This is a genomic window from Paradesertivirga mongoliensis (assembly GCF_024436395.1).
Taxonomy (GTDB): Bacteria; Bacteroidota; Bacteroidia; order Sphingobacteriales; family Sphingobacteriaceae; genus Paradesertivirga; species Paradesertivirga mongoliensis.
This window is the reverse complement of the sequence record NZ_JAFMZO010000004.1, coordinates 113282-170952: the sequence shown is the minus strand read 5'-3', so window position 1 is coordinate 170952 and position 57671 is coordinate 113282. Positions and strand designations below refer to the sequence as shown.

Below are 57671 nucleotides of genomic sequence, written 5' to 3'. Positions count from 1 at the left end.
CATTAGTTTGCTGTGTAGCGAGTAAAGGAAAAATAGCCAGCATAGGGATAACAGCGATATCCTGCGAAAGCAGTACCGCAAAAGACGATTGACCAGCTTTGGTTTTTAATAAGCTTTTCTCAGTGAGGGTCTGCATCACAATAGCCGTAGATGAGAGCGCCAGGATCAGGCCGATAACGAGGGAAGACTGCCATACCTGACCAGCCAGGTAAGCAATGCTGCCCAATGCGATTGCAGAAACCAGTATTTGCAGACCGCCCAAACCCAAGATTAACTTACGCATACGCCAGAGCAGATTGGGTTCGAGCTCAAGGCCAATGACAAACAACATCATTACCACGCCAAATTCGGCAATATGCATCAGCTCCTTCCCTTCTTCGCCTACAAAGCCAAGAAGATATGGGCCAATAGCAATGCCCGCAAATAAATAACCGAGAACAGAGCCAAGGCCCAGACGCTTTGCCAGATTTACCGCCACCACTGCGGCAGACAGGTAAACTATTGCCTGTATTAAAAAAGAGTTTTTATCCATTTTACAAGGAATAAGATTTTTGTATCAGCGAGTTCATATAGGATGCGCTAACCAGATCGTCTTCACTAAACCTGCCGTCACGCAGCCCAGTAATAATTTCACGGTATTGATCCGCAAAGACTGCTACCTCTTCAGGAGACAACAGATGCGAATTATGAACTACGAAAGGAGGATAATAAGTCATTTTACATAAGAAAGCTGTCTGATCGAATGGTGCCATCAGCTCTGTAATGGTATACCTGTTGTGTCCTTCCTTCTGATAGGCAGCAAAACTTCCTCCCGAACTAAAAGCATTGAAGATCTTTTTATTTCTGAGCTGAGTACCGCCCTTTCCGTAGGCCCATCCGTGTTCGAGCACCAGATCCATCCACTGCTTTAGCAAGGGTGGAACACTGTACCAGTAAAACGGGTGATGAAAAACAATGATATCGTGTGCCAGAAGCAATGCCTGTTCTTGCGCAACGTCAATGTCGAAATCGGGGTAGACCTCATACAGGTCGTGGATGGTAACCTGATCGAGATCGGCTATTTTGTCTATTAACTGCCTGTTTACCCTTGATTTTTCGTAAACCGGATGGGCAAATAAAATGAGTACAGAAGCCATGTGTTAAGTTCCGGAAAATATTTTTGCTAAATATAGAGTAACTCTTCCAAGAAACCTGCCTTTCGCTGGCTTAAGTCCGTGAATCGGCCTCATTTGCAATGAAGATGAAGCGAGAACAGCGAATCTATCGCCCTTCATACAATTTTCAATCGTTAGCAAATCACACTCTCCCGAATAATCCCCTGCACTGCTCATCAGATAATCTTCGCTAATCCACAATACCTGTTCAGACCGAATACCGTGTCTATAGGCACAAGTACACCACCCAAAGGCCAACCTTGCTGTGCGAACAACCGGAATGATTCGAAGCTTCTTCGGCTAATATCCGGGATTGGATGGGGACAGGATATTACCAAACAGGTACCATATTCGGGAGTGTTCCCGGGTTTGTTCGGGAGTTGTTCGGGAAAACCTACCATTTGTTCGGAAACTGTTCGGGAAACGTTCGGAAAACACCTAACATTCTTCGGGAATTGTTCGGAAACGAGCGAACGATTTGCGAAGCTTTCCGGCACTTGTTAAGAACCAGGTAATAGCCTGTTCGTAATCAGATCCAAACCTTTGAGTATGGTTGTCCAATTATTAATCTATATTATATTTTAAAGGATCTCATTTCCAGGTCGAGATATCAGTCATATAGCCTTAGATGAAATCAAGGAAAAAGCAGAATACTAAACTTAAGCCCAGAGAGGGGTTATATATGGAAGGTCGTAGCGAAACGCTACGACCAGTACAGAGAACCGAATGAACGACCTTTAATTTGGCCTTCCGGTATGATGATTGAAGTTTTTATATGCAGGGCCTTTCAATTCCTGCTGCTTATTGCCAACAGTGGTTACTAAGGTCTGTTCCACTTTTGAAGTAGCTCTACCCGGCTGACGGTTCTTATAATCAGGCCCCTGGAGTGTTTCTACAGTGGTGGCCGACTGGATTTTTGTTGGCACCGCTTTATGCATCCAGTGCTTATAGTTTTTATATTCCGGACCTTTCAGATCACTTTGTTTTACTTCGCTTTTTTCTTGAGCTAAGGCACCAAAGGAAACTACAAACAATCCTAAAATTAATGTTGCTTTTTTCATGACTGTTTTTTTACTGTCCTTACAAATTTACAGTCGATGACAGGGGTATGGTAATATATGAATTTACCCTATTTGTATCCGTATTTATACGGATGCCGTTTAATTCATGAGTTAGATCAAATTTATTTCAGTGGCTTTTTTAATAAGTTCGGCAGTGTTTTTTACTTCCAGTTTTTTAAGAATATTAGTGCGATGGGTTTCTATTGTGCGCGAACTCACAAACAATTTAGCAGCGATTTCTTTTGTGGTCAACCCCTTAGAAATCAACCCCAAAACCTCGGTCTCTTTTTTGGATAAAACATTATCGCTGACACTTTGGGCAGACATAAAGTTTATCATCTTTTCAGAAATTTCAGCGCTAAAATATTTCTTTCCTTTGTAGACTGTTCTAATTGCAAAGATCAGTTCAGATTCATCGGTATTTTTTAACAGGTAACTGTAAGCGCCCATCCTCGCACATTTTGCTATATAATTACCAACTGTGTGCATGGAAATCACAATAGGTTTTATTTTAGCGTTTAAGTCTTTTAATTCTTTTAAAACCTCAAAACCGTCCATTTTTGGCATGGTAAGATCCAGCAAAACAATATCCGCATCGACCTCTTCTTTTATTACGTTCATCAACTCAAAACCATCAGCAACACTTTTAACAATTTTAATGTCGTCATGCTTCTTAAGTATTTCTACAAGCCCATTTCTAAAAAGCTCATGGTCATCAGCAATTATTAACTTGATCTCATTCATAATTCAATCGGCAGTTCAATTTCGAAAGTTGTATTTCCAGGTAAAGCATTGATCGTAATCTTACCATTGCAAATGTCTACGCGTTCTTTAATGTTTGTGATTCCGGATCCTAGTTTAACAGTGTTAATATTAAAGCCAAAACCGTCATCAAAATAGAAAAGTGATATAAACTCATCAAATTCTGAAAGTGTAATACGGATATTTTTCGCTTTAGAATGTTTTAATGAGTTGTTAATTAGCTCCTGGCTTATTCTAAAAAGATTGATTGCCTGATGGTCAGTAATATTGGAGTCTTCCTGTTTGGTAAGATCCTCATATTCAATATTTATACTAGTTGATTTATTTAAGTTTTCGATGTAATTTGTGAGTGTTATACCAATTCCAAAATCGTCTATCGAAGCAGGCATTAATGCGTTCGACATTGACCTGATCTCGGAAATGGCCTCGTCCACTATTTTTTTCATCTCAGTTTTCTTCAACTCATTATTAACGTTATTTTCAATATAGTACTTCAAAGAAGTTAAATAAGGGCCCAAACCATCATGAAGCTCTCTCGAAAGCCGACGTCTTTCGTTTTCCAAACCATCTACCAACAGCCGCTTTGCTACTATTCTGGTATTATCTTCTTTATTTTTGAAATCGATGAGCTTTTCTCTCATCGTTAGAAGACTTTTCCCAAGGACGTCATTGGCACTGCCAGGTCTATAAATTGTGTTCAGATCCATATTGCCGATAGCTTCAGAAAATTTCACAGCACCTTGTAAAGAGGCTTTCAGGTTCGAAAGCGCATCGAACATTTCTTTTATTTCATTCGAACTTCTTTTGTATTCGATGTTTTGGTTGTAGTCGCCTTTAGCCATAACTCTCAGGCTATTACGCATATTCTTTATCGGGTCGACAATAATTCTTGTCAGGAAAAGAGATAGGGTAACAGCAACCAAAAAAATGACGAGAGTTAAGGTCATGAGCCTTAACTTCAATTTTTCTAAAGGCTTGGTAACCTCACTTACATCAATTTCAGAGAGAATGACCAACTTTAAGTGTGAAATTTTAATAAGACTGTATACACTATAAACCGGTACACCTCTGTAATCCTCAAAAATATCTCCGCCATTAATCCCTTTTAACGCACTAAATACCCCCTGCGTTTTTACAGATATATCATACGGTTGTTTATCCGAAAAACGAGACTCCGAACGCATTCGAAAATCTTCGCCAACCAGATAGGTCTCTCCACTCTCGCCCATACCGGTTCGTTCCAAAAGGATGTTTTGTATATTGCTATAATCTATAACTTTGATCTTTCTGCCTTTTTGGGTATTCAAAACAAAACCTATTGTTGCTTTTTTATCCTTATGATAAGGAGTAAGATCGTGGATGCCACTGATCGTTTTTATACTATCAGGAAGCGCGAAAGCAGTACTATCAATTTTTTCGCCATACTGGTCAGATGATTCAAGACTTTCCCATTCTGTCTTTATCAGATTTTCTATCTGAATACTTTCAAGGGTCTCGATTGAATTTAACTGCGCTAAAATGCGATCGTTTAAAACACTCGAAAACTGTTCATAAAACGAAAAAGACAACCCAGCGATCACCAATACGATCAAACTATTGATCATAAGTAGTATTAGTGTTTTTATGTTCATTAAAATCTTATTAAAAACAGGTTGTCCAATGAGCTTTTTGAAGGTGTAATTATACGGATTTGCGATCTGGAAAACGACATGGTTAAGCCCAAATCCCTGTCTGTCGAAAGGTCCGCTTGCTGCTTAAGCTTGAGGGCTGACTTATCCAAAGCCTAGCTTAATGCCCGCAATAAAAGAAGCTTGTAGCCTCGTCGGCTGGTTCGAGCTTGCAGCTCGAACCCTATTACACAAAGTCAATTCCCAGCATCTCTTCACCGTCTGAATAATCTATGGCGCTGCTGTATTTCCAATAATGAGCTTCTGTTACAAAGCCCGCTACCAACGGGATTGTTATGAATATAATTAACTTTTTAATCAATTACTTCCGGGCTCCATAACTCGATAGGCTTATTGTGCTGTTGCCAGAACTGCTATTCTTGACATGCTGTTGCTGGTCGACAATCTAGCGTACGCGTCACGCTTGCGCGATTGTATAAGTTGGATATCAAGCGGTCCTTTCTCGCAAGCATAATCTGGCACTGTTGTAAAGATACGCTTCGGGATTCAGATGCAGGTTCTCCAGCTTTTGATCCATCATGTAGTGTCCCGAAGTTCTATCGGATGGTTATTCTGTGTTTAAGAAGATATTGAGGCTTTGTCTTACGCAAAAGGAAAGGGTGAAATAAAAAAAGGTGCAAGGCTTCTTTGCCTTGCACCTTTTACAAAACCATCGATCTCTTCCTTTAGCTATTTCTTAAAGTTCTAAAAGTATTTCGTACAATTACACGCTCGCCTCCTCTATTCACAAAAAGTTTTGCTCTGCGTGACAGGTGATAATTATTGTCTAATTTAAATTCGGTAGCATCAAATATACTGCTTCCGTTTACTACTATATTTTGCCTGTTCGCTCTTCCTGATAATCTTAAAGTAGAACATTCATTAATTATTGTGTTTACTTCTGAGACGTCGAGTGTTAAGTCGACAATCGACTTATCTTTTTGCACAATAGTTAATTCGTTTGACAGAATGGTATTCAAGGAGCGAACAACTGCATCGCCATGGGTTTCTATTGATGATAACTCTACCATGGTGACAACCACTTGGAGCCTTTCTATACTGTTAGAAGATATACTGAGCTTATCACCGACCTTACTCATAATAGCGGAATCCTGCGCAGCTGAATAATAAATATTTAAGCTTTCGTTTTCGGCCTGCAACACAATAACTTCAACATTCCCGTTAATGCTAAGTTTTTTAACACCTTCCAACGGCAAGGTTTTAAAGGTATTTGCATTACTGGTAGAAGAATAACCGAGAATGGCGATTACAACAACTATTACTGTCAGGCCTTTTGTAAGTATCTTTTTCATTTTTCCGTTTTCTTAATAGACTTTAATTGTACTGAAAGTTTAATTCGTTTTTGGAAATGTAGGCTAAGTACTTAGATAGGTAGACGAAATGCTGAAATAAAGCGACATGCCTAGATGTTCAAAAACGACATTCAGCTGTTGTTACAGTAATTAAGATTCTCCCACTCTCTCTTGATGAACCAATTCATTAAAATAGGCACCCAATCTAGCGCAAGCGTCCGCTTGTGCTATTGTATAAGTTGGATATCAAGCAGCCCTTTCTCGCCAGTATAATCTCTGGCACTGCTATAAAGGTAGGCTTCTGGTCTGTCGACGAATTCTGATAAACCGGATTTATCTGCAGATATTCCTTTTTTGATCCATCATCCTTACATCGTAAATCACATGATTTTAATTGCTTGGTTTCTTTAATTTTTTACCGGCTCCTTCCAAAAAAGAATTCCCCTTCTCTGAATGCATTGTATAATTGATCAGTTTGCTCAGTTGGTCGGGTGTTAAATGGCACTTCACATTTACATAAACCAGCTGGTTTGCTTCCGGTACAGAAATGGAAACTGTGATCCTTTTTATAACGTCCTGGTCGTTTTGATCTACTTTTAAATAAATCCATTGCGAACCATTATGCACCGAGAGCCATTCTGCACCGGAAAGCCTGTTTATGGAAGTCCGAAAGGCAGTGACCAGTTTTGGATTGGTGGTTTCTGCAAGTGTGACTCTTACCTTTTTAATCCCGTTTGTCAAACTGATAATGTCACCCGGCACATTTTCATCAAATCTTAAATAATTTTTCACGATCGGCTTGCCAATAAACATGGGCACTCTAATTGTTTTCACTGAAACCGCGCTGGAATATTCCCTCTTATTGAAGACATCAATATCACTGCGCGATGAAACAATGCACGAACTAAAACTGCCTGCTGCAAGTAAAAAAATAAATGTAAGCTTTATGCGAAATAGACTTCGGTTCATAATCTCTTAGTGACAGCTTGAAAAATTATTTTTGATCCGAAATAAATTTTGATAATTCAGCCATGGGTATATCCCCATCCAGCAACATTAAAACATTTTGGTCGCTACCTGTAATAGACAACAATAATGTGTGCAGTACGTCTCCTGAAGAGTTTTCTGTTAATAATTTTATTTTTCTTCCGCTGGAATTTATGGTTACCAGTTCCATAAGATTTAATTTTTTTACGGCCTGGTTGATTTCATTTTGCAATCCGGGCGGATTCTGCCCTTGCTTTACGGAAAACGGTTTCAAATCTACAAGGCTGTCTAATAGCTTACCTCCACCAGAGACCAGGATATTTATAGAATTTACCTTTCCTAATAAGGGTTTTATTTTCTGCAGATCTTCGTCTTGTATGTAAAGTTTGTTCAGCATGTTAAACATTGGCTTTCCTATTTTAATAGACGTAATACCCTCTGCCTCCTGGTATTTATCAAATATTTTGTGTACGTCTTTCAATTGTCCGAAAGCTGTGCCGCAGAAGAAAAGGACGGCGATGATTGTGGTTAATTTTTTCATTTTTCTTGTATTTTATTGTTCTGTTATTTGCTTCAACCTTTAAGTTGATTTTGTTGCTGTTGGATGCCGGTTTTTATTTTATGATATACTATTCCTGATCAGGGTGTCTTATAGCTTTATTTTTATCTCTCTTATCGGTTTTAGTTCATCTACCGTAAGGGTAAGATTCTGCGAAATCATGCCTAGTGATTCGCGGGTTATGGCAATTGCATCTGCTTCATCCGTAATAGGTTGGCCGTTTACAATTACCAGGTACTCCGGGGAGTTTGAATTATTGCTAACACCTGTTGTATCTGCCTGCCTGATACTTTTCTGTACCGGTCTTTTCTTATCGGTGTTCACAACAGCGTCCCTGTTTTTTTTCGATGCTGTTTTAACTTTTTCTGTTGCCGGTGATGCGTCTTCTATTTCATCTGCCGGTAATACAGCGGTTGCCCTAAGCTCTTTATTGGGTTCTGCCGTTTTATTTGATGGAGGTACATTTGCCATTTTATCCGTTTGCGGTAGCGGCCACAGGATATAAGCAGCCCCTATTATTGCCAGCATAGCCGCTGCTGCCAAAATTCTTTTCATCCATACTCTCCGGGCCGGAAAAGTTTTTACCTTATCTGAGGGAATGCCCTTCATAAAATCCTCAAATTCCCAATCCATTTTTTGCCCTCTTTCCTCCTTCAGCATTTCGGCATATAAAATATCCTGCTCGTCGACCAAGGCTTCTGATTGTAACAAACTAATCTCTTCCGCACTTGCGGTGCCGGCATAAAACTTATCCAGAAGCTCACTATACTTTCCGCTCTTCATACTCTTGAAGTTTTATTATTTGCATTTTTATTTTTTGTCTCGCTCTGCTAAGGTTTGTCCTCACTGCGCCTTCATCTATATCCAGTATGTCTGCGATTTCTTTAGTATCAAACCCTTCCACGTCGCAGAGATGAATTGTAATTCTTTGCTTTTCGGGCAGTTTATTTATCGCGCCTTTTATGAGCTCTACCATGTTGCCCTGCGAAACTTCGGTAGAAAGAGATTGCGTTTTCGCAAACTGTCCGTGGTGCTGTACAATTGTTTGCTCCTTCTTCAGCCTGTTCAGGCAATCATTTTGCAATGCTCTTATTACAAATCCCTTTAAGTTTTCTATATCATCCAGTTCATCTCTTTTTTGCCACATCTTCATCATAATATGTTGCACCGCATCTTCGGCTTCGGGGGCATTATTTAATAGCCGCAATGCTAACCTGTACAACAAGTTTTTCCAGCAAAACACCTCAGCCTTGAACCGAACAGCATCCATAATTGAATCAGTTTTATATATAACAATCGGCAGTGCCTACCCGTTACATCAGGGATAAAAATAAATGTAAAGGTTTAATTAAATTAGAAACAAAGGTACCTGTAATGCCAGGTTGCAAAAGAAGTTGATTGTGCATGTTAGCTTGATTCTGTGGATTTAAAAAATCTATTTTTTAGTCCTACAAAGGACGATTGCTATTTCCCTGTTTCCTTCAGCTACCTGAGAATCGGAGTAATTACAACCTTTTAAGAGCCACCACGCTTACTTTATTAGCAACGATGCTTACTTTATCAGTAACGGTGCTTACTTTATCTGCAACGGGGCTTACTTTATCTGCAACGGGGCTTACTTTATCTGAAACGGTGCTTACTTTATCTGCAACGGGGCTTACTTTATCTGCAACGGCGCTTACTTTACAGGAAACTACGCCTACTTTAAAAACCTCGAAGTCTACTTTAAGAACAATGATGTATATTTTATTAATGCGGATTGTAATGAAATAATGAGGTTATTCCCGCCGTAACAGCCCCTCATTAGTTTAAGGCACAAGTACGCCCTCCACGAGCTCAATGCTGCATGGCGTTGCTCGGGGCTGAGGTGAGCTCGGATTAGCGTCTTTGGCTCTGAACACCAAATGTACATGGCTCGGCATTATGCACCACGAATATATTTCCATACTTTTCTCTTTACGACACCAAGCCAAGCTGCTAACTAACGCCATAAAGTATTCATCGCGAACGAAAACATCGATCCAGTTAATGGTAGCAAAGCTGACGAAATATAGGCCTTCGTTATTGTAGAATTTATAATTACGACTCATCTGTAGATAGATCCAAGATAGTAATTATAGTTTATGTAAAAGGTCCGAGCTGCAAGCTCGAACCAGCACGCGCCTTATACAAACGCTTATGCTCGCAGTAGCTGGGGACTTAAGTGTTACTCTTAATGAAGTTTCGAACGACATTAGATGCAGGAGAATCCAAATCAAGGAACTCTTCGAAATATTCCTTCATTGGCTCGGTTCTAAAACCATCTAAAGCTCTAAACTCTTCTGAACCAAAAGCTTTCAGCACGAAAGGAAATCCTTCAAAACTCCTGTAGTCAATTCGAGTGGATAATATCTTGATAATACTGTGATGAGAAGGATGTCTTTTAAGTTCTTCAAATCTGTTATCAACAACTTCAGCAGGACCTTCCAATAATCCCAACACATTTCCATTGGCAAAAATAGTAAGGTGGGAGATATCCAGAGCTGCATTTAGCTCGCCAGCCTGGTTAGCCCAACCTTTGATCTCGATCGGAGTTATTTCTTTCATCGCCGAACTGACAAAAATGATGCATTTAAGCCCGTTTCCTTCCATAAGTATTAGCTGGTTTTAATAGTGAATATAATGCCTTATTTCAATACTATCAAAGTTGATTGATAATTTAATGGCTTATTTCCTTTACGGGCTTAAGCTTAATGGCTAAATAGCGAAGGCCTAGCTTAATACCCGCAATAAAGAAGCTTGTAGCTTCATAGAAAGTGGTGTTTATCGAAGGTCGTAGCGAGACGCTACGACCAATACGGGGGGATTCTGCGGTGCTGAGATCGTTAAATCAATATCCTGTAATGTCAGATATGTTGTGACCGGGATTACGCCTTTCTCATCCAATATGTAAAACCAGCGTGGAGATTACAACCAAACATTTAGAGCATCAACTTGCACAAATCTTCTATTTCGCAGAATTTTATCCGAGTAATTTTACATAATCACGAATGAGGTCAATAAAAACTTATACTAAAAATTATAAACCTATAATGAAACGCTATTTCAGTCAAATCTTATTTGTTCTCTCGGCTGCTTTTTTGCTTCCAACTTCCGTATGGGCAGAAGATATCCAGGTTGGTTCTACCTCAAGAAAAATAATCAGCTACGCCCCTGCAGGGATCACCAAAAATCGTCCCTTAATTATCTCTATGCACGGATTTAATCAGGACGCCAGATATCAACAAGAAAAAGCCCAATGGGAACCCATTGCAGACACTGCTAAGTTTGTAGTGGTTTATCCCGACGGCTTGAACAAACGCTGGGATATTTCAGGGTCTACCGACCTCGAGTTTATTTCTACTATAATTGATACCATGTACAGGCGCCATGGCATCGACCGCAGCCGGGTTTACCTCTCTGGCTTTTCGATGGGAGGAATGATGACCTACTATGCAGCCACAAAACTGGCAGACAAAATAGCGGCATTTGCCCCGGTTTCCGGATATCCTCTCCGTGGCGGGGATTATAATAGCCCAAGACCGGTTCCTATTATTCACATACACGGCGATGCAGACGATGTAGTTACTTATGGCAATTTGGTTAATTATCTAAACGGTTGGGTAGTAAAAAATCAAGCATCTCCTACCCCACAAATTGTAAAACCGTATCCGGCCAGCAAACCGAATTCGGTAGCCACGCGGCAATTATGGAGTGGTGGAGCCAAAGGCACAGAAATAGTATTGATAACCCTGGCGGGAAAAGGACATTGGTATTCTATGGATGTAGCGAATGGAGTAAACACCAGCATAGAAATATGGAACTTCGCAAAGAGATTTTCATTGCCAAAGTAGAATATGTTCCAAATATGCAGTTTTGATATCCGTTCAAAAATCACTTCCGGATATCTTTGCAAATAATCGTCACTAAGTACAACGTTTTCTGAACATCGATCCAGTTGATAGTAGCAAAGCTGACGAAATATAGGCCCTCTTTATTGTGAAATTTATAATTACGACTCATCTGTAGACAGGATCAAGATAAGGAATTGTCGTTTATTTAAAAGGTCCGGGCTGCAAGCTCGAACCAGCACGCGCCTTAGACATGACGCTTATGCTCGCGGTGGCTGGGCTTTTTTTATAAGAATTTACGATCGTTCTCTAATTTGCGAAGTAGGGCTTGTTGATGTTCAAACGCTATATCATAAACGAAATCATGAAATTCATGCCGTTTTGTTCCAAAAAAAAGATGAAGGTTCTTTTGCTCTTCATTCAATGTATTTATCAATGAATCCTTTCGCGACCGCATATCGTTATAAATTGACTCCCCTGCGTCCTGAAAATAAAAATACAGGTGCATTATTTTCCCGTTTGTGGAGGCATCAAGTAAGCTAGGTCCCATAGTATGGCTGTATTGTAAAGCTTGCTCTGTTCCTGTAAATGGGACGGTGTAGGTTAATCGTGTGATATATACATTGGAACCCCTCATGCTCATCGTTACTGCTGGCAAATAGTCGCTGGCCTCCTGGTGGCTCATCTCAAGTAAATCCGTTTCAGCATTTGTGGCCGGCTGAAGTTCAATTTTTTCAATTTGGAGAAGCCAGTTAGCGAGATCAGCGGATATACTTTTCAGCTCCTGTACAGTTGTAGAGGCAGTTATTCCTTTCTGCAATATTGCTTTTTTGGCACTCTCTCTTTTAAAATCTAAAAGTTGAGTCGCATTTTGTTTGTAAATTTGTAAGGTAGGTTTAGCCATATGAATATGTTTTTGACTAAAATAAGGATTTTGGGGAATTTTAAGACGATGACGTTTACACATAGCGCCGAGCTCCTTCTCGATCATCACCAAAGGTCCGAGCGGCACGCTCAAACCACCGAACGATAAACATGCTCGCGCCAGCATAGGAGCCAAGATAACGAATTGTCGTTTATTTAAAAGGTCCGGGCTGCAAGCTCGAACCAGCACGCGCCTTATGCAAAACGCTTATGCTCGCGGTGGCTGGGATTAAGGACGTCCCTTGTATCGTTCCCGTTCATACCTTCGTAATAACATAAAGAACCTTGAAATGAAAAACCAATCAATCTCGCTAATCCTCCTGCTTATCGCCAGCATCTTCACATCCTGCAACAAAGAAGACATCGAGTTCCAGAATCAATTTGAGAAGAGCTACCGGGCTTGGTTAGTTTTCAAGAAAGAATCTAACAACTCATATACTTATACCACTGTCTTTGGATCGTGGACTGGCTTTGCCGGGCAGACTAAAATTACCGTTGCTTCTGGTAGAATAGTTGAGCGTCACTTTAAATATACTGCAATTCCCCTAGGCGCCCTTGTACCGCAGGAGTCTTTGGAATGGACGGAAAACGAAAATCAGTTAAGCTCGCATACTTACACACCTGCTTCATTGCCGCTAACACTCGACCAAATCTATGACAAAGCTAAGAATGAATGGCTTGTGGAGAGAAAAAATGTAAAAACCTATTTCGAAGCAGAGAATAATGCATTAATATCTTCCTGCGGCTTCGTAGAAGACGGATGCCAAGATGATTGCTTCCGCGGAATCACTATCGCATCAATCGAAAAGAATTAGTAATCTGATATACACTAAGGGACTTCTTTACCTTTCATCGTCCCAGGTTGCAACGAAATATTCGTCACGGACAAATACATCGATCCAGTTGATGGTAAGCAAAGCTGACGAATAGAGGCCGTCTTTATTGTAGAAGTTTATAATTACGACTCATCTGTAGATGTAATCAAGATAAGAAACTGCCGCTAAATAAAAGGTCCGAGCTGCAAGCTCGAACCAGCAAGTGCCTTATACAATGCGTTTATGCTCGCGGTAGCGGGGGCCGTAATCGGGCATGAGGGAGAGTGTCCACATAATTCTGTGAGGATCTGTTTGGGGTGGTTTTGAACAGAACGCAAAGCATCTTGAGGTTTCCGGGGATTTGAAGTTGTAGGGTTTCGCTGGTGCCAGAATATTCGGGGTTGATTTCTGGTATTGGGTAATTTGCGTTTCAGTTTTTTTGGCAAATCCTACATTCTGCTTTAGGCGGTGTTGATTCATATGCAAATTCGGCTTGAGGTCTGACAAACAAGACGTAGGTTAAAGCAATTAGAGTTTGCTGAAGAATCATTATTTCCGTGAAAGCACATTCCGAAGTATCTTTGCTTAGTAATATGCCCGCTGCTGTGAAATTTGACACTTATGCCCCTTGTGACATGCTAAAGCCTTTTATAAAGGCATTTGCTGTTTCGGAAGCGGTTGAAGAAAATACTTATCGAGTATTACCAGATACGGGGTTAGTAATTGGCTTGCAGTATAAAGGAAGACTATCCCAAATAGTTAATAATTCAGAAAGTATCCTTGCTGCTTCAGGTGTTACAGGATTGAATGACAGCTATCGCATTTTTAAAAATTCTGCAAATATTGGAACAGTACTTATATATTTCAAAGAAGGTGGAGCAGCGAAATTTTTCAGACATCCTATTCACGAGCTTTTTCAACAAAGCTTATCGCTTGATAATCTAATGCTTAGTTCTGAGTTAGTACTTCTTGAAGAGCAGCTCTATGAAGCCCGGGAAGATGCAGACCGGATTGCTGTTGTAGAACATTTTCTTATTTCAAGAATGAGACAGATTGAACCTGATAACCTGGTACTGGCCGCCATCTCTTTAATTCAGCATAGTAAAGGAAATATCAGGATTAAAGCGCTGAGCGAATACCTAAACATCAGTCAGAGTCCGCTTGAAAAGAGGTTCAGGCAACTTATTGGTGCGAGTCCTAAGAAATTCGCATCGATTATTCGCCTTAAGTACGCTCTAGATAGCTACCAGCCCCAAAGCTCCCTGACAGATCTGGGCTATAATTCCGGGTTCTACGATCAGGCCCACTTCATTAAAGAGTTTAAAACCTTTACCGGCGAAACCCCTGAGAAATACTTCAAAAGAGTATAAGAAAAACGATTTTTTACAATTACAGGGTTCGTCATTTCCTGACCTTCGAATAATAAATAAATACAAAATGGCAACTATCAAATCATTTGCAGCTCCTCACAAAGGGTTACGCAATGTTATCTCCAAATTTTCTTTTCACTTAGGGTATACAGATTTTAACGATCCCGTGCAATTAAGCAAGCTGAAGTCGCTGGGGGCAGATATGTTTACTTTACTTAAGGATCATGTCAATACAGAAAATAATCATACACTGAAGCATTTGGAAGAACGAGTTCATGGAGCTTCTGAGCATGACAGGCATGATCATGAAAAATTAGAATTAATACAGGATTCTCTAGAGCATCAGCTCGAAAACTTTATTGGTAATGAGTCAGTTGATGAAATTCATTCTTTTTATCTCAGCTTTTCGGTGTTTCAAAGTCAGTATCTGGAACATATTTATGAAGAGGAAACCGTGACCGAACTATTACTTCAGCAAAATTTCACTGATGATGAATTGTTTCATCATAGGGCTGCAATTATGCAAAAGATATCATTCCCGGTAATGCTTTTATGGATGAAATATACTATTCCGGCCCAAAGTGAGCGAGAGAGTCTGGGTATGCTGGGCGGATTGAAACACAACGCTCCGCCTGAAGCTTTTGAGCAAGTATTAGATGTGATTGCAGCTGAAATGGATGCTGAACGGTATAAAAGTTTAGTGGATAAATTGTAGACATATACTGGAGGCTTTGTTTGGGGCTGGTTTGGAATATTTAGTTAGGGTCAAATAAAATTGTTTCAGTTCGATTCAAGTTTTGGTTTACTTACAAGCTTTTCTATCGACCTTTTTAGATCTTCCATTGTAACTTCCAGATAACGTATTACAGATTCGTTGCTTAGTCGATAAACTGAGCAACCCTGAGATTTTAAGAATTCATCCCGCTCATGATCGTAGTTTGCCTGGCCTAAATTGTCGTGTACTTTGCCGTCTACTTCGATGATTAGTTTTAGTTCTTCGCAGTAGAAATCTACGGTGTATTTATCTATGGTGTGCTGGCGGCGGAATTTAAGGTTGTGGAAGCGGCGGTCGCGTAGTTTGTTCCAGAGGACTTTTTCGGCTGGGGTAGATTGGCGGCGGAGAAGGCGGCGGAAGGGTTTGGCATCCATAGGGAAGAATTTTTGAATTGGTGGAAATTAGTAAATCTATTGCAGGATTATAATTGTAGCTGTAAACTTTTTCGGGCCAAACACATTTGTCGCGTCACCTCATCCCTAACCCTTCTCCTCGAGGAGAAGAGCACCAGAGGCGGGTGGGATTGCGGTGATCGTTTTAATAATGATTTTCTTACGATTACGATTTTTGTGAAAGCGCATAGCAAAAGGGCTTAAAGACTAGGCATCTATACCGGCTAAGGCGCCAACACCCTCTCCCTGGGGGAGAGGGATTAAGGGTGAGGGCGTTACTACAAATTTTTATTACCTATTTCATCACTTCTCCTTTCCTTTCCTTTCCTATACTTCCAATACCACCTCTCAAACCAATACTCCATCCACATATTGCTCCACAGGCAATGGAGGTGGCGTTGTTCGGAGTTGAGGTGGGTATCGTGGATATCGGGCCAGAGGATGGACTATTCGGGTTGTTTATTGTTTTTTTAATGGATCTCATGAGCTCCCGCTGGTCGGTTTAGCTTCTAACTCGCGGAAGATTTGGTGGATGTCTTCTTCGGGATAGTGGAGCTGGTCTGCTGGGTGGCGGAAGAGTGTCCACATAAAGTCTGTGAGGATCTGTTTGGGGCTGGTGCCGAACAGGCTGCAGAGCATGCGGAGGTTTCTAGGTCCCGATAGCTATCGAGAGTGAGGGTTAATGTTTGGCTGGTGCTGGTGTATTCTTCGTTGATTTCCTTTTTAGAACTTACTTATAGCTTTTTACGTCCCCTCCTTTTTATATAAACAAATAACCCAAATCCAAGTAAGCCTGAGCCTAGCAGAGAATAATTGATAATAGCTTTATTGCTACTACAACTACAATCTAAAACATCATCGCTATTGGAATAATCAGATTCGGTTGGGCCCTTAAAACTGATTGGTTTTGTCAGCTTCTTGGTGGTATTTCCACTTGCATCCATGAGTCCGAATTGCACCTCGTAGGTAGTTCTTTCATCAAATGAAAATTCTCCTGCACACATTCCGTGCCCTAAGGCAATAGAATTCTTTTCTGATATTAAATAGTAATCGGCAGCCGAATTATTTCTTTTATTAAGTACTCGGGTATAAACTAAAGTGGGTGATGTGTCTTGAAACTCGCCACAAAAATTCACCAACTTTTCAGGCCCGCAACCATAACTTACGTATGTATTTTGCTTAAAATTGGGTTCATGGGTCCAGGCAGGGCGTTCTTGATCTATTTGATTAGCAACTTTCCATTTAGTGATTTTATATGCATGCTTATCAATATGAGTTAAATTGTCGATGTGGAGTTCGTAGGTTTCACCGAACGCCAGTCTTTTTAAAGGTTTCAGGATTGCTTGGGTTAGACGAAACTGTCCTATGTTGACCTTGACCACTTTCAGGTCAATTGTTTGTTTCCCAGATTTTAAATAGATTCGATTTTTAATATTAATGTTCTTTATCAACTCTTGAGATCCAGCATACCCTTCAATAATGAATATGGAATTAGAAGAAATGCTTTGTTGTTTAGGCCACACATTAATTCCCGACCACATGCACATACCAAATGCGGTATAATTAACAGTCAAAGTCCATAGTAACAGTAGTGTAGTTCTCATAAAGCCAATAAAGTTTAAGCATTCTTCCATCCCCCCTATTCGACCTTACTAAATAGATTCATATTTTCCTAAATTCCATAAGTCCTAGACAAAATCCCCTCATCCCTAACCCTTCTCCCTCAGGAGAAGGGAACCAGAGGCGTGTCGATCGATGTCCAACTATTAAACAACATTTGTTTTAAGGCACCATACCGGCTAAAGCGCTATACACCCTCTCCCTGAAGGAGAGGGATTAAGGGTGAGGGCGTTACTACAAATTTTTATTACCTATTTCATCACTTCTCCTCTCCTTTCCTATGCTTCCAAAACCACTTCTCAAACCAATACTCCATCCACATATTGCTCCACAGGCATTGGAGGTGGCGTTGTTCGGGGTTGAGGTGGGTATCGTGGATGTCGGGCCAGAGGATGGACTTGGCTTCTAACTCGCGGAAGATTTGGTGGATGTCTTCTTCGGGATAGTGTTGCTGTGCGTAGCCGCGTTGGATGAAATAGTGGATTGCTGCTTTGCGCTGCTCGGGGCTGCCGTAATCGGGCATGAGTGAGAGTGTCCACATAAAGTCTGTGAGGATTTGTTTGGGGCTGGTGCCGAACAGGCTGCAAAGCATGCGGAGGTTTCCGGGGATGCTGAGTGTTATTGTTTGGCTGGTTGTGGTGTATTCTTCTGCCAGCTCCTGGTACCGGGCGAAAGCTTTGTGTTTTGGAGGTTTCATGGCTGCTGCCTCCTTTCTGGTTTAGCGCTGGTTGGCTGTCCTTGAAAAGGACTCCTTTGGAGTGCGGTTTGTGGGTAATGGATGCTGGCTGGGCCGTTGTGTGGCGAGCGGGGTTGTGATGGGATGGTGTTGTCACTCTGAGCGCTTCGGCGGAGCTCAGCACAGGCTCTGTCGAAGAGGTGGGAATGGTTTGCTTGTACGCCTGGGTACGCTGCTGTTTCATTTTTCGGTGTTCGCATTTTGAAAAATATTAGATACGCCCAGGTCGCTGCGAACACCGCCGGAGACCGGAAGAATACAGTACTTTCAACTGCTCGCCTGGGATATTGTTAATTAATAAAAATTTACTGGATTGCTCCAGCAGTGTTCGCGGTGTAAAGATGAGGAAAATGGTTGGAAAATGGAAAGAAACAAATCAGTTTAGATGACACTCAAAAGAACGCCGAAAATCACTGGCACTAGTATAAACGAAAGTATGGAGAAGAAAATCGACCAAAGATAACTTCGTTTGTCGATTGGCTTTACATTAGAATAAGTACCTACTGCGAGAACTATTAACAGGATTACGTCTAATATCAATGTTCCTAAACATAGATAGACGTATCCTATGCCTCTGGAATCATCATCTACGGAATATCCGTGATACGTGAAATAGGCGTAAAGTATAGTGACAATTACAAGATTTGTGAATACAATTTTTTTTGACAGCATCTCAATAGCGAACTTAGGAAATTAACGGTTAACACCCTATTTGCGGAGTAAAGGATATCAATATGGTAACTTTTTTCCCGTCACTGATTTTCATTCCTGAGATACGTAAGTAATAGGTACTTATGAAAACCTCACAAGGCGACTTATAGACCGATATTAATTTACCAGCTGTTGCACTACCGCATCGTTTATTAACTTCTTTTTCTACTTCTTCAATAGGTATATTGAAAACCGGACTTCCTTTTTGCATGTATTCCGGATAGATATATCTACGAAGATAATCTCGTTTTAAGCTTTTCCATTCTGAATTGTAATGTTTCCAGTCGGATAGTTCGCAATATTCCTCATCGGCACTCATATACACACCAACCGAGGTCTCATAGCGTTCCTCAACTTTCAAATTCTCTAGTGTACTTTTATTAATTTGAATGCTTTTACCTTCTATAGGATCGCTTTCAAACCCAAGATTAATGTATAAGGTGTCCTTCTGAGTTCCACTGAAATCTAATCCAGTTTCTTCGTCAGAAATATACGAATGAAATATAATGTCTAAGTCTGTAAATTTCAACGCAGTTGCCTTGTGCTTCCGATCTAGTTCAGTCGGTTTTACATCTTTAATTGCATCCCCTTTTGAAATCTTTTTAGCGGATGTGATTACATCCTTGGCTTTGTTATCTGTAGTTGCAGTATTACACGATAAAGCACAAAAAGATATTAGTAGCAATATTACATTAAAGGATGTTTTCACTCAATAAATGCATTTAAGGTTTAAATGTAGCAAAATAGATTTATTAAGACTTGTGCTTGTTGGAGAGATATAATAATGCCCGATGACATAGGCATAATGCCCAGTTACACAGCCATAATGTCCGTTTACTATGCCATAATATCCACTTACATCGCCATAATGGTCATTTACATCATCATAATGACTGTTCACATCGTCATAATGCCGATTTACTTGTTCATAATGACCGTTTACGTAACCATAATGCCCGCTTACGTAGCCATAATGCTTATTTACAAAGAAAATTTGGCCGATTCGCATTCATAATATCCGTTTAACATAACAATAATGCGCATATACATAAAGATTTATAGGAGTCGGAGACTCCTGTCCATTGTTGAATCCGCAGAGACGCTAACGCTTAACTCTCCGGACAGAGGGGGGGCGATTAGGAGAATCCCTTCTGGCCATGAGCAGTTTGGGTAAAGGTCTTAACTGTGCTGCGCGTCGGGTTACTTGAACCCTCGAAGCACCCGAATGAATTTTTACACCTTGGATCTCTAGGTTTGTTTCGCAATCAGTCGTACCAAAGGAAACTATATTCGCTTCGTTTTTAGCTATAGCGCGAGGCGCTTCACCGTTTTTATATAAATAGCCATACTCCGTAATCGGCTCATTTGCTCTTTTGTATTTCTTTGAAGAAGCTACAAGCTGTTCTATGTAATGTTTGCTTATTTTTTCATCAAAAAAAAGTGTGTCAAGGCAATTTAAAATCTGTAATTGATTAATACTATCGATGCTTTTAACTTCGTCTATTTCTAATTTTGTACTCTTTCGTGATCCGACTTTATAAATCAAAGGGTCATAAAAAATTAGCAATAATTCATAATTCAAAGGAACGAAGATCTGTAACCCTATATTTCCATACCCGGTTTTACCGCCAGGCCAACCTTTCATCTCTAAAAACCTATTATACTTTACAATCGGAAAATCGGATGAAATAAAAGCTGTCTTTGTCCTATTAATAACTAGCTTGAACTCTAGGTCCTGAATGTTTTCTGAAATATCATTAACTGCTGACAATGCTGTTTTTACGTCCTCTTCATGCGAGAACTCAGGGAAATATTTATCCATATCTAATTCTGGATCAAGCTCCAACCATCGTTTCTTCACTCCCTCCCTACTATTTTTCATGTTTGCTATTAATATCGGATTTCTCAGGTAAGTTAGACCAACAAACGCCATGAGTTGGATATGCTCCTTTGAACCTTTACGGGGAAGTTCTTTAGATTCCAATATCTCTTTAATAACCGCAGCCAGATCACCTTCAATTGTCGAAAGTGCATCTTCAATTTTTCCATCAGTTCCATAAAAAAAATTCTTAGAGCCTTGATTTTTTAATGGAGCTCTATCATAAAAAAACTGCTTAGAAGTATTGTATATTCCGAGCTGTTTTTGATTTCCTTCAAACGAAAAATTTCGGAGGTAGAATTTCGGAATATAATGTTGATTCTTTTTGTCGGTTGTACTAGACGTCATTTTACAAGGTAGTAAACATCATGGAACTGGCCATTTTCGGAACCCACATTTGATGAAATTGTCATGAAACAGTACTAACTTAGGTACAGAGTACGCAGAACCACCATCTTGTGTAGTTCAATTATGACTTCTTAGAGTTGTTAATAATGGGTATCGATGCTCCACTTGGCACTAACATAATCTTAGCGATGTTTTTAGGGTTAAATTTGACATTTGACTCCACTTCGCCCGTGAAAGGATTCATTGCACTGAGATTTTTAGTTGCTTCCGGGTCAAACATCATACTCAATGTCCCTGTCTCTTTGACTTTTTGTGTGCCTGACAAGTCTAGAATCTCAAAAGAACATTTTTCGTCTTCCGCTTCCGGCTGGAAAAATATTGGTGGACAATAAATAATATTCAGCGCCCGATCACCGTAGTATTCACAATCTTCCTTATTTAAAGGGATAAACAATTGAAAGACTAAGTTCTCATAATACAATTGAAAAACATGTGTTGGGAAAGATTCTGTAGCACTCTGCTTCCTAAATATTAGGCAATGAGTTTTCATGTGTAGACTTGTATAAGCTGCACCTACTTTAGCAAAGGAGGAAAGAAAGTTGTCGGAATGATCGGTGATCAACATTTTTATTGTCTCGGTATAAGCAGGTAGATAAGTCTCTTTTATCAGACTCAGAGCAACTTTCAACAACGCTTTATAAACGAAAATCGGAATGTATGAATGCTTCTTATAGTTTATGGTAGTTTTACCAGAGACATCATCAATATTAAAAGCACTCCCATTGTTATCCTCGATTATGATAGCCTTTTCAATAGTTTGAAAGTGTGTATTGGATGCAGTTAAGCCAGCATCGGGAGATTTAAACTTGGGAACTTTATTTTTCTTTCCCCTACTACTAAAAACGGTTCTATGGATACCTAAGTAGTCTACTAAACAGTTTTCATAAGTAGAAAAAAGCTTGTTGCATTGATCACATTCATCATCCGCAACCAAATACTTATTCCCCAACGCATGTGGTATCACATGTGAATCTGTCTTGAAGCTTGTTTCTTTGGAATTTCTTTTACAAAACCTGCAAATGCGCTCTTCATAAGGTGGAAATTTAGTTCTTGCGCTTGTCGGCGGTAATACTATCTCCTCAAGGAGATAATGAGTAAAGAATTTCTGCACGTCTTCCAAATGTTTAGGAAAAGTATACATGATAAGAGGGATATCTTCTGTGCTCATACAAATAATGCGTATTTCTATATCTTACTCTGGTGGTAATCGCGGCTGATAATCTTCCTTTGTATATTCTCCCCAGAAATACAGAGAGGCAAACGTGTATTTTTTGACTCTCAGATAGTCTGTATCAGGAATATGTTCAATCATTCCATTCACGAAGGCTGTTCCATCCCCTACACATAGATTATTAGCAATATAGTCATATACTTCCACCCCCGGATCGGTAGGTCCAGGTAATGCTATGGCAAATCGCCTAGCCAGGCTTTGTGTTTTTAACGTGAAAATAACTAGATAACAACGCAACTCCTTTGGAAGTGATATAATGTTAATCCCTTCTAACTCTTTTGGAAAATCAAAGTGAATCCAAAATACTTTAGGCAAAATCTCCTTGTCTGGATTGAGTATTTGTTCACGCACTTTATACAAGCCAGGATTGATATAAAAACCATTTCCAAGCGTAGAAAAAGCTTTTAAATACGCAATCCTTAAAAGAGCCACTTCTGCTCGTCGCTCTTTTGAGTATTTGGATAACGACACTCTAAATTTAGCAGTAGTAACCCCACTTTCAAACAAATTATCCGAATTGAAGATGGGATTATATATAGTTTGTGGTGGTAACAAATCCTTCATAAATCTCCTTGATTGATCAGGATGAGAGCGTTGAGGTTGAAGGTCAAACTTTATCTCTCCTTTATCATCTACCTCTACGACACCATTAACTTTATTGCCGTTAAGCTCGAATGTCGCCTTAGTTTTAGAGCTTGGCAATAATGCATGAGCATCTTCTTCGAGAAGGTGCTTTAACAAATGAGCGTCTAATTCATGTCCACTTTTCGAATTACAATTTTTACAAGTAAGAACCAATGGTTTCCCTCCCAAAGACTCGGGAGGTATATGCTCAATAGTCAGTGGGTTAGGTGCAGAATGAGCCAGATCTTTTTCAAAAAAAGCATCAAAACATAAAGGGCAAACGTACCCTTTCTCGAAGTCGGGATTGAATGAAATAGAAGGATGTTCCTTTACCCAAGCTAAGTTTTGAGAAAACAGTTCAAAGATTTTTTCCTTTTTATTGTTAAGCTTTTTCATTCAAAGTTCAATATACATTATTTGATAGCAAGCTTAAGCGAATCGTGCGCGTAAACGTTGTATTCATGTAATTATTAGCACTGGAATAAAATGGCTAAAGAACAATCGCGAAATGGGTTTTTAGTAAGTAAGAAGATTGGATACACGCTCAGCACAAATTCTATTTACTTTTGAAAAGCTTATCAATTAATGCGTTAACATTGATTCCGATTCCAGCGATGTTCGGCTTTAGCTCTAAAATTTTATTTGCTTCATTAATCAATCCGCCTCTATCAGAAATTTGATTCTTAATTTCTCTTAAACTATTGAGTATTTCTTCTTCAATTGATTCCTTTCTAGTTTTTGTTATCGATCCAAGCGTTGCACTCACATTTATTGGTGTTAGAGAACCTTCTGGAATAAATGTAAACACACCCATTTCCTCAAGATTTTTTAAATGTTGATAGCTAACTGTTAAATCTTCATCGCCTACGGGAACTCTTTCAGATGTTGAAATAAATTGGAAGCTACTATTGATATCAGTCAAAGAATGATGAATAATTGAAAAGTAGTCTCTAGGAGATTCTCCGGAAACCTTTACATAAATGCGCTTTTCTTCATAATCAATAGTGATTCGCGCTAGCGATTTCATTTTTTTATTCTCTAAAACTACACCTGTTCGCCAAGCTAACGATTCTTTAACATCATTTTTCATCCTCACAACGAAACGTGGAAAAATCGACCTTGGTAAGAAATTATAGATAAAAAGAAACTCTAAAGTGGGCTCGATTTCAAAATCAGGTTCCTGAACACTGAGTAAGTCAGGAATCAACATTGCATCAGTAGTTATCTTATAACATAATTCAAACTTCTCCATTAAAGAAACGAGGAAATTATGTTGTGGTCGGGGATAAATTTCTTTTGGGAGTATGCTTTCAAGTAGTTCATATTTTAAAATCCCCAAATGTTCTGCAAGCTTTTTTGAGTTTATTATTCGGTAAACGCCTTCAGTAACCCAATGCGGGTTTAAAACACTTGTATCATTTAGACCAAAATCTTTGAAACGCAGCATAACACCCAAATCGTGGAAAAAATCTAAAAGTGTAGATTGGCTTGCTGTTGAGTATATTTCGAATTCCTTACAAAGTTCGTGGAATTTCGTTATGGAAATAAAATTTTCGTTTATTGTTTCAAGCCGTTGCTTAAGTAAAAACCAAGATTTCGGCCATAGCGTGTTAAGATGACTAACATTATCTAATGCGCCTTTGATTGCCGATATGAGGGCTTCCAACCCCTCTCCCGTTGAACACGAAACTTTTGTAATCGCAAAAATATTGGGATATTTTTTTAGCAGAAACTTACGGTTAACATCGAAACCAGCATTCTCATCAATTTTATTTATTACAATTATGGTCGGTGAATTACCACCAAGAGCTTCAATGTGCTTCAACCAATACTCAACTTTCTCTTCTCTCCTGCTATCGATAACTACTATATATAGACTCCTATTAGACAAGAAGAATTGATGAGTAGAGTGCATGATCTCTTGACCACCAAAATCCCAAAGGTTCGCTGAAACCTCCTTCTCGTCGCGCTTCAGACGCCAACTTTGAATATTTATACCGTGGGTTTGTTTCTCATTTATGTCAAACTCACCTGTTGTAATTCGCTTTAACAATGAGGTTTTTCCCGAACCTCCATCACCTACCAAGATGAGTTTAAATTCATTAACAGGAAACGACTCTCCATGACTCAATGAGTGCCAATATTCTAAAACTTTGTTCCGTCCTTTTTTTACAAGTTCTGGGGGTAAATTTTCTATATCGTTACCATCGAAATTAATTCCTGTTCTACCTTCCATAAACAGGCGCCTTTCTTCGTCGCGCAATCTTGCGGCTAATTCATATGTTTGACTTCTTACTGCCTTATCCTTCTCAAAATTAATATTGTTAAGACCCTCAGTATACTTCCATAGAGTATCTAATTCAATGATTTCATCTGGCACTCGGATGAGCTTATTTTCTGATAACAAAAGTGTTTCTAAAGATGCAAATTGCCTTATATCCTCCGAGAGTTCTGCAATTTGATTTTTGTGAAAATTAAGAAACACCAAACTTTTTAAGCAGTATATGGAAGCGGGTATTTCTACTATATCATTCTTAGATAAATCTAAATATTCGAGGTATTGTAGTCGATCAAAGCTGTTTTCAAGGCTTTCAATATGATTGGAAGCTAGGCTTAATACTCTAAGACTGCTAATATCAAATAAACACTTAGGAATAGCATTCAACTCACAGTTATTTAGTATAAGGCCAACAATCTCCTCACCTTCCAACTGAAACAAAGCTAGATTAGACTTAAAAATATTTTCGTACCTCTCAGGGTGTAAATCATATTTTTTGGCAAGGTGATTGGTTAGAACAATGTCCCTGACATCACCAACTTCAATTAGTTCTAGGCCAGTCTCTTGTTTAATTTCATCGATAATTGCTAAATAATTCATAAGTACCTTTAAAAACAGCAATATAAATAATTCGCCATCAATGCGGAATAACACTACTGAAATCCATTTAACCATGCTTCTTAAAAAGCGTGACCTTCCATCCTAAACCTGATTGAAGTGTATACCGGCCTTCGCGCCTAAGGCCTGCAGGCGTATGAACGGAAAGCAGGGCCACAGCACCTACCAAGGCTATCAGTACCTTTCCAAACTTCAAAAAAACAACATTCCCGTCAGCGAGCAAGATCTCTCCTATCGTCGAGATGACAAAACGCTCCGAATGACGGCCTGCGCTCCGCATTTCGACAGGCTCAATGTGACGGCCTACCCTACCCCTTCCTCTTCACCCCTCTTACCGCCTCTGCTTCGAGCGGGTTTTCGGGCCATGAATGTTTGGGGTATCGGCGTTTGAGTTCTTTGCGGACTTCGAAATAGGTGTTTTGCCAGAAGCTGCGAAGATCTGTGGTGACTTGCACGGGCTTGTAGCCGGGTGAGAGCAGGTGGATGACTACGGTTTGGGCTCCGCTGTTTACAGTGGGTGTATCGAGCATGCCGAATAGTTCTTGCAAGCGGACGGCCAGGATGGGTGCTTCGCCATAGGGGGAATAGCTGAGCGGGATGCTGGAGCCGCTGGGTACGGTGATGGCGGCCGGGGCGAGCTGGTTGAGCTGCTGCTGTTGGTCGTAGGTGAGGGAATGTTGCAGTACGTGGCTGAGGTTGATTTTTTTGAAGTCGTCGGCCTTGCGAAGCTGGTCGTAATATGGGCCGAGCCAGGTTTGGTTGCTGGCGAGCAGGGCTTCGGTGCTTACGTTGGGCCAGGATTGTTCGGGGTTCCAGCGGCGGAGGCTGAGTACGCGGTTCTGCCAGGTTTGTACGTCGGGGTTAAAATCGAGCAGGTGCTGGCCCTCGGCTTTGATGGTGGCGCTGAGGACGTCGTCGAGCTTTTGTTTGGGGGGCGCTGCGAGGGGGCGGGATTGCAGCACGATGCTGCCGATGCGGAGATCGGCGGTGGCGAGGAGCTGTTGTTTGCGGCTGTCCCAACGGATGTTCTCGGTTTCTTTGGCGAGGTGTGTGAGGTCCTTGGGGTTGAGGGGTGCGGCGATGAAGATCTTGCCCTGGCCTTTTTGGGCATCGAGTTGGGCGATGGAGAGCCAGGGTTCGTGTGCGAGGTCGTCGTCGCGGTTGATAGTAGCGGTTTGTCCGTTGGCGAGCTGGAAGAGGCCGTTTTTGGCGTCTTTGGCGGAGGCGATGCGCTCGGGATAGGCGTAGGCGAGCAGGAGGCCGGCGTGGTAGGCGTCGGTGGCGGAATTGTCGGCCTGGATATGGAAGAGCCTGCGGTAGGCGGCGGCGGTTTTTTCGATCTTTTCGTATTGGCGGTCGCGACGTTGTTCGGCACGGTAACGGCGGAGCTGTTCGATGCGGTGGTTGAGGTCGGCACCGGCCAGGGTACGGTCGAGTGGGTCGCGTTCTTCGAGGAGGGCGGCGATGTCGGTGGCGAGGGGTAATTTATTTAGTTCCTGAGCGGTGATGAGCATGTTGGCGAGCCGCGGGTGTAGCGGCAGGCGGTGGATTTGTTTGCCGTGGTCGGTGATTTTGTCGCCTTCGATAGCGCCGAGGGCCGTTAGGAGTTCTTTGGCGCTGTTAAGGGCCGCTGCCGGGGGATTGTTGAGCCAGCTGAGGGCGTTGGGATTGGTGATGCCCCATTCGAGGAGGTCGAGCATGAGGGGTGTGAGGTCGCTGTCGAGGATCTCGGGGGTTCGGTATGGCGCGAGGCGCTGCTGGGTGGCGGCGGACCACATTCTGTAGCAGCTTCCGGTGCTGAGGCGGCCGGCACGGCCTGCGCGCTGGTCGGCAGAGTCGGTGGAGACTTGTACGGTTTTGAGTGCGGAGAGGCCGGTGCGGGGGTCGAAGGCGGATTTGCGGGTGTAGCCGCTGTCGACTACGATGCGGATGCCCTGGATGGTTAAGCTGGTTTCGGCGATGGAGGTGGCGAGCACGATTTTGCGGCGGCCATGCGGGTCGGGCATGAGGGCGGCTTGTTGTTCGGCGTGGCTGAGTTGTCCGTACAGCGGGTGGATGGCGAAACTGCTGAGGCTGCGTTTGAGGATTTCGGCGGTTTTGCGGATCTCGGCCTGGCCGGGGAGAAATACGAGGGTGTCGCCCTCCTGCTCTTTGGTGGCGCGGGCGATGGTTTTGCTGCAATGGTCGGGCAGTTGCTCGATGGGCTGCTCGCCGGTGTAGATGATGTCAACGGGGTACATTTTGCCTTTGCTTTCGACAACAGGAGCATTTAGCATTTCTGCTAATTGGGGTACATCGAGGGTGGCGGACATGATGAGTAGCCGGAGGTCGGGGCGGAGTATTTGTTGTACTTCGCGGCTGAGGGCGAGGGCGATGTCGGCATGGATGCTGCGTTCGTGGAACTCGTCGAAGATGATGAGGGCGTAGTCTTCGAGGGCGTTGTCGGTGTGGAGCATGCGGGTGAGGATGCCTTCGGTGACGACTTCGATTTTGGTGTTACGCGAAATTTTGTTTTCGAATCTTATTCTGTAGCCGACGGTTTGGCCGGGTTGTTCGCCTAAGAGGTCTGCCATCCGGTGGGCGATGGTGCTAGCTGCCAGTCTTCTTGGTTCGAGGAGGATTATTTTTTTGTTGTTTAGCCAGGGAGCGTTTAGGAGGGCTAAGGGTAAGATGGTGCTTTTTCCGGCGCCGGGTGGGGCGGTGAGGATAAGGGTATTGTTGGTGTTCAGCTTGCGCTGAAGGTCAGAGATTATTTCTGTGACTGGGAGTTGGTATTGGTATGGGTTGAAGGTGATCATAGTGCTTTGGCAAAGATAAGTTGTAGGTGTGGTAAAAAGGTTTTGGGATTTCCTTTTGTCCGCTCATTGGCCGCGGGGGCCTAGTCCTTTTTCTTGACAAAAAGGACCATACTTAGCGAAGCGATCTCATTTATACCTATTGAAAAACAATAAAAACCCATAAATAAAGTCAATGCCGTCCCGAAGGTGCCTTTGGGCTCAGGGCCCCGGGCTCATTTCACCAGCAGCGCTCGGGGCTGCGTCTGCTTTTCGCCGATGCGCTTGGCCGGGCTTCAGAAAACCAGCCAATGCCCTTTCCGAAGCTCGGGGCCTGCTGCTGGTGAAATTTTTCCGGCACTTACGGGACGGCAGGGCTTCGTAGGGAAGTTGCTAATAAATTGAAGGGTTGCTGGGCGCATATAACTACGCGGCCAATTTTTGCACTAGTTAGGAAAATTTGTACGTTAGAGATAATTATTGAATGTAGAACACAGGAGCGTTGGGCTGGCAAGAACGGCGAGCCGGGAGCTGGCCCGTGCGGCTGAAGCTTCGTTGTTGCCTTGATTTTTTGGTACTTTTTTATCAAGAAAAAAGGACTAGGCCATCGCCCGGCTATGAGGGCGAACGAAGAACCGTATTGCAGGAACCGAACATCAACCCTCTATCTTCAGGCAACAAGCCAATGACCCCTTCTCTGCACAGGCCGCTGATGGCTAAGCTATTCCGGCACTTACAGGACGGCAGGTCTTCGTAGGGAAGTTGCTGGTGAAATGTTGGGTTGCTGGGCGCCTAGCATGGTCGCTTGTTAGGAATCGCAGGACCCATGAAAACGAAAAAGACCAATTTTTAAGTAATTGACCGAAGTGCGAGCGGTGGGAGGAAAATAACGGCGCAGCCCGGCTATGAGGGTGGACGCAGTAAAGTCTCGCAGTAGCCTAACATACAGCTTACTCCAGGCCGCTGGTGGGGATGTGAGGTTATGTCAGGGCTGATACGCTCTCCGGATTGCTATCTCCTAATGCTTCTTCGCTTTCAAGCTCTTAAAATTATACACATACCCCAGCATAAAATATTGTCTCAATACCAAATTAGTCTGATCTCCTTCACTGTTTCGGCTGGCATAGCTACTGATGCTTGTATTCTGGTTGAGCAGGTCGTATACCGAAAGTTTTAACTGACCAGGGTTTGTTTTTCCGATTGTATAAGATAGGGATGAGTTAAGAAGATGGGCACTTCTTCTGAATGCTTCGCTTATCTGCGAATTATATCGATACTGGTATGTGCTTTCGATGTTCAGCTTCTTGAACGAACGCAGGTAAAAAGAGGTACTGAGATTTTGGGTGTTGGCCTGGAAGTCACTATTGATAGTCCCGTTCGATTTGCTGTAGTTAAGGTTCAGCGAGTATGCAGGCGATATATCAAGCAGATTTTTGTAAGAGAGTGTAAACTGTTGCCTCATATTGATCCCCCATGCATCCCGTTTTCCCTCTAACTGATTGAGAAAGAAGTATGAGCGTTGAATATTGGTACCCAAGCCTGTACTATAACGAAACGTCCAGTTGCCCATCTTTTTGAAGCGCTTGTTGTAATTAGAAGAAAAAGATGCATAATAATCTCCGTCGACATTTGCCGGTTTGGTGCTCTGGGCACCCGTGGAGGGATCAATAGTGGTGTTTAATGTTTCGCTATCGTCGGACAGCGAGCCTCTGAAGTTAAAGGAATAGCCGGCCTGTTTTGCACTGTTAAACTTGTTATAGTTGAAGTCTACCTGCTGGCTTCTTTCAGGCCTCAGATCAGGATTTCCGGTAGAGGTGTATAATAAGCTATTCGACACAATCAGCGGATTTAAGCTGGAAATAGAAGGATTGTATATCCAAACATCGTAAGAAGCAGAGAAATTGGTACCGGATATACTGATCTTGGGCAACCAGAATAGAAATTTTTGATTCAGATCCTGGATTCCTGCACCGAAAGAATTTTTGAAGTACGATGGCCTCGCGGTGAGGCTTGCTTCTGCACTTATCTTACTGGTGGGCTTCCAGGTTATCCTCGCGTTATAATGATAGAGGGCAGTTCGGCGTCGGATGTCGTTGCTCTGGTCGGCAATCAAAACGTCATACTGTCCGGTTACGGGGTTCAGTCTGAGTGTTTCGACAAACTGCTTGCTTGCAGAAAATGAACTTCCAAAGCTCGCGTCCCAGGTAAGGGTTTTGGTAAAGGGCTTTCTATAGGTTAGCCATGAATGAAAGTATCGGTACTTTGAATCTCTTGTTGTAATCTGATCGCGGATGTCTTCCTCAACCGGGGTATTATAAATGACATTATTAGAAAGGCTGTAAAAATTCGATTCGGAGGGGCTAATGGACACATCATTAATCCACCTGAAAGTAGCCTTCTTAGGCAGTAATAAGCCATAGGTGATCTTATGATCGTAAGAGAATGAGTTGAAGCCCGAGCGGGTGTTGGCAGTACTCTCGTTTATGCGTGAACGCGTCTGGTTTCCTGTAAACGCCTCTGAGCTGTTTGTTGAATTAGTAGACGAGAATTCTATACTGGGCGTAAATCTAACATTGTTCAGGCTGTCGATCGCCCATGTTAATAATCCGCCGACTTTATGGCTGTTGTTAATGTCTTTCCTAAAGGAGCTTGATTGTGAGCTTAAGGTTACGTCGTTGAAGAAACGTCTATTGTTCGAATAGTTTTCACCCCTGGTATGGCTGTTCGAGTAGAAGTACATTAAATTAGCTTTCAGCTTTTTGCCCCAGTCGTTATTTAAATTGATGCCGGCAGATCCGATGTTCTGTATCCCACTTTGCCTTCCTCCAAAATCAACGTTTCGCGATCCGCCCCTATTAAATCCCCCCATACCCGAAAGATCGCCGGCCGAAAAGGTACTGCGGTTAACATTGTTTTTGAAGGCGATGACACTTACCTGAAGGGTATCCCTGAAATTATTTATCAGCGCACCGGCCTCCATTCTGCTGTTTGTTCCGCCGCCGGCATAAACTTTACCGAGTGTGGTTTTTTTGACGCTCTTCTTTAATTTAAGGTTGATGATCTTTTGTACCTGCGACTCTGGAACGAGGTGGTCGGGATCATTCTCTCGATCGTCGTAGATTTGTACCTTATCAATAAGATCGACGTTAAGATTCCGTGTTGCTATCGTTAGGTTGCTGCCAAAAAAATCACGCCCATCTATCATCAACTTCCTTACTCCCCTACCATTGAGGCTTAAACCGCCGTCAAGGTCAACCTGCACCCCCGGCAAAAGCCGCAGCAGGTCCTCGATTACCGCATTGGGGCGGGTTTTAAATGCTTCAGGACTGAATTCTATAGTGTCTTTCTTTATGATTACGGCTGCGCGCTCACCCTTGATTATGAGCTCGTCAAGCATACGGCGCTGCATCCGGATACTACCGAAATCGCGGAGTTCCTGTTTGCCAAGATTGATGATCTTTCGGTAGTTTTGATAACCCACGTATGAGATGACCAATTTGAGTGGTTTCTCTGCCGGTAGATTACGAAGCGTAAAAGAGCCATCTTTGGTGCTGACCGTATATGATACCAGGCTTGAATCGCCTGGCTCCACAATGGCAATTGTTGCCAGCTCCAATTGCTCGGAACTTAAAGAATCGATAATTTTCCCTTTAATGGATGCACGGTTTTGGGCAATGACAAATACCGGAAAGAAAAGAAGTAAAAAGAGGGTGCAAGGTTTAGGCATATTGGTTAAGCTTGCACTAAAGTACTACTAAATCTTTAGTTTCAAAATTAAATTAACGGGAGCTCATGAGAGGCTTAAAAAGCAATAAGCAACACGAATAAAAGGCCGGCCCCGCCCGGTTATGAGAGCGAGCGCAGAACAGTTTTGCAGAGACCTTATATAATTTCCCTGATTTCAACAACCAGTCGCTGCCCCCCTCCCGACCACAGAGCCTGCTGCTGTTTAAATCTTCCGCCACTTACGGGACGGCAGTCTTTGTAAGAACGTCGCTGTGGTAGATTGCTGGGATGCCGGGACGCTTAACATGAACGCCCATACACCCATTTTCTTAGCCTTAATTAAGAACGAAACATTGCTGACACTGGCCGGACGGCAGGCTGTAACAGGATGATAACCAGGAATTAAATTCACAATTTTTAAATTCTGGAAAAAAACATAACTTGTATTACGTTACTTAAATGAAAAAATATCTATTCTGTATTTTTCTCGTTTGCTCCTTTAAATCTTTTGCTGGCATAGAAAGAATCAGCAAGGGCTCTTTTATTGTGAATCTGGGCATTTCTCCCCAAACGAAAGCGAACGGATTAAAGCCTTACGGTTTGGTATATGATCTTTTGCAGAATTTCAATGCTCCGGTGAAATGGGCTATAAACTCATCAAAAAGCAAAGACGGCATCGATTTTACATATAATAATACACCTTATAGATCGGGCTCATTTATCGTTCTCGCGCAATACCGGACGGCCGAAGTAAACGAAGCTATTGAGGGATGGAAAACGAAGGGGGTGATTGGTGAAACTACTGATACCGAAATATCAGTAGACATTTATGCCACCTTAAATTATGCCCCTAAATGGACCATTGATAAAATGTCCGGCCAACTAATAACACCATTTTTTGTAAATGCAGATATTCCGGCCTCGGCGCATGGAGGATCGAACCGCACAGCATGGAAAACGCCGGCGGAACTTACCGAATGCGACGACATTTTTATATTACCTCATGCAGATCCGGTATGGGCAAGTCACCAAAACCTGCTATTCTGGAACAAGGACCGGAAAGGAGCAATCTGGTCGGGTTGTCACGCGGTAAGTGTAATGGAAAATATTGTGAGCCCGGACGGCTTGATGTCTATGAATTTCCTTACCACAACAGGAATGGTTAAGTATCAAAACCACCTGGATGGAATTCCTCCTTATACCTACCAATATCCGGCCGACCCTGTTATGCAGTTCGTAAATAAAATGGATGACGCTAGTACAAATGGGTCGGAATCGATTTATCTGCCTAAGGCAAATGGCAAATGGCGGCCTGGTGCAAAGTTAAGCATCACCAGTCCGGCACACTCGCAAGTACCTTCACTCTCTCCGGGGCCCGCGAGTGTTCTGGCATATGGATTCGGCTTCGACGACCCCACCAGAGGGCTTGTAATGTACCAGGGTGGACACTATCACGATGGCGGAATTGGTGGAGGATTTGGAGGAACGCCATTCAATTCTGATCATGTTGCTTTGCAGCGGGCCTTTTTCAATTTCTCATTTATGGCGGTTGTGGACAGACAATCTAAAAATGTTTCGCCCCAGATTACTGCAGCTGGCTTAATGCGCGCAGAGACCGTATATCCTGTAAGCTTCAGTGTTCCCGGCAACGTTAATCTTTCTGATTATGAAGTCGAATGGACAGCATCCAGCGGTAGTATTACCACGAGCTCTGATAAAAAAAACATCAGCTACACTCCTCCTTCAGACGAGAATATCGCATTGTGCTGCTTACAGTGGCTTTAAAAGACGCCTGCGGCCGGAAGTTTTTCACAACGAAGAATATCCGCATATCCAATGGCGATGAACAGGTTGTTTCGGCCCGACTAATATCCGCCAATGAGGACGGCCGGGGGCACGATTTCCTTTTCATAAAAAACATAGACCTGTATCCCGAAAATCAGATCCAGATTTTTAACCGCTGGGGTATTAAAGTGTATGAAATGAGGAATTACAATAATGACTCCCGCAGTTTCAGAGGTATTGGAAATACAAATTCTATCTCCACTGAACTTATCGCCGGTGTGTATTATTATGTTTTAACATATAAAGATTTGATCCTGAACCAGGACGGAGTATTAAAGGATTACTTTATAATTAAAAGGTAGATGAAGAAGCTGATTTTCATTTGCCTTCAGATAATTAGCCTGCATGGCTTCACGCAGCAAAAAGCAATCTTCTCTCAGTACATGTTTAATCCTGTTCTTATCAATCCAGCCTATCCGGCGGTAGATGAGTCTATAAATATCACCACGGTTGTACGACAGCAGTGGCAGGGCTTTGCCGGCGCTCCTAACACGCAGACCTTTTCAGTGCATTCGCCTCTGGGGCGCTCAAACACTTTTATTGGCATAACGGCATTCAGAGATCATATTGGCGAAGCAATTACCGAAACCGGCGGGTTTTTCACACTTGCCCAGCGGGTAAAAATCAACAGCAAAACTTATCTGTCACTGGGAGTTAACGGCGGCCTCTCTCAGTACGCCGAAGATTACAGCCGGATCTCGAGCCCGGTAGACCTGAATGATGATCCGCTATTTGCAGATCAGGACCAGCTACGCGCTAACTTTGGTGCGGGCCTGATGCTTTTTTCGGATAAGTTCTATCTGGGGCTGTCCTCTCCCTTCCTCTATATTCAGGATTATGAGAATAACCATAGTCCATTCGTAACTTTGCAGGGCGGATACATTCTTCCCTTGGGAGATGCTTTCGTTCTAAAGCCGAATATTTTAGGAAGGTATGTTTCCGGGTCTCCTTTGCAGTTGGATTTGAATTTAAATCTTTTGATTAAAGAACGATTGGGATTAGGAGTCTCCTACAGATCTATGGACTCGATTGATTTTCTTGCTAAACTCTATATCACTAGAACACTCTGCCTGGGTTATGCCTATGATTACAGCATCACGAAGCTGGCATCTTCACATAACGGCTCCCATGAACTCATGCTCAACCTGCGGCTTCCACTAAAAGGAAGGGAATTCTCTGGATGTTATTATTTTTAAACGGAGCAAATTCTTACCAGGGTTTTTAACGAAACCACCGGCCCTAATTCTGTTTCCCCCACGCAGTAAGTAGCGTCGATCAATCTGCCATACAATGCAGTTGACACATTTTCGCCACTTGGTGCGGTTTACCTCGGACAAACGCTGCTTTGACGTTGCAACTTTGCCAGCATCTAAATCATCGGGCCGCATCACCTCCATTGAGATATCCGGAAATATTTTTTCAAATCGCTCTTGTACCCTGGAAATCCTATCGTATATTTGCGATATACATTATGGCTATTAACAAAAAAGAAGAGTTTACAGTGGAAGAGCAAGAACTGGCAGAATTTGCCAAGGCTATTGCTCACCCGGCGCGGATTGCGATACTGAAGGTACTCGCACAAAAACAAAGCTGCATTTGCGGCGAGATAGTGGAGGTACTTCCACTTGCGCAAAGTACGGTGTCGCAACACTTGAAAGAACTAAAAAATGCCGGCTTGATTCAGGGTACCATTGAGGGCGCGAAATCTTGCTACTGCATTGATCCGGAGAAATTCCGCCGGTTTAGAACTACGTTTGATACCCTCTTCGCTTTGGTGAAAAATTCGGGCTGTTGTTAAAAAAATTTGAATTAATTAATCGAATAAATACGATAAACTTTAGAATTATGGAAACAAATACATTAATGACCTGGGGATCGTTTAAGGAATACCTTTTGGCTCACACCGATAAGCACCTGGATTTTCGCTATGCGGAAAACAGTCTGGTGGATACCTCCTATCACATTACAGAAATTAAGCTGGCTCCCATCACCTCGGTGGACTGTGGGGGAAAAATGAATCAATGGACGGAAGTGATCGTGCAGCTCTGGGAACCCTTCGACAAAAGCTCGGAACGGGCGATGAAAGTGAGCAAAGCTCTTTCAATTATAAGCCTGGTAGAAAAAGCTTTACCTCTGGATGAGAAAGCAACAGTTAAGATAGAGTTTGGCAATTCGGAGTTTGACACCCGTCAAATGTATCCCGGTCAGTTTATCGTTTCAGGCGATTCGCTTACAGTAGATCTGCAGCCAGATTTTACGCAGTGCAAAGCGATTGGAAGAGGCGGCAGCTGCGGAACAACTGATTCGGGCGGGGAGTGTTGTACTCCTTCGGCAGAAAAGACTGATCTGAAACTGAACAATCTGGCAGTAAGCTGCTGCGAACCTAACTCTGCCTGCTGCTAAAGATGGTAAGAGAATTAACTCAAAACGACTGGCCAGACGTAAAGGAAATTTACCTGGCCGGTCTGGCTACCGGTAATGCGAGCTTCGAAACTTCTGCACCCGAATGGGAAACCTGGGATAACAGCCATTTAAAGCACTCGCGCCTGGTAGCAGAAGTAAATGCTGAGATTGCCGGCTGGGCAGCGCTCTCGCCGGTTTCGGGCAGGTGCGTATATGGCGGGGTGGCCGAGGTGAGTGTATATGTTTCTGGTGCAGCCCGCGGGAAAGGCATTGGTGCCACGCTCTTGAATGCGCTGATTGCAAACAGCGAACTAAACGGAATCTGGAGCTTACAATCGGGAATTTTACAGGAGAACGAGGCGAGCATCAGACTGCATGAAAAATGCGGTTTCAGAACTATTGGCTATCGCGAGAAACCCGGCCAACTGAACGGGGTCTGGCGCAACGTGATTCTGATGGAAAGGAGAAGCAAGCTTATATGAAATCACTTTCTTTTCTCGACCGCTTTTTAACTTTATGGATTTTCCTGGCTATGATCGCCGGCGTTGGGCTGGGTTATTTCTATCCCGGGATAGAAGGTCAGATCAACCAGTTTAATTCGGGTACTACAAATATCCCGATCGCCGCAGGATTAATACTCATGATGTATCCTCCTCTGGCTAAGATACGTTACGAAGAATTACCTAAAGTCTTCATGAATGTAAAAATACTTAGTGTATCTCTTGTCCAAAATTGGATAATCGGCCCGTTACTAATGTTTTTCCTGGCAATCACTTTTCTAAGAGATTACCCTGAATACATGACCGGACTTATACTCATCGGGATAGCACGTTGCATTGCGATGGTTATTGTTTGGAACGATCTGGCTAAAGGCGACAGCCTGTACACCGCGGGACTGGTTGCCTTTAATTCTATTTTCCAAATCTTCTTTTACAGTGTATACGCCTGGATCTTTTTAACGAAGCTCCCTCCCTTTTTCGGGCTGCAGGGCTTCGAAGTAGATATCACCATAGGCCAGATTGCCGAGAGCGTGTTTATCTATCTCGGAATACCTTTCCTCGCAGGGATGCTCTCAAGAATTCTGCTTACGCGACTCAAAGGGAAAAAGTGGTATGAAGAGGTTTTTATTCCGGCTGTCAGTCCGGTTACTCTGATAGCCTTACTATTCACAATTCTGCTGATGTTTAGCTTAAAAGGAAACCTTATTGTAAGTATTCCTTTAGATGTAGTCCGGATTGCAATTCCTCTTACCATCTACTTCGCGATTATGTTCTTTGCCGCCTTTTACCTGGCTAAGAAAGCTGATATAGGGTATGAGAAATCCACATCATTAGCATTCACCGCTGCAGGTAACAATTTCGAACTTGGGATAGCCGTAGCAATAGCAGTATTCGGCGTAAACTCAGGCGCAGCCTTCGCAGCTGTGATCGGCCCGCTAATTGAAGTGCCCGTTTTGATACTACTGGTTAAATATGCTCTTAAACAACAAGATAAGTTTAAATCAGATCCTCTCAATAAATAGTAATTCATGAAGAATATCCTTTTTGTCTGTATAGAAAACTCCAACAGAAGTCAGATGGCACAGGCTTTTGCCAACATTTATGGAAAAGACAAAGTCGTAGCCCACAGCTCGGGCTCAAGGCCATCGGGAAAGATTAACCCAAAGGCGATTGCCGCCATGCAGGAGCTGGGTTACGACCTGAGCACTCACAGTTCCAAATCTTTAGATGAAATACCGCAGGTGGAATATGAATACGCCATTACTATGGGATGCGGAGACGAGTGCCCCCTGGTAAACGCGAAACACCGGGAAGACTGGCAGCTCCCCGACCCGAGGGGCATGGAGCCTGAAGAATTCAATAAGGTTCGCGATGAAATTCGAGATAGGGTGCTCCAACTTTTGGAACGGATCAATTAAATACATCCAACGCAGGCAGGGCTTTGGACCTGCCTGCGTTTCTTTTCTCACAACTAAACTTCTAGAGCAGATGATGTACCTTATTATACTGATTAACAACGTCTATTAATTTAAAGTTAACTTCAAAACATCGATTTTTTCCCTCCTTTATTACAAGTTTCTGACCTTTTACCGTCTCTCCTTTCCCAAAATTAAGCTTACCTTTGTTCCCTTTAAAGATGAGCAAGCACGGTAGAATTTTAGTGGCCATGAGTGGCGGAGTAGATAGCTCGGTCGCGGCAGTTATGTTGCATGATCAGGGATATGAAGTGATTGGCCTGACCATGAAAACATGGGACTATGCTTCGTCGGGCAGCTCATCTAAAGAGACCGGCTGCTGCAGCCTCGATTCTATCAATGATGCCCGCGCACTTGCAGTTGGCTATGGCTTCCCCCACTACATCCTTGACATTCGAAATGAGTTTGGGGATTTCGTGATCGACAACTTTGTGGACGAGTACCTGGCAGGCCGGACACCGAACCCTTGTGTGCTTTGCAACACGCACATCAAATGGGACGCACTGTTGAAACGGGCCAACAAACTGGATTGTGAATTTATTGCGACCGGGCATTATGCAAACATCCGTCAGCACGATAATGGCCGCTATGTGATCTCCAAGGGTAAGGATGAGAACAAGGATCAAAGCTATGTACTTTGGGGAGTATCACAGGAAAACCTTGCCAGAACAAAATTTCCCCTGGGCAGCTTTTCAAAAGCCGAAATCAGGCAGATGGCTCTGGATATGGGTCAGGAAGAATTGGCTAAGAAGAGTGAGAGTTATGAAATCTGCTTTGTGCCCGATAATGATTACCGCGCGTTTTTACGGAACAAAGTTGAAGATCTGGATGAAAGAATAGGTCCCGGCAACTTTGTATTAACTAACGGCACGGTGGTGGGCCAGCATAAAGGTTATCCGTATTACACCATCGGCCAGCGAAAAGGCCTAGGTGTTGCTTTTGGCCACCCAATGTTCGTTACGGAAATCATGCCGGCGATAAATACCGTTGTTTTAGGCACAGCCGATGAGCTGGAGCGTTCGACTGCACTGGTAAGAGGATTGAACCTGATTAAATACGATAGCATTACTAAACCGATCGAGGCGATCACCAAGATCCGCTATAAAGATGCAGGAACGATGAGTTCGATTGTACAGCAAGGAGAACATATGAAGGTGGATTTCCATCATAATGTGAGCGGAATAGCACCGGGACAGTCGGCAGTTTTTTACGAAGGCAATGATTTGCTGGGCGGTGGTTTCTTACTCTAGCAGATCTTTCATCCACTTTTATTATCTTTCCTGATGCGAAATTTACTTCTATTGGGGATTCTCATTTTTTATTCGCTTTCTTCCTTTTCACAACAAGCAGATTTTCACGCGGCATTCAAAAAATGTAACTTGAAAGGCAGCATCACTATTTATAATCATCAGAATCGAGAGTGGATCTTCAGTGATTCTGCAGATGCTAAAATTACAACACTCCCCGCTTCGACCTTCAAAATAATCAACCTGCTTATTGCGCTCGAAACAGGCGTGATAAAAGATGAAAATGAGCTATTCAAATGGACCGGACAGAAAGATACAGCGATATACGGAGACCGGGCCGAGGTTTATAAAGATATGACGGTAAAGCAGGCGTTTGAAATTTCGGCGGTATGGGTATTTACCGAGTTAGCCAAAAAGATCGGCAGAGAGCGCTATCAGCATTATCTCAACTTATCCGCTTACGGAAACGGTAATTTATCTGAAGAAGGAATCGATTTCTGGAATTTTGGAGCGTTTGAGATTTCCCCGGTCAACCAGATTGAGTTTCTACGGCGGATGTATGAAGGTAAGCTCCCGTTCTCCGGGCGAACTATATCTATCGTAAAGAAGGTAATGATCTCAGAAGTGCACCCCAACTATTCTATTCGGAGCAAAACGGGCTGGAGCCGCCAAAGTGGAAAGGATGTTGGCTGGTGGGTTGGGTACGTCGAGCGTAAAGGGAATGCCTATTTCTTTGCTACCAGGCTGACAAAAGATAGAAAATTAGCCAATTCAAGTTTCGGGCAGTGCAGAAAGGATATCACTAAAAATATCCTGAGAGAGCTTGGGATTATTAATTGACCGTATCTTCTGAATAAGGTAACATCAACAGGACTTAAGAGAGCAACCCGGCTTTTTTATACAAGCTTCTAATTCGAAAAAATCATCTTCAGTGGCAAATTCCCTGCAATTTTGCCCAAGTTTTATTGCGGCAATTTAATTTCATTTTTCTCAAACATTCTCTCTCAACTTCTCTTCTATTCTTATCTATTTAACCCTACTTCTTTACCTATGAAAAATCTTTTACCGGCGCTAGCTCTATCGTGCAGCATCCTCTTTGCTTGTCAAAAAAAAGACGATCCAAGCCCTGCGGATACCTCCCAATTAACCGAAGTAACGTTTGCCGTCTCAGATTTCTCCCAGTCTGATGCTGCAATTAACAAATCAACAGCATCCATATCTGCCCTGGGAGACACGTTGCGAAACCATGCTGATTATTTGTATGCTTATATTTTTTCCAGCAATGGATCAGCAGCACCGGTTTATCTGGAACAGACATCTGCTTCGGCGACTTTCGGAACGCTCTCTGCAAGCCTGACTCCGGGTCCGTATATTGCGGTTTTCGTAGCCTCGAGACTACCAACAAATTTTAACGGCATCACCCGATATTCCTCGCTATCGATGCAGCCCGGGATGGACGATATATTCATCACCAATCAATTTTCTTTTACAGTTGGCACAGAAGCAAAAACTGAGAGTGTGAGGTTAACCCGCTGGACAGGCGCCGTTGAAGTCAACATTGAGGATGCGATCCCAACGAACGCTTCCAAAATCGTTATTGAAACTCCTGATGATTCATCCGGTTGGGTGTTCTCGGCGGGACAATACACGGGAGCCGACAATACCTTTTCGTCTAAAGAATTCGTGCTTACCAGTGCAGATAAAGGTCAGATGAACAGAAAGTTCCTGATGTATATCTTTAATCAATCATCAGGAATGACTTTTAAAATCAAAGCGTTCGACAGCCAAAATATACTGATAGCAGAAAAGACGGTTAATAACGTAAGTGTGCAGAGAAACCGAAAAACGCTGTTAAGCGGTAAGCTATTCAGTTCTACCACATCATTCAGTATAACGGTCAACCCGTATTGGGCTGCACCGGGAAATATAGTGTCGTTTTAAAGCTTCTGGCGATGGTGATACATTTTCGCCGTGCTGCTCGTTGAAAATCGGATTGCGAATCCTCATTAGGGCGTCGGGATTGCAAATCCCGGCGAGCGAGTGGAGCGAATAGATTTATCTTAATTGAAATCCAGAATTCACAAACCATATATATCTATTATGGAACACAAAACAGCAAGCGACTTAGTTAAAGACGCAAAGCAATCAATCGAAAACCTATCTCCTGAAGAAGTAGATGAAGAGCTATCAAACAACGATATTACCTTGATTGACATTCGCGAAAGCGAAGAGTTGAAGCAAAATGGCCGTATTGCAGGCTCGGTGCATGCGCCCCGGGGTATGCTCGAGTTTTATGCAGATTCTACGCTTCCCTACCATAAACAAGAGTTCGATAAAAATAAGCGACTCATTTTACACTGCGCCTCCGGCGGACGTTCGGCACTTGCTGCTGCTACCCTGAAACAGATGGGATATGAAAATGTAGCTCATATGGACGGAGGTATAAATGCGTGGAAGCAATCTGGAAAGCCGGTTATTGAAGGATGATGGTGATTGGGGAAATGATCGCCGTAATCTCCTTTGCCGCAGAAGTTAGTCCCAATATGTAATCTGGACACAATAATTCCAGACTTGCAAGCCATGGCATAAAACAGGATTAGCAGCGTTACTGCCTCACGTAATTGAATGGTTGCGTATTTACCCGTCCGGTATATAAACAGATACTACTATCTATGCCAGGGCGTCGGGATTGCAAATCCCGGCGAGCGCGAGTGAATACTCAGAAGGAGTCCCCATGGGCCCGGGATAGCCCCGCACAATGGCCGCGCAGTATGAGTGTAACGCAGAAGCCTTGAGAATAGCAGCAAACGGGGCATTTTCAAATCCCTTAAACCGTCTTAATTTATTCCCCCTCCGATAAGGCCCTTCCACAGCCAGATTTAGAACTTTGATTAACTTACTCTTTACCACCATGTTACTGAAATGATTTTGCATTCCTTCTTTTAATGTCTTTATTTGCAAAAAAAGCTTCTTGAATGGCAAAAAATCTACTCATAGTTGAATCACCGGCAAAAGCAAAGACAATAGAGGGGTATTTAGGCAAAGATTTCCTTGTAAAATCGAGCTATGGCCACATTCGTGATCTGGTAAAAACCGATGATGCGATAGATATAAACAATAACTTCGACCAAAAGTATGAGGTTCCGGCAGATAAAAAAGCCGTGGTAGCAGAACTTAAAAAACTAGCAAAGGAGGCCGAAACGGTATGGCTTGCATCGGATGAGGACCGCGAAGGAGAAGCTATTTCATGGCATCTGTTTGAGACGCTGGGCCTTAAAGAAGACAAAACAAAACGAATTGTTTTCCACGAGATCACTAAGCCTGCCATTTTAAAAGCAATAGAAAGCCCCAGAAAAATAGATTACAACCTGGTACATGCCCAACAGGCACGGCGTGTACTCGACCGATTGGTGGGTTTTGAGCTTTCTCCTGTTTTATGGAAAAAGGTAAAACCTTCTTTATCTGCGGGGCGTGTACAATCTGTTGCAGTGCGACTTATCGTTGACCGTGAGCGTGAAATCAATGTTTTTAAGCCCACAGCAGCTTATAAGATCGTAGCCATTTTTTCGACAGGAAAAGCAAAAGAATTATTCAGAGCAGAACTGCCTGAAAGATATGATACCGAAGCAGAAGCAACCAAATTTCTGGAGGATTGTATTTCCGCATCCTATACCATTAACAGTTTAGAAACGCGACCGACGAAACGCAGCCCTGCTCCTCCTTTTACAACATCTACCTTGCAGCAGGAAGCCAGCAGAAAATTAGGTTTCTCGGTTTCGAGAACGATGACAGTGGCACAGAAACTATACGAATCGGGAAAGATCACCTATATGCGTACCGATTCGGTAAACTTGTCTGAGACGGCATTAAATGCGGCTGCCGCCGAAATAAATTCGGCTTATGGTGCACGATATTTTGAGCAGAGGAAGTTTAAAACGAAATCTGCCGGCGCTCAGGAAGCCCACGAGGCCATCAGGCCGACGTATTTTGAGCAGCACACCATCAGCGGCGATGCATCTGAAGTTCGTTTATATGATTTGATCTGGAAACGGGCCATCGCGTCGCAGATGAGCGAAGCTCAGTTCGAAAAAACAACTGCAAAAATTGGCATCTCCACACGAAAAGAGAATTTTGTAGCCAACGGTGAGGTAATGAAGTTTGATGGCTTCCTGAAGGTTTATATGGAGTCTACGGATGAAGAGACAGAGGTTCACCTGGATGGAGAGGAAACTGACAATGCTATTCTTCCGCCACTGAGTAAGGGACAATCGCTGCAAGCCCAGGAAATAAAAGCCACAGAGCGTTTCAGCCGGCCACCTGCGCGATATACCGAAGCGAGTCTGGTAAAAAAACTTGAGGAGTTGGGCATCGGACGTCCGTCTACCTATGCGCCGACAATCTCGACCGTTCAAAACCGCGGATATGTGGTAAAAGAAGACAGAGATGGGAAATCCAGAAGCTTTTGCGTGTTCACACTAGCAAATGGTAACTTAAAAAAAGAAACTAAAACTGAAATAACAGGCGCGGAGAAATCTAAGCTCTTCCCTACCGATATCGGTGCAGTAGTAAACGACTTCCTGGTACAACATTTTAAAGGCATTGTCGACTTTCATTTCACCGCTACGGTAGAAAAGCAGTTTGATGAAATTGCACAGGGCTTAACCGAATGGACGGAAATGATCAAATCATTTTACAGTCCGTTTCACACCGAGGTTGAAAACACCATACAAACGGCCGACAGAGCCAGTGGTGAACGTTTACTGGGTGTGGATCCGGCCAGCGGAAAGAACGTTTATACTAAAGTAGGCAAATTTGGCCCGCTTGTGCAGATTGGCGAAGTGGATAATGAAGAGAAACCCCGTTATGCAAGCTTGTTAAAGGCGCAGTCGATCTCATCTATCACTCTTGAAGAAGCACTTGAATTGTTTAAGCTTCCGATGAAACTTGCCGATTATGAGGATAAAGAAGTTATTATTGGCGTAGGGCGCTTCGGCCCATATGTAAAATGGGGTGAAGCGTTTATTTCTCTGCCTAAAAACGAAGACCCGCTCTCTGTTACTCAGGAGCGTGCTGTAGAAATAATCAAACAAAAAATAGAAGTAGATGCTCCGGTAGCAGAGTACAAAGGCCATCCGGTAACGAAAGGAAAAGGACGCTTTGGACCATTTATTAAATGGAATGATCTGTTCATCAATGTTCCTGCACGCTATAATTTCGACAACCTGAATCAGGCTGAGATTGAAGAACTTATTGATAAAAAGCTGGAAAAAGAAGCCGGACGATTTATCCAGCAATGGGAAACCGAAAAGATAGCGATTGAAAACGGCAGATGGGGGCCCTTTATTCGTTTTGGCAAGCAAATGCTGAAGCTGGGTAAGAACCCTGCTACCAATCAGAAGTTTACGCCTGAAGAGCTGGCGGTGCTGCCGCTTGATGAAGTAAAAAAGCTCATCACCGAACAAATTCCTGATGCTTTTGAACCAAAAGGGAAAAACAAAACAAAAAAGGCGGCGGTTAAAAAGAAGTAAAGTTTATAGCGTAGCATTCTTTGGGCGCTTTGTCATTTCGACGAAAGGAGAAATCTTAACATAAATTAGAGATTGTTCCCATACTCAACGACACCATTGCAATAACATGAAGAAAGACCTTCCCGAAAACAGAGTTGAAGATATCGCAGTAGCAGTAGTTCTGGAAAACGCCACCCCCGAAAGCAAAAGCTGGAACGTATACCTGGTTAACCTTAAGGATGAGCCGATAGAAACCGTTCTGGTTAGTTCTAAAGGATACGGCACTAAAGACGGCGAAGAAGTAAAAACGTCCATCCTGCGCCATTCAATAGGCAATGTGGGAGCTAAAGACTACGCTAAAATCGAGGCTATAGACGAGCAGGTATTCGGACTAACGAATGAGTATTGGCTCAGTTATTATATTGGCGGAAACATCTACGACAAGAAATTTATCTTTTTGCCGGAAAGCATTCTTGAGTCAAATTTCATCCGGATACCGGTTCTGAATAAGGTTGGGGTGATGATAGGATAAACATCCCTCGAAAGACATTGTTGAGAGCCCACGATCTAAAGTTGCGAAGCACTTCGTCTAGTGAAATCGCTATTAAATTCCGTGAGTTTGCATGCAAATAGCCTGACAAATGGTATTCGCTAATAAAACCCGAGCAAATCCCGTAGGTTCGTTCATCGCCCACAAACTTTCTACTACTTGCCGGAAGAAATCTATGCCCCGGTACATCCCTTTCCGACTTTCCCAATCATTTACTATAATTGGGAAAGAAAACATCTAACATGCTCGAAAACATTGACCTTTCACAACTGCTTGTGCTCGATATCGAGACCGCTCCACAGTATCCTTCCTACCGGGAAGTACCCGAAAACTTTAAGGAATTATGGGACCTAAAAACCCAGAATCAGCGTAAGGAAGAATCCGCAGAAGAATATTATCCCCGGGCAGGAATCTGGGCAGAGTTCGGAAAAATCGTTTGCATCTCGGTTGGTATTTTCACTAAGGAGAATGACGAGTTGGGGCTTCGGGTTAAATCGTTCGCCAGCGATGACGAATGTAAAATATTGGCAGATTTCATCACGCTTCTGAACAAACAACCCTCTTCGTTAACCCTCTGTGCACACAATGGTAAAGAGTTCGATTTTCCCTATATCTGCAGGCGTACATTGATAAATGAACTTTGCATCCCTTCTCAACTACGCATCAGCGGAAAAAAGCCATGGGAGATCAACCATCTGGACACGATGGATTTATGGAAGTTTGGAGATTATAAAAACTACACATCTTTAAATCTCTTAGCCGCCATCTTCAATATCCCTACACCTAAGGATGATATCAGCGGAAGCGATGTACACAGGGTGTACTGGCAGGAAAGAGATCTGAACCGGATCAAAACCTATTGCCAGAAAGATGTAATCACTACGGCGCAATTAATTCTAAAATTCAAGAGCCGTTCTTTAATTGAAGAAGAGCAAATTTTAATTGTTGATTAATACAGCAAGCAATTCCGGCAGATTTCTGTTATACTTACAATTCAAAAAGGAACACTCTGCTAATGGCGAAAAAGAAATCAAATCATATAAAACTGGTATTTACCCAGCTCATCAAAGATCTTGTTGAAAAAGAGGGAAATAAGCCCCTTAACTACAAGCAAATCTCTGCTAAACTTAACCTGCATGACGCTGAGTCAAGGCAAATCATTATGGAAGTTCTCGAGGATGAGAGTTTCAAAGGCACCTTCAAGAAGATCGAGAAAGGAAAATACCAGCTTAAAGAATTAAAAACTTTCTTAACAGGCACTGTAGCAATCACAACGGATGGGTCGGGCTTTATCATTCCTGATGACGAGTTCGAAAAAGACATTTATGTAGCCCCCAGAAAGCTTAAGACCGCGCTGCATAACGACAAGGTGAAGGTGTATGTATATGCCAAAAGCAACGGAAAACGCAAAGAAGGTGAAGTTGTAGAGATACTGGAACGAGCGAAAATGGAGTTCACCGGTATTGTTAAGGTATCCGAACGCTTTGCTTTTTTCATCCCCGACGACCGGAAGATGGTTCATGATATTTTTATTCCCTTATCCGATCTAAACGGCGCGACACAAGGTGAGAAGGCGATCGCCAAAATCACCGAATGGCCGGAAGATGCCAAAAACCCTATTGGCGTAATTACCAGGGTGCTTGGAAAGCAGGGAGAGCACAATACAGAAATGAATGCCATTCTTGCGGAATATGGCTTTCCGTTACAGTTTCCTGAAGAAGTTGAAAAAGATGCTGAGGAAATCTCGGAGATCATTACCGAGGAGGAAATCAGCAAACGCCGGGATTTCAGAGACATCCTGACCTTCACCATCGACCCGTTTGATGCCAAAGATTTTGACGACGCTATTTCTTTTCAGAAGTTAGAAAACGGCAATTACGAAATAGGCGTTCACATCGCGGACGTATCTCATTATATAATTCCTGATTCAGCACTGGACAAAGAGGCTTTCAACAGGGGAACATCCGTATATCTCGTAGACAGGGTTATTCCGATGCTACCAGAAAAGCTTTCAAACGGACTTTGCTCGTTAAGACCAAAAGAAGATAAGCTTTGCTTCGCAGCTGTTTTTGAACTGGATTCAAACGCCAATGTGGTGAATCAGTGGTTTGGAAAAACGGTTATTCATTCCGACCGGCGCTTTTCGTACGAAGAAGCCCAGGAAATCATCGAAGGGGAATCGACCGAACTTTTCGAAGAAATGAAAATCCTTAACGAACTGGCTTACAAGCTTCGCGAAAAGAAATTTAAAGAAGGTGCCATCAGTTTTGAATCTACCGAAGTTAAATTCAAATTGGATGATGCCGGAAAACCAGTCGGGGTTTACGTAAAGGAACGTAAAGACGCGCATAAGCTTATTGAAGACTATATGCTATTAGCTAACCGAAAAGTGGCGGAGTTTATGGCAAAAAAAGGCAAAGGTAAGCAGAAATACACGTTCGTTTATCGGGCTCACGACTCGCCTAAAGAAGACGCGCTTCTCAATTTCGCCAATTTTGCGATTCGGTTTGGGTATAAAATTAATACTAAAAACGACAAAGAAATCGCCAGATCACTTAACCATCTGATGGAGGATGTCGAAGGGAAAAAAGAACAAAATGTGCTGACACAACTCGCCATACGTTCTATGGCGAAAGCTATTTACACCACTAAGAAAACCAGTCATTATGGTTTGGCGTTCGATTTTTACACGCATTTCACCTCTCCTATTCGTCGTTATCCGGATGTAATGGTACACCGCCTGCTTGAGCATTATCTGGCCGGAGGGAAATCTGTTGGAGAAGAAGAATATGAGAAAAAATCTATTCATGCTTCCCAAATGGAGAAGAAAGCAGCCGATGCGGAGCGCGCCTCTATTAAGTATAAACAAGCCGAATATCTGGAAGATAACATTGGACGGGAATATGACGGACTAATTTCTGGCGTAACCGAATGGGGTATGTACGTGGAAATCATCGAAAATAAATGCGAAGGCATGATCCGCCTGCGTGATATTGCTGATGATTTTTATGTGTGGGATGAGAAAAACTATTGTATCATCGGCCAGCGGAAGAAGAAAAAATATCAGCTTGGCGACGAAGTGAAGATCCTTGTTAAAAAGGTGGATCTGGCGAAGCGACAGATAGATTTTACGCTGGTGCAGGAAAATAAACAGGATAAGGATTGGGGATTTTAGGAATATAGCCAGAGGCTCAAAGGCACCAGGTTAACTTTTTGGTGGAAGATAATATCATCTGCGAACTTAAAGCGGTTGACCTTGTTAATCCTGTGTGGGGGCTCAGATTATAAGCCATTTGAAGCTTTCCAAAAAAGGTATTGGATTTTTAATCAACTTCAATGTTCCATTGATAAAACAGCGTATTAAACGTTTCATTAATAGTTAAATAAAAGCTGTCATTGACGCAAATAGCTAGTGCCTTTGAGCCTTGGTGGCAAAAAATTACCTTTGCGTCTTTTCGCTATTATCTAATAACACATGTACAACATCTCCCAACTACAAGATTTAATCAATAAAGAGATCGCCGAGAAGCAATACCCGGGCAAACCTGCAGAGCTATACGAGCCTATCCGTTACATTATGGCCCTTGGCGGAAAACGTATGCGTCCGGCTCTGCTGCTTATGGCCTGCGACCTGTTCGAAGGCAGCATTATGAAAGCCCTGCAACCTGCAATGGGCATTGAAGTGTTCCATAATTTCACGTTAGTACATGATGATATTATGGATAAAGCTCCGCTTCGGCGTGGTAATCCAACGGTTCATGAGAAGTGGAATGACTGTATCGCTATCTTATCCGGAGATGTAATGCTGGTACAGGCCTATCAGCTGATGATGAGTGTTGATGATTCAATTCTCCGCGAAGTATTGAATATCTTTTCGGAAGTGGCTACCGGTGTGTGTGAGGGACAACAAACCGATATGAACTTTGAGACGCTTCAGGAGGTCAGCATTAACGAGTACTTAGAGATGATCCGCCTTAAAACCGCGGTGCTTCTTGCTGGAAGTATGAAGATCGGTGCAGTTATTGGTAAAGCCGAACAAGAACACGCCAACGCCATTTATCAATTCGGAGAAAACCTGGGATTGGCTTTCCAGCTTCAGGATGACATTCTGGATGTTTACGGCGACCCTGAAAAATTCGGCAAACAGGTAGGCGGTGATATTATCGCTAACAAAAAGACATTTCTTTTGATAAAAGCATTAGAACTGGCCGAAGATTTAGACAAAGAAGAGCTCAACCATTGGTTAAATGAGGAAAATACAGATCCGGAAGTGAAGGTAAATGCCGTAACGGAAATTTATAGTCGCTTAGGCGTGCGGCAACTCGCCGAACATCAGATGAATACTTTTGCGGAAAAGGCGCTGTCGTCGCTGGAGAAGATCCCGGCAAATTCTGAGAAGAAAAAAGCGCTGAGGGCCTTTGCAGAACAGCTTTTGATCCGGGAGAATTAAGAACCTCCCCCCAGCGCTCTGAGCTTCCGCACCCTCTCCTGAAGAAGAGGAGCTTATGCGCTTATAAGGCGGCTTATCATTTCGATGGTATGCAGGAATCAAATGCTTTATTCCTTGAAACACTTCTTGGTATGACAGCTAAAAACACAAAAGCCCTGTTAATTCAACATTAACAGGGCTTTTTAATATTTTGAGTTGATTACTCAGCCGGTGCAGCTTCTGCCTCTGCAGTGTCTGCAGCTTCAGTAGCCTTAGCTTTTTTAGGAGCTTTAGCTTTAGGGGCTGCTTCAACCGGTGCAGCGTCTTCCAAAACTGGCTTTGCAACAATCGGAGTAACGACTTCTCTGATATCTTCTGGTTCTAAAGGAAGAATAGAAACATAAGATTTATTATCAGCTTTTTTTCTGAAAACTACTGTTCCATGAGTTAAAGCAAATAAAGTATGGTCTTTACCAATACCTACGTTTTTATCAGGATGGTGTTTAGTACCACGCTGACGAACGATAATGTTACCAGCAATTGCCAACTGACCACCGAAAATTTTGATTCCCAGACGTTTGCTATGCGACTCTCTACCGTTTCTGGAACTACCGGCTCCTTTTTTATGTGCCATTGTATTTTATCTTTTAAATCGGAAAAACCGACTAGTTTAAACAATCAATTAAGCGCCAAGCCAGGTTTTGACTTTTTACTTTTAAATTTTACTTTAATGAAATCCCTGTGATTTCGATTTTAGTGAACTGCTGGCGGTGACCATTTCTCTTTTTGTAACCTTTTCTACGTTTCTTCTTGAAAACGATTACTTTATCACCTTTTAAATGAGACACGATCTTAGCAGAAACTTTAGCGCCTTTCAGTGCATCAGCACCTACTTTGAAATCACTACCATTAGCAGCTAACAATACATTGTCAAATTCAATACTAGCGCCCTCATCTCCTTGTAAACGGTGTACAAAAAGGTGCTGGTCTTTTGCAACTTTGAATTGCTGCCCGGCTATATTTACTATTGCGTACATTGTTATGTATTTTTTTAAATGAGGTGCAAATATAGGGATTATATTTTTTAAAGCAAATCTGGATTTAGAAATTTAAACTCTCATTATACCGTTTTAACATCCTTAGCATCATAATCCTCAATATCGGTGATATAATTGTTTCGAATCAAAAACTCGAAGAGCGGCTTTGCCTCGTCGGATACCGGCATATTCCGTGTAGTAATAATTTGATTAGTATTTTTATCGAGATATGGATACGCGTAAAGCTTCACATTTCTACTGAATAAATCACTTACATAGGCCAGCAATTCATCCGTATAATTCTCTGGAAAGCTTGATGAGTCGAATATCCGTTTAAGGTTAGCAATATTCGTCGAAATACCAACACTGCTTGGTTTACAGCGCGAAAGATATAGCGCCAGCTTATGGTTCCGTGTAAAGTTAGAGACGATAACGTTATTGCCGGTCGCGCATAGTTCTTCGGCCTTTTTTGCAAAATCTGTTAAATCCTGCGCATTAAGTTCCTTTTCCTCGCCCAGCATGTTCGACATCAACACCTCAATCATCACAATAATATTTTTATCCTTTATATTTTGCGAACGCTTGAACTGCTCTACTGCCCGGTTAAATAAGTCAAAGTTAGGGATAGATCTTTGCTTATACTTTGTTCTAAGAATCATGATATTCTTCTTGTACAGCAGATCGTTGGATTGGCATGCATTTGCAGACTTATCGAAAATAGCGGCGCTTGAAAAGCCCTTCGCAATAAGGTAAAGGTTAACAAGCCGGTCGTTGGCTTTTTCAAAAACCGGTCCCCTAAGGTTAATTACGTCAATTTCAACAGAACCTATGGATAGGTTATCTACCAGCGATTCGATCATCGTCTGCACATCATCCCGGTAGAAATAGGCCGCATAAACCAGGTTTACACCTATAATTCCAAGCACATTTTGCTGAAGCGTGGCATCACTATCGAGAAGCCGTACATGGAAAATAATATCATTCGCTTCGGCTTCGGGATTTGCCTGAAAGCGAATTCCCATCCAGCCGTGCGGATCATTTGTTTTATTAAAATTAAGAGTGGTTACGGTGTTGGCAAAGGCGAAGAAACTACGTCCCTTATATTTATCTCCGATCAGGCGCTCTGTAAGTAACTCAAATTCATGCGAAAGCATTTTCTTCAACCGTGATTTACTAACGTATCTCCCCGATTCTTCCACGCCATATATGGAGTTACTGAATACCATATCATAAGCAGACATGGTTTTAGCAACAGTTCCTGAAGCCGCCCCGGCGGTAAAAAAGTTTCGGGCCACTTCCTGACCTGCGCCAATTTCTGCGAACGTTCCATAAATGGCGGGGTCAAGGTTTATCTTAAGAGCTTTTCTCTTCGTTTCCGGAATTTCTCTAACCATAAGCCCAAACTTACAAAATTGAAAATTGCGTCAATAAAAAAAGCGCTGTTTTATTCAAACAGCGCTTTCACAACCTAACCTAAACTAAATACCAATAGAGTCATCAAATGACTTAAAACTTTATTTAATCGCTATTTCGCGAGTCAGAGATTTCGCTTCTTCCTTCTTAGCAACGGTAATCCTCAGGATACCGTCCACATACTCAGCATCGATTCTTTCCTGATCTGCCGTTTCGGGCAAAGTAAATGAGCGTACAAAAGAAGAATAGCTATACTCGCGCTTGTTATAGCGTTTTTCATCCTGATTGTTTTCAGCTTTTCGCTCGACAGAAACGCTTAACACATACTTGTCAAGATTGATCTTGAAATCTTCTTTTTTCAACCCCGGAGCGGCTAACTCGATATGAAAATCGTTGTCTGTTTCAGCGATATTCACTGCGGGAACTTTAGTTGTTAGCCGGTCTGAGATAAATGAATCGTTAAACATAGATTCAAAAACATCAGTGAATGGGTTCAAAGCATTGCTTTTTGCACCATTTGAGAACTTTACCAGTGTCATTTTGAAATCCTCCTTTTATTTTTTTTCTTTTTTTGGAGACAATAAATCAACTGCTGTACCAAAAAACATATCGACAAAAAAATCGTTAATACTAAGTCAGAATGACACTTTTAACTGGTTATCTACCGACAAATTTTCTGAAAATGAACCTAGACCTTTTTAATTATAAGACATATATTCCGGTACGTTTTGGCGATTTGAATGCCTTCGGGTTCGTGAACAACGATATTTATCTTACTTACTTTGAAATAGCCCATACTGAATACTGGAAGAAAATCATTCAGTGGGAAAGCAAAACCCAGGGTATCATTATTGGTAAAGCTGAGATAAACTACATAAAACCGATTGAGTTCGTTAATGAAGTTTACGCTTATGTACGTACCGCCCGAATTGGAAATTGCAGTTTCGATGTGGAATACGTCCTAACCATCCAAAAGCCTGAGGGCGAAGTTGTTTGTACCACCGGTAAAACCGTATGCGTTTTTTATGATTTTGCAGAAGGAAAGCCGGCAGCCATTCCGGAAGTACAGCGTGAAAAGATGATCGCCTTCGAGGCATTAAGTGAGGAGAACATCCTGTACAAAATGTAACTCAACTACTTGCTCGTTAAACTTATTAAGAAGCTTCTTCCGGCCCGAAACCTCCATTACGGCATGCATTTTACTGCCGTGCTTGGTCAGTTTTAAACGCTTATATTTTAAGTGATGGCCGGCTATTAGCGCCTCGAGATCGACAAGGCTCGTAATGCAATCATCTTTAAAGGTAATATTGAATACTTTTCGGGTATAAAAGAAGTCCATTAACATTTCGAGCCAGCTGAACAGGGAGAGCACCAGTATTATAAGCCCTGTAAGTATTAGCGACATGGTAAAATGCCCTATTCCGATAGCCATTCCCAGCGAGGCTGTTACCCATATTACCGAAGCGGTAGTGAGACCGGAAATCGAAAGGCCATCTTTAAAAATCACACCGGCCCCGATAAAACCTATACCGGTGATTATGTTAGCCGCGATTCTATCGTCGCTCATTTCTCCGGCTTTCTGAGAAACCATGGTAAAAACCGTCGCCCCAAGGCAGATCAAAATCATAGTGCGGAGGCCGGCAGACTTGTTTTTATACTCTCTTTCGAAGCCTATAACGCTCCCGCACATCACCGATACGGCAATTTTTATTAAATCAATATGATTAAAATCTGAATCAAACATTATTTTAAAATATTTTTCCTGGGTTAAGAATGCCTTTCGGATCGAAAACCTGTTTTATTCCGCGCATGATATCTAAATGTACGTTAGAAAACTTTATCGGCATAAATTCTCTTTGCACTAAGCCAATTCCATGTTCACCAGAGATAGTTCCACCCAAACTAACCGTTAACTCAAATATTTCCCGAATCCCCTCCTTTAATTTATTTGTCCAGTCATTATCATCCATACTTCCTTTAATAATATTCACGTGAAGATTTCCATCGCCGGCATGACCGTAACAAATCGATTCAAAGCCGTATTTGCCGCCAATTTCTTTAATCCCGTGAATCAAACGGGGTAGCTCTGCCCTTGGAACCACCGTGTCTTCCTCCTTATAAATGGAATTTGATTTAACAGAAACCGGCATCACCCTTCGGATCCGCCATAAATCATCTTTCTGAGCGGAGGTATCGGCGAACAATACGTCGAGGCAACCATTCATTTCGAGAACTTCATTTATCTTCTCACACTCTGCAAACAGCACGTCCATGTTATTTCCATCTACCTCTACCATCAAAAATGCAGCAGCGCCATCTTTTAGGTCGAACTGAATGTGATCATACTCAATTACCCACTCCACTCCTCTCCGCTCCATAAATTCGAGTGCAGACGGAACTACACCCGCTCTAAAAATGGCCGAAACGGCAGAACAAGCTTGTTCATTACTTGGAAATGATGCCATCATCAACACATCGTGCGTGGGCCGCGGAATTAGCTTAACAACCATTTTGGTGATAATACCAAGTGTACCCTCAGAACCTATCATCAACTGGGTTAAGCTGTAGCCTGATGCATTTTTCAACGTATTTGCCCCGGTCCAGATGATTTCGCCGGAAGGCAGAACAACCTCCACATTCAATATATATTCGCGAATAGTTCCATATTTAACCACCCTTGGACCTCCCGAGCCGTGGGCGATATTACCCCCCATATAACAACTGCCTTTACTTGATGGATCTACCGGGTACAGCAGTCCCTTTTCCGCAACTGCATCCATAAAAACCTGAGTAATTACACCTGATTCCAGCGTTGCCTGCAAATTACGTTCATCGATTTCGATAATTTTGTCGAGCTTTTCGAGAGAGATTAATACGCCTCCATGCACCGGGAGGGCAGCGCCAGACAAGCCTGTACCTCCACCCCTGGCCGTAACGGGCAAGTTATGTTCGTTACAAAGTTGCAGCAACAATGATATTTGCTCAGCTGAAACAGGCTTAACTACAATCTCAGGATAGAACTGCAGATCTTCTGTTTCATCCCTGCTATAGCGCTCCATATCGGCATGCTCAACAATGATATTTTCTTTTCCAATCAGAGACTCGATTTTTCCGAACAGATCTTCGGTTATTTTATTGAAAGACATTTATTTATTATAGGTTAGTTCCACCAGTGAATTCCTTACTTCACCTTTAACCGGTAGATTTAATTTTCGAATACTTACTTTGACCGTTTCCAGCTGCGAAAACTCGGCCACAACTGATTTTAAAATTCGCTGGGCTACTGTTTCCAACAATTTTCTGGGTGTTTTCATTTCGCTCGATGCAATCTCAAAAAGCCGTTCATAGTTGATCGTTTCATCGAGATCATCATTGAGATTTTCGTCTACCAGCATAAAAGTTTCGATATCCACTAAAAACTCGTTTCCAACTTTTTGTTCTTCGGCATAAAATCCATGATGGGCAAAAAAACGAATCCCCTCCAGCGCCACTTTTTGCTTTATTTCTCCCATAAGGCAAATTTAGATTTTTAACAGAATAACAGCTGTTATAATTATAAACATGCTTGCTTTCCGAACAGGAAGCTATAGCTTTGCGGTGGTTTAGTCGTTTGGGTTGTAAAAAACTTTGCTTTTCCGAGATTCCCAGGCTTCGGCACCTACATTTGAGACGGATGATTTAACTATAAAAATGAGAATAAACTGCTTATTTATTTCCTGCCTGTTGACACTCGCAGCATGTTCTTCAGATACAGAAAAACGCCTGCCTATCTTAGGCGAACGTGAACCTGTAGAAAAAACGGTGGATGGAAAGACCGTTGTCGACACCATTTACCAAACTATTCCGGCATTTAGCTTTATAAACCAGGACAGCAGCGTTGTTACTGAGAAAAATTTCGAAGGAAGGATTTTTGTGGCTGACTTCTTTTTTACTTCCTGCACCTCCATCTGCCCTATTATGCATCGAAATATGCTAAAGGTGTATGAAAAGTTTAAGGATAATAAGGAAGTCGGGATTCTCTCGCATACCATTGACTTTAAGTATGATACGCCTTCGAAGCTGAAATCATATGCTGAAAAACTAGGCATCACCGGCGACCAGTGGCAATTTGTAAAAGGTACAAAAGACTCGGTTTATACGCTTGCCGAAAAGAATTACCTGGTTGCTGTCGCCGAAGATAAGGCTGCGCCGGATGGCTTTGTTCACCAGGGGTGGTTTATATTGGTTGATAAGGACAAGCGACTACGCGGCGCTTACGATGGCACCAAAAAGGAGGCGGTCGATCAATTGATTACCGACATGGAAATCCTGCTGGAAGAATACGATGAGAAATAAACTCATCTTTCTTTTATTCATATCAGTTTCGGTGATATGTATTTTAGAGGCGTGCCAGAGCGAACAGGAGCTGAACTATGCGCGGTATTACATGAACGGAAAAGAAATTTACGAGGGGCATTGCCAGAATTGCCACGGCGACAGTGGACAGGGCCTGGCACAGCTCTATCCACCCTTAACCGATACCAGCTACCTGAAAACCAACAAAAGCGAATTAGCCTGTATCATCAAAAACGGACTTAAAGGCCCTATATCGGTTAACGGAATTGAGTTCAACGGCGAAATGCCCTCCGAATCTCATCTGGCAAATATCGATATAGCAGCAGTAATCACTTATATAACCAATTCTTTCGGAAACAAGCAGGGACTGTATGATGTTGCTAATGCCGAGGCCGATTTAAAGGCTTGCCAGCATTAGGATGAAGATAAGCAATGAGATTATAGGTTTAGCAGCGGGGATACTAACCGCTACCGCGATGATACCGCAAGTAGTAAAAACGATAAAAGAAAAAAACGCAGAGAATATTTCGCCGTTTATGGTGATTATTTTAATCATCGGAACTGCCACCTGGACCTATTATGGTACTTTAAAAGACGACATGCCGATTATCGTGACTAACGCCTTCTCGTGTCTCGTAAATTGTCTGATGTTATTTTGTAAGCTCCGTTTCAGTAAA

The 57671-nt window shown here is 42.4% G+C and carries 60 protein-coding genes (2 of these 60 running past the window's edge); 27 read left to right on the top strand and 33 right to left on the bottom strand.

What is annotated here, in order from left to right; all coding sequences use genetic code 11:
• The 10 genes from J3P43_RS16295 to J3P43_RS16250 form a co-directional block, all read right to left on the bottom strand.
• Window positions 1-532, bottom strand: partial view of a monovalent cation:proton antiporter-2 (CPA2) family protein gene (locus J3P43_RS16295; RefSeq protein ID WP_255904416.1) — the start only. The gene continues 1373 nt to the left of window position 1, outside the view; the window shows 532 of its 1905 coding nt (coding positions 1-532); its start codon is at window positions 530-532; its stop codon lies off the left edge, out of view.
• Window position 533: 1 nt separating this feature from the next.
• A complete protein-coding gene (kefF, locus tag J3P43_RS16290) occupies window positions 534-1136 on the bottom strand; it encodes a glutathione-regulated potassium-efflux system oxidoreductase KefF (RefSeq protein WP_255904414.1) in 603 nt (200 codons plus the stop codon).
• Window positions 1137-1891: 755 nt separating this feature from the next.
• Window positions 1892-2215 carry a hypothetical protein gene (locus J3P43_RS16285; protein ID WP_255904412.1) on the bottom strand — a complete coding sequence of 108 codons (324 nt, stop codon included), beginning with the start codon at window positions 2213-2215 and terminating at the stop codon, window positions 1892-1894.
• A 111-nt stretch (window positions 2216-2326) separates the two neighbouring features.
• A complete protein-coding gene (locus tag J3P43_RS16280; protein ID WP_255904410.1) occupies window positions 2327-2959 on the bottom strand; it encodes a response regulator in 633 nt (210 codons plus the stop codon).
• Window positions 2956-4608, bottom strand: coding sequence for a sensor histidine kinase (locus J3P43_RS16275; RefSeq protein ID WP_255904408.1), 1653 nt, complete (start codon window positions 4606-4608; stop codon window positions 2956-2958). Before J3P43_RS16275 ends, J3P43_RS16280 begins: the two co-directional genes overlap by 4 nt.
• 722 nt (window positions 4609-5330) lie before the next feature.
• Entirely contained in the window at window positions 5331-5957 is a 627-nt protein-coding gene (locus J3P43_RS16270) for a GIN domain-containing protein (protein WP_255904406.1), read from the bottom strand.
• Between the two features lie 390 nt (window positions 5958-6347).
• Window positions 6348-6926 (bottom strand): hypothetical protein, encoded by a 579-nt coding sequence (locus tag J3P43_RS16265; protein WP_255904404.1) that lies wholly within the window; start codon window positions 6924-6926, stop codon window positions 6348-6350.
• Between the two features lie 25 nt (window positions 6927-6951).
• Window positions 6952-7485: a DUF4252 domain-containing protein gene (locus J3P43_RS16260; RefSeq protein ID WP_255904402.1), complete on the bottom strand. Its 534-nt coding sequence runs from the start codon at window positions 7483-7485 to the stop codon at window positions 6952-6954.
• A gap of 108 nt (window positions 7486-7593) precedes the next feature.
• Window positions 7594-8286 (bottom strand): hypothetical protein, encoded by a 693-nt coding sequence (locus J3P43_RS16255; protein WP_255904400.1) that lies wholly within the window; start codon window positions 8284-8286, stop codon window positions 7594-7596.
• Window positions 8267-8773 carry a GFO_1088 family ECF-type sigma factor gene (locus J3P43_RS16250; protein WP_255904398.1) on the bottom strand — a complete coding sequence of 169 codons (507 nt, stop codon included), beginning with the start codon at window positions 8771-8773 and terminating at the stop codon, window positions 8267-8269. The genes J3P43_RS16255 and J3P43_RS16250 overlap by 20 nt, the downstream gene beginning before the upstream one ends.
• 278 nt (window positions 8774-9051) lie before the next feature.
• Here J3P43_RS16250 and J3P43_RS16245 point away from each other — a divergent pair, with 278 nt between their 5' ends.
• Complete coding sequence (locus J3P43_RS16245; RefSeq protein WP_255904396.1) at window positions 9052-9276, top strand: hypothetical protein; 225 nt, start codon at window positions 9052-9054, stop codon at window positions 9274-9276.
• Between the two features lie 426 nt (window positions 9277-9702).
• Here J3P43_RS16245 and J3P43_RS16240 read toward each other — a convergent pair whose 3' ends face one another.
• Window positions 9703-10134: a BLUF domain-containing protein gene (locus J3P43_RS16240; protein WP_255904394.1), complete on the bottom strand. Its 432-nt coding sequence runs from the start codon at window positions 10132-10134 to the stop codon at window positions 9703-9705.
• A 398-nt stretch (window positions 10135-10532) separates the two neighbouring features.
• Between J3P43_RS16240 and J3P43_RS16235 the strand changes: the two genes are divergently transcribed.
• Window positions 10533-11375 carry a CE1 family esterase gene (locus J3P43_RS16235; protein ID WP_255904392.1) on the top strand — a complete coding sequence of 281 codons (843 nt, stop codon included), beginning with the start codon at window positions 10533-10535 and terminating at the stop codon, window positions 11373-11375.
• Window positions 11376-11658: 283 nt separating this feature from the next.
• On the opposite strand, the gene J3P43_RS16230 is transcribed toward J3P43_RS16235, so the two are convergent.
• The gene (locus J3P43_RS16230; protein WP_255904390.1) at window positions 11659-12276 is read right to left on the bottom strand and encodes a hypothetical protein; all 618 of its coding nucleotides are present in this window, start codon (window positions 12274-12276) and stop codon (window positions 11659-11661) included.
• A gap of 310 nt (window positions 12277-12586) precedes the next feature.
• Between J3P43_RS16230 and J3P43_RS16225 the strand changes: the two genes are divergently transcribed.
• From J3P43_RS16225 to J3P43_RS16215, 3 genes are all read left to right on the top strand, one after another.
• Window positions 12587-13111 carry a hypothetical protein gene (locus tag J3P43_RS16225; protein WP_255904388.1) on the top strand — a complete coding sequence of 175 codons (525 nt, stop codon included), beginning with the start codon at window positions 12587-12589 and terminating at the stop codon, window positions 13109-13111.
• A gap of 557 nt (window positions 13112-13668) precedes the next feature.
• A complete protein-coding gene (locus tag J3P43_RS19730; RefSeq protein WP_255904386.1) occupies window positions 13669-14481 on the top strand; it encodes a helix-turn-helix domain-containing protein in 813 nt (270 codons plus the stop codon).
• 67 nt (window positions 14482-14548) lie between these two features.
• Window positions 14549-15196: a hemerythrin domain-containing protein gene (locus J3P43_RS16215; RefSeq protein WP_255904384.1), complete on the top strand. Its 648-nt coding sequence runs from the start codon at window positions 14549-14551 to the stop codon at window positions 15194-15196.
• Between the two features lie 65 nt (window positions 15197-15261).
• Here the strand turns inward: J3P43_RS16215 and J3P43_RS16210 are convergent, their stop codons facing one another.
• The 13 genes from J3P43_RS16210 to J3P43_RS16150 form a co-directional block, all read right to left on the bottom strand.
• Window positions 15262-15630, bottom strand: coding sequence for an endonuclease domain-containing protein (locus J3P43_RS16210; protein ID WP_255904382.1), 369 nt, complete (start codon window positions 15628-15630; stop codon window positions 15262-15264).
• Between the two features lie 752 nt (window positions 15631-16382).
• Entirely contained in the window at window positions 16383-17252 is an 870-nt protein-coding gene (locus tag J3P43_RS16205) for a hypothetical protein (RefSeq protein ID WP_255904380.1), read from the bottom strand.
• 275 nt (window positions 17253-17527) lie between these two features.
• On the bottom strand, window positions 17528-17965 hold the full coding sequence (locus J3P43_RS16200) for a hypothetical protein (RefSeq protein WP_255904378.1): 438 nt from the start codon (window positions 17963-17965) through the stop codon (window positions 17528-17530).
• 420 nt (window positions 17966-18385) lie between these two features.
• Entirely contained in the window at window positions 18386-18676 is a 291-nt protein-coding gene (locus J3P43_RS16195) for a hypothetical protein (protein WP_255904376.1), read from the bottom strand.
• A gap of 28 nt (window positions 18677-18704) precedes the next feature.
• Window positions 18705-19424: a hypothetical protein gene (locus J3P43_RS16190; protein ID WP_255904374.1), complete on the bottom strand. Its 720-nt coding sequence runs from the start codon at window positions 19422-19424 to the stop codon at window positions 18705-18707.
• Entirely contained in the window at window positions 19425-19724 is a 300-nt protein-coding gene (locus J3P43_RS16185; RefSeq protein WP_255904372.1) for a hypothetical protein, read from the bottom strand. It abuts the gene before it with no gap.
• 93 nt (window positions 19725-19817) lie between these two features.
• Window positions 19818-20942 (bottom strand): DUF4238 domain-containing protein, encoded by a 1125-nt coding sequence (locus tag J3P43_RS16180; protein ID WP_255904370.1) that lies wholly within the window; start codon window positions 20940-20942, stop codon window positions 19818-19820.
• A gap of 121 nt (window positions 20943-21063) precedes the next feature.
• Window positions 21064-22170, bottom strand: coding sequence for an HNH endonuclease (locus J3P43_RS16175; RefSeq protein WP_255904368.1), 1107 nt, complete (start codon window positions 22168-22170; stop codon window positions 21064-21066).
• A gap of 24 nt (window positions 22171-22194) precedes the next feature.
• On the bottom strand, window positions 22195-23253 hold the full coding sequence (locus tag J3P43_RS16170) for an HNH endonuclease (protein WP_255904366.1): 1059 nt from the start codon (window positions 23251-23253) through the stop codon (window positions 22195-22197).
• A gap of 160 nt (window positions 23254-23413) precedes the next feature.
• Window positions 23414-25810, bottom strand: coding sequence for a COR domain-containing protein (locus J3P43_RS16165; protein ID WP_255904364.1), 2397 nt, complete (start codon window positions 25808-25810; stop codon window positions 23414-23416).
• Window positions 25803-26033, bottom strand: a complete 231-nt coding sequence (locus J3P43_RS16160) for a hypothetical protein (RefSeq protein ID WP_255904362.1) — start codon at window positions 26031-26033, stop codon at window positions 25803-25805. Before J3P43_RS16160 ends, J3P43_RS16165 begins: the two co-directional genes overlap by 8 nt.
• Window positions 26034-26061: 28 nt before the next feature.
• The gene (gene hrpB, locus J3P43_RS16155; RefSeq protein WP_255904360.1) at window positions 26062-28551 is read right to left on the bottom strand and encodes an ATP-dependent helicase HrpB; all 2490 of its coding nucleotides are present in this window, start codon (window positions 28549-28551) and stop codon (window positions 26062-26064) included.
• A gap of 994 nt (window positions 28552-29545) precedes the next feature.
• Entirely contained in the window at window positions 29546-32254 is a 2709-nt protein-coding gene (locus J3P43_RS16150) for an outer membrane beta-barrel protein (protein ID WP_255904358.1), read from the bottom strand.
• A 458-nt stretch (window positions 32255-32712) separates the two neighbouring features.
• Here J3P43_RS16150 and J3P43_RS16145 point away from each other — a divergent pair, with 458 nt between their 5' ends.
• The 12 genes from J3P43_RS16145 to J3P43_RS16090 all read left to right on the top strand — a co-directional run bounded on the left by J3P43_RS16145 (window position 32713) and on the right by J3P43_RS16090 (window position 42210).
• A complete protein-coding gene (locus tag J3P43_RS16145) occupies window positions 32713-34038 on the top strand; it encodes a hypothetical protein (protein WP_255904356.1) in 1326 nt (441 codons plus the stop codon).
• Window positions 34029-34400, top strand: coding sequence for a T9SS type B sorting domain-containing protein (locus J3P43_RS16140; RefSeq protein WP_255904354.1), 372 nt, complete (start codon window positions 34029-34031; stop codon window positions 34398-34400). Before J3P43_RS16145 ends, J3P43_RS16140 begins: the two co-directional genes overlap by 10 nt.
• A complete protein-coding gene (locus tag J3P43_RS16135) occupies window positions 34401-35294 on the top strand; it encodes a PorP/SprF family type IX secretion system membrane protein (RefSeq protein WP_255904352.1) in 894 nt (297 codons plus the stop codon).
• A 275-nt stretch (window positions 35295-35569) separates the two neighbouring features.
• A complete protein-coding gene (locus J3P43_RS16130) occupies window positions 35570-35896 on the top strand; it encodes an ArsR/SmtB family transcription factor (RefSeq protein WP_255904350.1) in 327 nt (108 codons plus the stop codon).
• Between the two features lie 47 nt (window positions 35897-35943).
• The gene (locus J3P43_RS16125) at window positions 35944-36501 is read left to right on the top strand and encodes a DUF6428 family protein (RefSeq protein ID WP_255904348.1); all 558 of its coding nucleotides are present in this window, start codon (window positions 35944-35946) and stop codon (window positions 36499-36501) included.
• A 2-nt stretch (window positions 36502-36503) separates the two neighbouring features.
• Entirely contained in the window at window positions 36504-36983 is a 480-nt protein-coding gene (locus J3P43_RS16120) for a GNAT family N-acetyltransferase (protein WP_255904346.1), read from the top strand.
• Entirely contained in the window at window positions 36980-38023 is a 1044-nt protein-coding gene (arsB, locus tag J3P43_RS16115) for an ACR3 family arsenite efflux transporter (RefSeq protein WP_255904344.1), read from the top strand. Before J3P43_RS16120 ends, arsB begins: the two co-directional genes overlap by 4 nt.
• Before the next feature lie 6 nt (window positions 38024-38029).
• On the top strand, window positions 38030-38419 hold the full coding sequence (locus tag J3P43_RS16110) for an arsenate reductase ArsC (RefSeq protein ID WP_255904342.1): 390 nt from the start codon (window positions 38030-38032) through the stop codon (window positions 38417-38419).
• Between the two features lie 218 nt (window positions 38420-38637).
• Window positions 38638-39726 (top strand): tRNA 2-thiouridine(34) synthase MnmA, encoded by a 1089-nt coding sequence (mnmA, locus tag J3P43_RS16105; RefSeq protein ID WP_255904340.1) that lies wholly within the window; start codon window positions 38638-38640, stop codon window positions 39724-39726.
• 33 nt (window positions 39727-39759) lie between these two features.
• A complete protein-coding gene (locus J3P43_RS16100) occupies window positions 39760-40563 on the top strand; it encodes a penicillin-binding transpeptidase domain-containing protein (RefSeq protein ID WP_255904338.1) in 804 nt (267 codons plus the stop codon).
• Window positions 40564-40773: 210 nt separating this feature from the next.
• Window positions 40774-41664 (top strand): DUF6562 domain-containing protein, encoded by an 891-nt coding sequence (locus J3P43_RS16095; RefSeq protein ID WP_255904336.1) that lies wholly within the window; start codon window positions 40774-40776, stop codon window positions 41662-41664.
• Between the two features lie 159 nt (window positions 41665-41823).
• The gene (locus tag J3P43_RS16090) at window positions 41824-42210 is read left to right on the top strand and encodes a rhodanese-like domain-containing protein (protein ID WP_255904334.1); all 387 of its coding nucleotides are present in this window, start codon (window positions 41824-41826) and stop codon (window positions 42208-42210) included.
• A 183-nt stretch (window positions 42211-42393) separates the two neighbouring features.
• On the opposite strand, the gene J3P43_RS16085 is transcribed toward J3P43_RS16090, so the two are convergent.
• A complete protein-coding gene (locus J3P43_RS16085; RefSeq protein ID WP_255904332.1) occupies window positions 42394-42657 on the bottom strand; it encodes a hypothetical protein in 264 nt (87 codons plus the stop codon).
• Window positions 42658-42698: 41 nt separating this feature from the next.
• Here J3P43_RS16085 and topA point away from each other — a divergent pair, with 41 nt between their 5' ends.
• The 6 genes from topA (at window position 42699) to J3P43_RS16060 (ending at window position 50230) form a co-directional block, all read left to right on the top strand.
• Window positions 42699-45251 (top strand): type I DNA topoisomerase, encoded by a 2553-nt coding sequence (gene topA, locus J3P43_RS16080; protein WP_255904330.1) that lies wholly within the window; start codon window positions 42699-42701, stop codon window positions 45249-45251.
• Between the two features lie 106 nt (window positions 45252-45357).
• Entirely contained in the window at window positions 45358-45762 is a 405-nt protein-coding gene (locus tag J3P43_RS16075; protein WP_255904328.1) for a hypothetical protein, read from the top strand.
• A 260-nt stretch (window positions 45763-46022) separates the two neighbouring features.
• Window positions 46023-46733 (top strand): 3'-5' exonuclease, encoded by a 711-nt coding sequence (locus J3P43_RS16070; protein WP_255904326.1) that lies wholly within the window; start codon window positions 46023-46025, stop codon window positions 46731-46733.
• 62 nt (window positions 46734-46795) lie between these two features.
• Window positions 46796-48955: a ribonuclease R gene (gene rnr, locus J3P43_RS16065; RefSeq protein WP_255904324.1), complete on the top strand. Its 2160-nt coding sequence runs from the start codon at window positions 46796-46798 to the stop codon at window positions 48953-48955.
• A 94-nt stretch (window positions 48956-49049) separates the two neighbouring features.
• Window positions 49050-49163 carry a GxxExxY protein gene (locus J3P43_RS19725; RefSeq protein ID WP_369414809.1) on the top strand — a complete coding sequence of 38 codons (114 nt, stop codon included), beginning with the start codon at window positions 49050-49052 and terminating at the stop codon, window positions 49161-49163.
• A gap of 92 nt (window positions 49164-49255) precedes the next feature.
• Window positions 49256-50230, top strand: coding sequence for a polyprenyl synthetase family protein (locus J3P43_RS16060; protein ID WP_255904322.1), 975 nt, complete (start codon window positions 49256-49258; stop codon window positions 50228-50230).
• A gap of 199 nt (window positions 50231-50429) precedes the next feature.
• On the opposite strand, the gene rpmA is transcribed toward J3P43_RS16060, so the two are convergent.
• The 4 genes from rpmA to J3P43_RS16040 all read right to left on the bottom strand — a co-directional run bounded on the left by rpmA (window position 50430) and on the right by J3P43_RS16040 (window position 53198).
• Window positions 50430-50843: a 50S ribosomal protein L27 gene (rpmA, locus tag J3P43_RS16055; RefSeq protein WP_255904320.1), complete on the bottom strand. Its 414-nt coding sequence runs from the start codon at window positions 50841-50843 to the stop codon at window positions 50430-50432.
• An 88-nt stretch (window positions 50844-50931) separates the two neighbouring features.
• A complete protein-coding gene (gene rplU, locus J3P43_RS16050; protein ID WP_255904318.1) occupies window positions 50932-51246 on the bottom strand; it encodes a 50S ribosomal protein L21 in 315 nt (104 codons plus the stop codon).
• Between the two features lie 83 nt (window positions 51247-51329).
• Window positions 51330-52640: a nicotinamide mononucleotide adenylyltransferase gene (locus J3P43_RS16045; protein WP_255904316.1), complete on the bottom strand. Its 1311-nt coding sequence runs from the start codon at window positions 52638-52640 to the stop codon at window positions 51330-51332.
• A gap of 120 nt (window positions 52641-52760) precedes the next feature.
• Window positions 52761-53198 carry an Hsp20/alpha crystallin family protein gene (locus tag J3P43_RS16040; protein ID WP_255904314.1) on the bottom strand — a complete coding sequence of 146 codons (438 nt, stop codon included), beginning with the start codon at window positions 53196-53198 and terminating at the stop codon, window positions 52761-52763.
• A gap of 143 nt (window positions 53199-53341) precedes the next feature.
• Between J3P43_RS16040 and J3P43_RS16035 the strand changes: the two genes are divergently transcribed.
• Window positions 53342-53788 (top strand): acyl-CoA thioesterase, encoded by a 447-nt coding sequence (locus tag J3P43_RS16035; RefSeq protein WP_255904312.1) that lies wholly within the window; start codon window positions 53342-53344, stop codon window positions 53786-53788.
• Here J3P43_RS16035 and J3P43_RS16030 read toward each other — a convergent pair.
• From J3P43_RS16030 to folB, 3 genes are read right to left on the bottom strand one after another with little or no spacing between them, the layout of a single operon-like run.
• Window positions 53756-54403, bottom strand: coding sequence for an MgtC/SapB family protein (locus tag J3P43_RS16030; RefSeq protein ID WP_255904310.1), 648 nt, complete (start codon window positions 54401-54403; stop codon window positions 53756-53758). The two genes, J3P43_RS16035 and J3P43_RS16030, sit on opposite strands and share 33 nt — an antisense overlap.
• A gap of 4 nt (window positions 54404-54407) precedes the next feature.
• The gene (locus J3P43_RS16025) at window positions 54408-55805 is read right to left on the bottom strand and encodes an FAD-binding oxidoreductase (protein ID WP_255904307.1); all 1398 of its coding nucleotides are present in this window, start codon (window positions 55803-55805) and stop codon (window positions 54408-54410) included.
• A complete protein-coding gene (folB, locus tag J3P43_RS16020) occupies window positions 55806-56171 on the bottom strand; it encodes a dihydroneopterin aldolase (RefSeq protein WP_255904305.1) in 366 nt (121 codons plus the stop codon).
• A 178-nt stretch (window positions 56172-56349) separates the two neighbouring features.
• Here folB and J3P43_RS16015 point away from each other — a divergent pair, with 178 nt between their 5' ends.
• The 3 genes in view from J3P43_RS16015 to J3P43_RS16005 are tightly spaced (at most 1 nt apart) and all read left to right on the top strand, a layout consistent with a single transcriptional unit that may run on beyond the window.
• Window positions 56350-56994: an SCO family protein gene (locus J3P43_RS16015; protein WP_255904303.1), complete on the top strand. Its 645-nt coding sequence runs from the start codon at window positions 56350-56352 to the stop codon at window positions 56992-56994.
• The gene (locus J3P43_RS16010) at window positions 56984-57412 is read left to right on the top strand and encodes a c-type cytochrome (protein ID WP_255904301.1); all 429 of its coding nucleotides are present in this window, start codon (window positions 56984-56986) and stop codon (window positions 57410-57412) included. Before J3P43_RS16015 ends, J3P43_RS16010 begins: the two co-directional genes overlap by 11 nt.
• A gap of 1 nt (window position 57413) precedes the next feature.
• A protein-coding gene (locus tag J3P43_RS16005) for a SemiSWEET transporter (RefSeq protein ID WP_255904299.1) crosses the window boundary here: on the top strand, window positions 57414-57671 show its 5' portion. It continues 6 nt past the right edge of the window; only the first 258 of its 264 coding nucleotides appear in the window; it begins with the start codon at window positions 57414-57416; its stop codon lies beyond the right edge, outside the window.

Coding starts and splice junctions, on each gene's coding strand:
- J3P43_RS16255 (WP_255904400.1), bottom strand. CDS start 8,286: ATGAAGAGCGGAAAGTATAGTGAGCTTCTGGATAAGTTTTATGCCGGC.
- J3P43_RS16180 (WP_255904370.1), bottom strand. CDS start 20,942: ATGACGTCTAGTACAACCGACAAAAAGAATCAACATTATATTCCGAAA.
- topA (WP_255904330.1), top strand. CDS start 42,699: ATGGCAAAAAATCTACTCATAGTTGAATCACCGGCAAAAGCAAAGACA.
- J3P43_RS16215 (WP_255904384.1), top strand. CDS start 14,549: ATGGCAACTATCAAATCATTTGCAGCTCCTCACAAAGGGTTACGCAAT.
- J3P43_RS16165 (WP_255904364.1), bottom strand. CDS start 25,810: ATGGTTAAATGGATTTCAGTAGTGTTATTCCGCATTGATGGCGAATTA.
- J3P43_RS16240 (WP_255904394.1), bottom strand. CDS start 10,134: ATGGAAGGAAACGGGCTTAAATGCATCATTTTTGTCAGTTCGGCGATG.
- J3P43_RS16175 (WP_255904368.1), bottom strand. CDS start 22,170: ATGAGCACAGAAGATATCCCTCTTATCATGTATACTTTTCCTAAACAT.
- J3P43_RS16070 (WP_255904326.1), top strand. CDS start 46,023: ATGCTCGAAAACATTGACCTTTCACAACTGCTTGTGCTCGATATCGAG.
- J3P43_RS16010 (WP_255904301.1), top strand. CDS start 56,984: ATGAGAAATAAACTCATCTTTCTTTTATTCATATCAGTTTCGGTGATA.
- J3P43_RS16275 (WP_255904408.1), bottom strand. CDS start 4,608: ATGAACATAAAAACACTAATACTACTTATGATCAATAGTTTGATCGTA.
- J3P43_RS16185 (WP_255904372.1), bottom strand. CDS start 19,724: ATGCGAATCGGCCAAATTTTCTTTGTAAATAAGCATTATGGCTACGTA.
- J3P43_RS16265 (WP_255904404.1), bottom strand. CDS start 6,926: ATGAACCGAAGTCTATTTCGCATAAAGCTTACATTTATTTTTTTACTT.
- rpmA (WP_255904320.1), bottom strand. CDS start 50,843: ATGGCACATAAAAAAGGAGCCGGTAGTTCCAGAAACGGTAGAGAGTCG.
- J3P43_RS16195 (WP_255904376.1), bottom strand. CDS start 18,676: ATGCTGTCAAAAAAAATTGTATTCACAAATCTTGTAATTGTCACTATA.
- J3P43_RS16045 (WP_255904316.1), bottom strand. CDS start 52,640: ATGGTTAGAGAAATTCCGGAAACGAAGAGAAAAGCTCTTAAGATAAAC.
- J3P43_RS16075 (WP_255904328.1), top strand. CDS start 45,358: ATGAAGAAAGACCTTCCCGAAAACAGAGTTGAAGATATCGCAGTAGCA.
- J3P43_RS16245 (WP_255904396.1), top strand. CDS start 9,052: ATGCTTACTTTATCAGTAACGGTGCTTACTTTATCTGCAACGGGGCTT.
- J3P43_RS16120 (WP_255904346.1), top strand. CDS start 36,504: ATGGTAAGAGAATTAACTCAAAACGACTGGCCAGACGTAAAGGAAATT.
- J3P43_RS16270 (WP_255904406.1), bottom strand. CDS start 5,957: ATGAAAAAGATACTTACAAAAGGCCTGACAGTAATAGTTGTTGTAATC.
- J3P43_RS16085 (WP_255904332.1), bottom strand. CDS start 42,657: ATGCAAAATCATTTCAGTAACATGGTGGTAAAGAGTAAGTTAATCAAA.
- J3P43_RS16025 (WP_255904307.1), bottom strand. CDS start 55,805: ATGTCTTTCAATAAAATAACCGAAGATCTGTTCGGAAAAATCGAGTCT.
- J3P43_RS16200 (WP_255904378.1), bottom strand. CDS start 17,965: ATGAAACCTCCAAAACACAAAGCTTTCGCCCGGTACCAGGAGCTGGCA.
- J3P43_RS16205 (WP_255904380.1), bottom strand. CDS start 17,252: ATGAGAACTACACTACTGTTACTATGGACTTTGACTGTTAATTATACC.
- J3P43_RS16280 (WP_255904410.1), bottom strand. CDS start 2,959: ATGAATGAGATCAAGTTAATAATTGCTGATGACCATGAGCTTTTTAGA.
- J3P43_RS16210 (WP_255904382.1), bottom strand. CDS start 15,630: ATGGATGCCAAACCCTTCCGCCGCCTTCTCCGCCGCCAATCTACCCCA.
- J3P43_RS16145 (WP_255904356.1), top strand. CDS start 32,713: ATGAAAAAATATCTATTCTGTATTTTTCTCGTTTGCTCCTTTAAATCT.
- folB (WP_255904305.1), bottom strand. CDS start 56,171: ATGGGAGAAATAAAGCAAAAAGTGGCGCTGGAGGGGATTCGTTTTTTT.
- J3P43_RS16095 (WP_255904336.1), top strand. CDS start 40,774: ATGAAAAATCTTTTACCGGCGCTAGCTCTATCGTGCAGCATCCTCTTT.
- J3P43_RS16100 (WP_255904338.1), top strand. CDS start 39,760: ATGCGAAATTTACTTCTATTGGGGATTCTCATTTTTTATTCGCTTTCT.
- J3P43_RS16040 (WP_255904314.1), bottom strand. CDS start 53,198: ATGACACTGGTAAAGTTCTCAAATGGTGCAAAAAGCAATGCTTTGAAC.
- J3P43_RS16150 (WP_255904358.1), bottom strand. CDS start 32,254: ATGCCTAAACCTTGCACCCTCTTTTTACTTCTTTTCTTTCCGGTATTT.
- J3P43_RS16035 (WP_255904312.1), top strand. CDS start 53,342: ATGAACCTAGACCTTTTTAATTATAAGACATATATTCCGGTACGTTTT.
- J3P43_RS16235 (WP_255904392.1), top strand. CDS start 10,533: ATGAGGTCAATAAAAACTTATACTAAAAATTATAAACCTATAATGAAA.
- J3P43_RS16285 (WP_255904412.1), bottom strand. CDS start 2,215: ATGAAAAAAGCAACATTAATTTTAGGATTGTTTGTAGTTTCCTTTGGT.
- J3P43_RS16225 (WP_255904388.1), top strand. CDS start 12,587: ATGAAAAACCAATCAATCTCGCTAATCCTCCTGCTTATCGCCAGCATC.
- J3P43_RS16260 (WP_255904402.1), bottom strand. CDS start 7,485: ATGAAAAAATTAACCACAATCATCGCCGTCCTTTTCTTCTGCGGCACA.
- mnmA (WP_255904340.1), top strand. CDS start 38,638: ATGAGCAAGCACGGTAGAATTTTAGTGGCCATGAGTGGCGGAGTAGAT.
- J3P43_RS16060 (WP_255904322.1), top strand. CDS start 49,256: ATGTACAACATCTCCCAACTACAAGATTTAATCAATAAAGAGATCGCC.
- J3P43_RS16160 (WP_255904362.1), bottom strand. CDS start 26,033: ATGCGGAGCGCAGGCCGTCATTCGGAGCGTTTTGTCATCTCGACGATA.
- J3P43_RS16170 (WP_255904366.1), bottom strand. CDS start 23,253: ATGAAAAAGCTTAACAATAAAAAGGAAAAAATCTTTGAACTGTTTTCT.
- J3P43_RS16125 (WP_255904348.1), top strand. CDS start 35,944: ATGGAAACAAATACATTAATGACCTGGGGATCGTTTAAGGAATACCTT.
- arsB (WP_255904344.1), top strand. CDS start 36,980: ATGAAATCACTTTCTTTTCTCGACCGCTTTTTAACTTTATGGATTTTC.
- J3P43_RS16250 (WP_255904398.1), bottom strand. CDS start 8,773: ATGGATGCTGTTCGGTTCAAGGCTGAGGTGTTTTGCTGGAAAAACTTG.
- J3P43_RS16110 (WP_255904342.1), top strand. CDS start 38,030: ATGAAGAATATCCTTTTTGTCTGTATAGAAAACTCCAACAGAAGTCAG.
- rnr (WP_255904324.1), top strand. CDS start 46,796: ATGGCGAAAAAGAAATCAAATCATATAAAACTGGTATTTACCCAGCTC.
- J3P43_RS16135 (WP_255904352.1), top strand. CDS start 34,401: ATGAAGAAGCTGATTTTCATTTGCCTTCAGATAATTAGCCTGCATGGC.
- J3P43_RS16030 (WP_255904310.1), bottom strand. CDS start 54,403: ATGTTTGATTCAGATTTTAATCATATTGATTTAATAAAAATTGCCGTA.
- kefF (WP_255904414.1), bottom strand. CDS start 1,136: ATGGCTTCTGTACTCATTTTATTTGCCCATCCGGTTTACGAAAAATCA.
- J3P43_RS16090 (WP_255904334.1), top strand. CDS start 41,824: ATGGAACACAAAACAGCAAGCGACTTAGTTAAAGACGCAAAGCAATCA.
- rplU (WP_255904318.1), bottom strand. CDS start 51,246: ATGTACGCAATAGTAAATATAGCCGGGCAGCAATTCAAAGTTGCAAAA.
- J3P43_RS16015 (WP_255904303.1), top strand. CDS start 56,350: ATGAGAATAAACTGCTTATTTATTTCCTGCCTGTTGACACTCGCAGCA.
- J3P43_RS16130 (WP_255904350.1), top strand. CDS start 35,570: ATGGCTATTAACAAAAAAGAAGAGTTTACAGTGGAAGAGCAAGAACTG.
- J3P43_RS16230 (WP_255904390.1), bottom strand. CDS start 12,276: ATGGCTAAACCTACCTTACAAATTTACAAACAAAATGCGACTCAACTT.
- hrpB (WP_255904360.1), bottom strand. CDS start 28,551: ATGATCACCTTCAACCCATACCAATACCAACTCCCAGTCACAGAAATA.